A 55046-nucleotide genomic window follows, 5' to 3' on the forward strand; every position below is an offset into this window, starting at 1 on the left:
GGACCGGGGGTCACCGTGACCGCCCAGCCGAACCCGGGCTACGTCGGCGGCCGGGTCGTGGTGACGTACACCGTGCGCAACGGCCGCAACGCGCTGGCCACCGGGCTGCGGCTGCGTGTCTCGCTGCCCGCCGGCATCCCGAACGGCGGTCCGCCGCCGGGCTGCGACAGCTCCTGGCTGTGCGCGCTGCCGGATCTGGCGCCCGGTGACAGCGCCGTCGTACGGGTGGTGCTCGCCCCCGACCACGCGCTGACCGGCCGGGCCACCGGCGTGCTGACCACCACGGGATCGGACGCCGACCCCCGGGACAACAAGGCCGCCACGAAGCTGCGGATCCTCCAGCCGGAGATCATCGCGGTACCGCCGATCGGCAAGCCCGGCTTCGTCACCTCGGTGCGCGGCAAGGACTTCCCGCCGGGTGCGCCGGTTCGGTTCACCTGGAAGCCGGGCATCACGGCGGCCGCCGTGCCGACCGTGCCGGGACCCGACGGTCGATTCATCGGCCAGTTGCTCATCCTCACCAAGGACCAGACCGGACCGCGCACCATCACCGCACGGGGTCCCGGCTTCTCCCCGGTGAAGACCGACTTCCTGGTGGTGACGGGCACCGTGCAGCCGCCCGACGAGGTGAACCGCCGGTGATCCACGAGGTCGACGAGGCGCTGCGCGCGCTGCTCACCGGGTCCGGTCCGGAGGCGTCCGGGGTCGAGGTGGTCTTCGACGCCCCGACCCGCGAATGGGCGGCCCGCCGCAACGCGCCCACGGTGTGCGTGTTCCTGTACCACATCCAGGAGGACGCCACCCGGCGCGGCAGCGGCGCCGGTGAGGTGCACGACGCCGAGGGGCACGTGGTGGCGCGGCGCACCCCGCCCCGCTGGTTCGAGCTGACGTATCTGGTCACGGCGTGGGCGAGCCGCCCGCAGGACGAACACCGGTTGCTCTCGCAGGTGTTGGGCACACTGGTGAGCACGGACACGCTGCCGGAGGACCTGCTCACCGGCTCGCTCGCCGAGCTCGGGCTGGCGGTCTCCCTGGACACCGCCGGGGGCGGGCACGACGGACCGTCCGCGTCCGATGTGTGGTCGGCGCTGGACGGCGAGCTGAAGCCGTCGCTCGGCGTCCGGGTGCGCGCGCCGCTGGCCGCCGCGGCACGCCCGGCCGCGCCGCCGGTGACCGAGGGTCTCGTGGTGCGTGCGGGCCGGCTCGGGTCCGACGAGGAAGCCGCGCCGGGACGGCGGCTGCGGTACGAGGAGGTGGGCGACCCCGGTACGGAGGGCTTCGCCGGCCCGCGTGAGCGGCCCCCGGTTCCGGCCCGGCGCCGCCGAGGAAGGCGGCAGCCCTGATGTACGCCACCGAGACCGAGGTGGACGTCCTGTGGGCGCGGCTGCGGCTGGTCGAGGAACGGGTGCGTTGCGCGGTGGCCGCGCGGCGTGCCGTCGACCCGGATCCCGACGACCCGTACCGGGGCCAGTATCTGACTCCGGAGGCGGTGGAGCGGATCCTGGAGGGGCGGGGCGGCCTCGGGCTGCCCGACCACGAGCCGCCGCCGGTGCCCGCGACGTCCGGACTCGGTCTGCTGGCCGAGCGGTTCGGGCTCTCGCCACTGGACACGGACCTGCTCCTGGTCGCCCTGGCGCCGGATCTGGACCCCAGGTTCGAGCGGCTGTACGGCTATCTCAACGACGACCTGACGCGCCGCAGGCCGACGGTCGCCCTCGCCCTGGAGCTGTGCGGGCTGCCCGCCGCGTCCGCGGCCCGCTTCCGGCTGTCCCCCGGTGCGCCGCTGATCGCGGGCGGGCTGATCGAGATCACCGAGCCCGAACGGCCGCCTCTGTCCCGGGTGCTGGCGGTCCCGGACCGGGTGGGCGCGCACCTGCTGGGCGGCACCGAGCCGGACGCGCGGCTCGCCGGGCTGCTCGGCGAGGCCGACGCCGACCCGGCGGCCGAGCCCGCCGAGGTGGCTCGAGCCGGTGCCGCGGCGCGTTCCGGACCCGGCCTGGTGCAGTTGCTGGACCGCGGCGGCGACGCGCCCGGCCTCGCGGTGGCGGCCCTGCGCGCGGCCGGGCTGCGACCGCTGGTGCTCGACGCGGCGGCGCTCGCCCGGCGCTCCACCGAGGCGCCCGCGCTCGCCCGGGTGGCCGCCCTGGAGGCCAGGCTGTCCGGTGCCGGCCTCGTCCTCGGCCCGCTGGAGGCGCTGCCCCCGGAACCCGCCCGCCGCGACCGGATCACCTGGGACCTGTGCGCCGCGCTGCGCGGCCTCCCGCTGTTCCTGTACGGCACGGACGGCTGGGACCCGGCCTGGGCCGCCGACACCCCGGTGGTCCTCCCGGTGGCCCCGCCCTCCCCGGAGCGCCGGGCCACCCGCTGGCGGCACGCGCTCGCACGGGCCGGCTCCGACGGCATCGCCGCGGCCGACGCGGAGACGCTGGCCTCGGCGGTCGCGGCGCACCGGCTGGACGGCGGGCAGCTGCGCCGGGCCGCGGGCGCCGCGGTGCGCACGGCCGCGCTCGCCGGCCGGGCGGTGCGGCCCGACGACCTGCGGGCCGCCGTACGGGCGCAGAACGGGGCGGGGCTCGCCCGGCTGGCCCGCCGGGTGGAACCGGCCGTCGGCTGGGACGACCTGGTGCTGCCCGCGCCGACCCACCGCAGGCTGCGGGAGCTCGCGGTACGCGCCCGGCATCGCGAACAGGTGCTCGGACAGTGGCGGATGCGGCCGGGCGGCGGCCGGGGGCGGGGCGTGATCGCGCTGTTCGCCGGGGAGTCGGGCACCGGCAAGACGATGTCCGCCGAGGTGATCGCCGCCGACCTGGGCATGGACCTGTACGTGGTGGACCTGTCCACGGTGGTCGACAAGTACATCGGCGAGACCGAGAAGAACCTGGAGCGGATCTTCACCGAGGCGTCCGCGGTGAACGCGGTGCTGCTGTTCGACGAGGCCGACGCGATCTTCGGCAAGCGCTCCCAGGTCAAGGACGCGCACGACCGGCACGCCAACATCGAGTCGGCCTATCTGCTCCAGCGGATGGAGTCCTTCGACGGCATCGCCGTACTCACCACCAATCTGCGGTCCAACCTGGACGAGGCGTTCACCAGGCGGCTCGACGTCATCGCGGACTTCCCGGTGCCGGACTCCGGTCAGCGGCTCGCCCTGTGGGAGCGGTGCCTGGGCGGACGGCTGCCGCGCGCCGCCGATCTCGATCTCGGCTTCTGCGCCGAACGTTTCGAACTGGCCGGCGGCTCCATCCGGGCGTGCGCGGTGACGGCCGCGTATCTGGCGGCCGAGGCCGGGCTCCCGCTCAGCATGCGGCAGTTGGTGACGGCGGTCGCCCAGGAGTACCGCAAGCTCGGCCGACTGGTCCTGGAGAGCGAGTTCGGCACGTGGACGCGGGAAGTGCTGGCGGACTCCTGAACTGCCCTCTGTCCAGCGGCTTTTACCGTACCCAGGGCTCGCTCACGGGGCGCGTTGCCCGAAAGGGAAGGCGGCGCCGGGCACGGGCGCCCGGAAAGGCAGCGGGGTTGCCCTCGCCCAGGTCCGCGCGCCCCTGTCGCCGTGCCGCACCGGCCTCGGAGACTCGACATCGACGCAGGTGACACCATTGGCACACGAAGGAGCGAGTATGCCGACGTACCTCACCCCGGGCGTGTACGTGGAGGAGGTGCAGTCCGGTGCACGACCGATCGAGGGGGTCGGCACCGCCGTCGCCGCGTTCGTCGGCTTCGCCCAGACCGGACCCTTCCACGAACCCACCCTCGTGACCAACTGGGACCAGTACACCCAGCTGTTCGGCGGATTCACCGAGGGCACCTGTCTCGCGCACGCCGTGTACGGGTACTTCGCCAACGGCGGCGGCGCGGCATACGTGGTGCGCGTCGGCGGCTCGGGCCGTGACTCCGCGGCGCCGGCGGCGGACCGGTCGGTACCCCGGCAGGCTCCGGCGCCCGAGCCGGTGGCGGTCGGCGGGTTCCTCGTCGCGGCCAGGCCCGGCGTCTCCGGGGTGTCGGTGGAGATCGCCGACCCGGAGGGCGAGAGCCCCGAGGACCGCTTCCGGCTGCTGGTGCGCCGCGGCGAGCAGGTGGTGGAGAACTACGACGTCTCCACCCGCAAGAACGTCAAGGGCTATGTGGTCAACCAGGTCCGGTCCTCCAAGCTGATCGAGGTCACCGAGCGGCGCGACGCCGCCCAGGCGCGTCCCGCCGCCCAGACGGTGGCCCTGCCCGACGCGCCGGCCGCCCCCGCGGCCCCCGCCTCCGGCGAGGTGTCCCGGCTCGACCCCGCCGAGTACGTCGGCGACTCCGCCGCCCGCACCGGCTTCGGCGGTCTCGAGGCCATCGACGAGATCACCATGGTGGCGGTCCCGGACCTGATGGGCGCCTACCAGCGCGGTGACATCGATGCCGAGGCCGTGCGCACGGTCCAGCTCGCCGTGATCTCGCACTGCGAGCAGATGGGCGACCGGGTGGCCGTCCTGGACACCCCGCCGGGCCTCAACGCCCAGCAGGTGCGCGCCTGGCGCAACGACGAGGCCGGCTACGACTCCCGGTACGCCACCGTCTACTACCCCTGGGTGCGGGTCTTCGACCCGGCGGCCGGCCGCAACACCACGGTCCCGCCGAGCGGTCACATCGCGGGCGTGTGGGCGCGCAGCGACGCCGAGCGCGGCGTGCACAAGGCACCCGCCAACGAGGTGATCCGCGGCGCGGTCGACCTCGAACTGCGCCTGAGCAAGGGCGAGCAGGACCTGCTGAACCCGATCGGTGTGAACTGCGTACGGGCCTTCCCCGGCCGCGGCATCCGGATCTGGGGTGCCCGCACCCTGTCCTCCGACCCGGCCTGGCGCTACCTGAACGTCCGCCGGCTGTTCAACTACCTGGAGGAGTCCATCCTGCTGGGCACCCAGTGGGTGGTCTTCGAGCCGAACGACGACCGGCTGTGGTCCAGCATCCGGCGCAACGTCACCGCGTTCCTCACCGAGGAATGGCGGCGGGGCGCGCTGTTCGGACGCACCGCCGAGGAGGCGTTCTACGTCAAGTGCGACCGGGACAACAACCCGCAGGAGTCCATCGACCAGGGCCGGGTCGTGTGCGAGATCGGGGTGGCACCGGTCAAACCCGCCGAGTTCGTGGTCTTCCGGCTGGCCCAGTTCTCGGACAGCACCAGCCTCATCGACGAGTGAGACCAGTGACCCGCGGGTCGGTCAAGGGAAGGTGACGAAACAGTCATGGCAGAGGGCGATGCTCTTTCCACCCATGTCTTCGGCGTGCAGCTCGGCGGCTACATGGTGGAGTCCATCCAGGAGATCAGCGGCCTGACCGTCGAGGAAGAGGTCGTCGAGGTACGGCAGGTGACCTCCGAGGGCAAGCAGATCATCCGCAAGCAGCCGGGCGCCCGGCAGGCGGGTGAGATCACGATCACGCGGGGACTCGACAAGTCCAGCGAGTTCACCAAGTGGATCAAGGAGACCCTGAACAACGGTGCCGTCGACACCGCCCGGCAGAACCTGACCATCGAGATCAAGGACTCCAAGGGCGACACGGTGCGCCGGATCCAGCTGATGCAGGGCTGGGCCTCCCGCTGGGAGGGTCCCTCGCTCAAGGCGGGTGAGTCCGCCGCGGCGACCGAGACGGTCACCATCGTGTTCGAGGAGATCGTCGTCGAATGAGGCGCCGTACGGTCACGGCGGGCAGCCTGGAGGAGATCCTCGACGCGACGGCGCCCGTACCGGCCCCCGAGCAACCGCAGGCACCGGCGCCACCGTCCGGCCCCGCGGCCCCGCGTGACCACGGGCTGCGCACCGAGTTCGAGTTCGAGCTGCCGCGCGGGTACGTGGACGAGTCGGGCACCCTGCACCGCAGCGGGTCCATGCGGCTCGCCACGGCCCGCGACGAGCTGCGGCCGCAGATCGACCTGCGGGTCAAGGAGAACCCCGCGTACCTCAGTGTGGTGCTGCTCAGCCAGGTGATCACCCGGCTCGGCACCATCACCGATGTGCACGCGGGCGTCGTCGAGCGGATGTACGCCACCGACGTCGCCTTCCTCCAGGACTTCTACCGCCGGGTCAACAGCGAGGGCCACACCCGCGCGGCGGTGACCTGCCCGCACTGCGAGGGCGGCTTCGAGGTCGACCTCTCGGGTGGGCGCCTGGGGGAATCGTGACGTACGCGCTTCCCCGGCTCCGGGAGGAAGTCGCGTACATCGCCTATCACTTCCACTGGCAGCGCGCGGAGATCCTCGACCTCACCCATGCGGAGCGCCGCCAGTGGGTGGGCGAGATCGCTCGTATCAACGCCCGCATGAACGAAGGGGGTTGAGGCCATGGCCTGGTGGGACGCACGCCGCCGACGGGAGCGGACCGCCGACACCGCGTCGGCCGCCCCGCCCGGACCGGCCGGCCCCGGTCCGTCCGGCTCCGGGCCGGCGCGGGCCGCTTCGTCCGTGCCCGATGACTGGGACGGCGGCTGGCGCCGGGTCGCGCCGCCCTCGCTGACCGTGGCCCGCGCGCCGCTCGGCGTCAGTGACGGCCTCACCTTCCGCGACGGCCTCGCCTCCTGGCAGAACCCCGCCTTCGACTCGGGGCTCGGCCATGGGCTGCTGCCCTCGGCGCCGATGGGGCTGGTGCACGGCGTGACACGTCCTGCCGTCCAGCGCTCGGAGTACGGGGCCGGCGGGCCGCTGCTGCTGCGCTCGCTGCCGGAGCCCGGCGGCGGGGAAGCGGAGGACGGCGAGGCGGCCGGCTCCGCGCCTGCCCAGGTCCAGGTCCAGGTCCGGCGGGTGGTGCGGGCGGACGGGAGGGGCACCGGAGAGGTGCGGCGACCGGCCGAGTCGGCGCGTACGCAGTCTCCTCCGTCTTCGCTTCCGCCTTCGTCTTCGCCGGACGCGGAGCGTGCCGCGGCCGACGGTCCGGGGCGGGTGACCGGACCGGAGCTCGCGGTGGTACGGCGGGTCGCCGTGGTGCCGAATACCGCGGGTGCCGCACCCTCGCCCCGCGGTGGGGGGAGAGAGCCGGGCGGGACGGGAGCTGTGCGACCGCGGCCGCCGGGCCCCTCGCTGGCCGTGGCGCGCCGGGTGGCGACCCGGCCGGTACGCCGGGTCGCCGCGGTACGACCGGTGCCGGCCGCCGGTGACGACGCCCTCGCCGGTGTCGCCGGCGTCGGTGCCGGCACCGGTACCGGTGCGGTTCAGCGCTCCTCCGCACCCGAACGCGCGGCTGGACGGGCTCCGTTGGGCGAGCCGATCGCCGAACTCCCCACCACCGCGGTCCCGTTGTCCACCGGCCGGCCCTCCGGTTCCGTCACGGCCGATGCCCGTCCGCCGGGCGGTCCGGTGCTGCCGGTCGTACGGCGCGGGGCGGATGCCCTGGAGACCTCGGGCGGAGAAGCCGTCGCGGCGCCGCGTGCCGTCACGGCCGACGGGCGGACGGGCGCCGGTGCGCGAACGCCTGCCGTACAGCGCCGGGCGGACGGCTCCGGCTCCGGTCCTGCGGGCGCTCGGGCGCCGTCCGGGCCGCTGCTCCCCGAGACCCGGGGTCACGCGGATGCCGCTGCCGCCAAGGGGCCCGAGACCCCCCACGCCACCGAGGCGCAGGCGTCGGCCGCTCCGGTGCCGCCGGTCGTGCGGCGCCAGGCGGCGGGTCCTGTCTCCGCCGGGAACGAAACCCCGGCCACCGAGGCGTCCAGGTCCCGGCGGGCCGGCGCGGCCGATGCCCCGGCGCCCTCCCGACCGCTGCTCCCCGACGTCCAGCGCCTGGTGGACGCTCCCGCCTCCGCCGCGGACGCGCGAACGGCCGAGCCCGGCCCGCGGACCACCGGTACCGCCGCCGGGGCGCCCGGCGCGGCCGACGCCCAGCCCGCGGCGGGACCCGTGCTGCCCGTCGTACAGCGCCGGACGGACGCTTCGGATGCCGCTGCGGCCGCCGCCCGGCTGGCTCCCGGGCCGGAGCCGTACGCCGTACAACGCACGGCGGACGCTTCCGACGCGGGCCGGCTGGCAGCCGAGCCGGGGCTCCCCGGAGCGCAGCGCAGGCTGGACGCTCCCGGCGCTCCCGGCACCGAGGCGCCCGCCAAGCCGCTTCTGTCGGCGGCACGGCCTCAGGTGGACGCCCCCGGCTCCGCCGGAGAAGAATCTCGCGCCGCGGCTACCCGGCCGGCTGCGGCCGATCCGGCGTCCGGGCCGGAACTGCCCGTCGTACAGCGCCGGACGGACGCTTCCGCGCCGGACGGCCCCACGACCGCCCCGGCGACACGGCCCGGCACCGGACCGGCCCACGAAGGGCCCGTGCCCGCTCGCCGTGCCGAGCGGCCCGGCCCGTCCGGAGCCCGTGCCCGTGGCAGTCTGGGCGCGCCCCTCACCTCGCTGCCGCCGACCGCCGCCCCGCGTGGGCCGGTCGATGCCGTCGGCCGTCCCGCCCAGCCCTACGTCCAGCGCGCGGCGGGGCAGGAGACACCACGGGCCGCGACGGCGCCCCTCCTGGGGACGTTGGACACCGACGGGCCCGGAGCCATGGCCAACTCCCCTTCACCGGAGTCCGCTTCGGCGTCCACCGAGGCGTCCGCACCGGCCGCGCCCCTGGTGACCCGTGCCGTGGTCCAGCCGGGCACCGCGGCCACGGGCGCCCCCGGTGCCGTACCGCGCTCGGTGTCCACCGCGCCCGCGGAACCCGGACGGCGTACGAATCCCGTGAGCCCGGTCGTCGTGGCCCGCGCCCTCGCCGAGCCCCGGCGGACCGTGGGCGCCGCCGCCCGCTCGCTCCTCTCCGCCCGCCCCCTCACCCTCGACACCCGGGCGCCGGAGGGCATGCCTCGCCCGCCGCACACCGGCACCCACGGCGCTCCCGCCGGACCCCCGGTCGTGGCGGCCTCCTGGCGCCGTGAGCCCTCTCCGGAAGCGGCGCGACCGGCCGCCCCCGGAGCGTCCCCGGACTCGGACCCGGGCCCGATCCCCGTCCCGGTCCCGGTCCCGGTCCCGGTCCCCGAGGCTGCCCCGGCTCGCTCCGGACTCCCGGTCGTCCGCCCGGACGCCCCCGTCCAGCGGGCGGGAGCCGGGGCCGGTCTGCCCCTGACCGACGCGCAGGCTCCCCCGCTCCGGACGTCCCCGGCCCCGGCGCCGCCCACGTCCGCCGGGCTCCCCGTACCCGTGGTGCGCAGGGCGCGGCCGGTGGAGCCGGCTCCCGTGATTCCGGGCGGCGTTCAGATCGACGTCGTCCAGCGGGACGCGAAGAAGACGGCCACCGGCGGGTCCGCGCGCGCTCGCCCCCGGTCGGCCTCCGCACCGGCCGCCGTCCCCCCGGCGAGCACGACGGCCGGCGAGAGGGAGACCGCGCCGCGGGACCCGGGAGTCGATGTGGAGGACCTGGCGCGGCGGCTGCTGGACCCGTTGGCCCGGCTGCTGCGGGCCGACATGCGGCGAGGGCGGGAACGCGCCGGACGCCCCTACGACGGACGGCGCTAGCGGACATGGAACGGATGACCCACGGATGACGGACAACATCTTCGCGACGAGCGTGTTCTTCCGCCTCTCGATCGGCGGAAACGATCTGGGCGCCTTCCACACCTGCTCCGGCATGGGCGCGCAGGTGGAGATGGAGAGCTACGCGGAGGGTGGCAACAACGGCTTCACCTGGCAGCTGCCGGGCCGGGTCACCTGGTCCAACATCACGCTGACCAGGCCGGTCACCGCCGACACGATGAAGATCAGCCGCTGGCTCGACCAGACGCTGCGTCGCGTGGAGCCCAAGGACGGGGAGATCGTGGCGCTGAAACCGGACCTGTCACGGATCATCAGCTGGCAGGTGCTCGGCATCGTGCCGGTGCGCTGGGAGGGGCCCTCGTTCGACCCGGCCGACTCGCAGGCGGCGCTGGAGACGCTGGAGATCGCCCACGAGGGCCTGCGTCCCGCCTGATCCCCCGGCCGACCGGTAATCGCCCCGCCGCCTCGATCCGTACGAAAGGAGTCCCCGGTATGTCCTCCGCCGCCCGCACCAGCCGTGCTCGGGCACAACTGACCCTGAAGGAACCCCCGTCGGTGGTCGGCGCGAAGCCCGGCGGCACCATCGCGCGGCTCGACCTGCAGTTCAACCCGTCCACCCTGCAACTGCGCAAGTCCACCACCTGGCGGCGCACCCCCTCGCGGATGGCCGGGCAGTCGGCGCTGCCGGAGTTCGTGGGCAGCGGCCCGCGGGAGCTGAGCCTGGAGGTCTTCCTCGACGCGACGTCGACGCACGACGACTCCGTCGAGCAGGCGGTGGAGAAGCTGATGAAGGCCTGCGTGCCGACACCGGCGAGCCTCGCCCGCAAGAAGCCCGCGAGTCCCTGGGTGCGGTTCGAGTGGGGTACGGCCCGCACGACCTCGTTCGACGGGGTGATGTCGGCGCTCTCGGTGACGTACACGCTGTTCGACGTGGACGGCAAGCCGCTGCGGGCGACCTGTTCACTGTCCGTGGAGGAGGCGAGCGTCGACCCGGCGGGGCAGAACCCCACCTCGGGCGCGCGCACCGCCCGCAGCACGCACACGGTCGTGGCCGGGGACAGCCTGGCGCTGCTGGCCTGGCGGGAGTACGGCGACGCGACGGCCTGGCGGGTGATCGCCGAGGCGAACGGGATCGACGACCCGATGGCCCTGCCGCCCGGCACCGAACTGGTGGTGCCGGCGCTCGGGGACGCGGGCGGTGAGGAGGAGCGGTGACGACACCCGAGGCGCGGGGCGGCCGGTCGTTCGCGGCGGACCCCGTCGTGGAGGCGCCCGGTGAGCTGCCGCGGATCTGGGCGGCGCAGCTGGTGAGTTGTGTGGTGGACGAGAACGTGGGGCTGCCGGACACGGCGCAGCTCACCTATCGCGACCCCGACAACGAGTTCCTGGGGTCGACCGGCATCACGCTCGGCACACCGTTGAAGGTGTCGGTGGTGACGGTCACCGGGCAGGCGCGCGAGCAGTTGTTCAGCGGCGAGGTCACGGCGGTGGAGATCGACCGGGACGGCACCGGGTCGTTCACGGTGGTGCGCGCCTACTCCAAGGCGCACCGGCTCCAGCGCGGCCGGAAGGTGGTGGCGTACCGGAACATGACGGCCGCCGCCATCGTGCGCAAGGTGGCCGCGGGCGCGGGTCTGCCCGTCGGGAAGGTGCAGGCCGCGCCGGTCACCTACAAGCAGTTGTCGCAGGCCAACGTGTCCGACTGGGACTTCCTCCAGTACCTGGCGGGCGAGAGCGGTGCGCAGGTGCGGGTCGACGACAAGGGGGTGCTCCAGTTCACCCGGCCCGAGCCGGCGTCGGGGGCGCCCGCGCCGTCGACCCCTGCCACGCAGAACCCGATGGTGCTGGAGTACGGGCGCAATCTGCTGGCGCTGCGGGCCGCGCTGTCGGGCGCGGACGGCGCGTCCCAGGTGGAGGTGCGCGGCTGGGACGTCACCACCAAGACGCCGCTGGTGGCCCGGCAGCCCTCGGTGACCAGCAGGACGGTGCGACCGGGGCTCTCCCCGTCTCTGGCGTCCGCGTTCGGCGCGGACGCCAAGCTGACGGTGACCGACACCCCGTACCGCACGCAGGCCGAGACGACGGCGGCCGCGACCGCGATCTCCGCGCAGGTCGCCTCCGCTTTCGGCGAGTTGGAAGTGGTGGTGGAGGGCAGTCCGCGGCTGCGGGCCGGGGTGCCGGTGGCGCTCGGCAACGTGGGGCCCGCGTTCTCCGGCCGGTACACGACGACCGCCGTGCACCACAGCCTCGATCCGCACGGCGGCTACCGGACCACGGTGTGGGTCAGCGCCAGCCCGGACCGGTCCCTCGCGGGCCTGGCGACCGGCGCCAACGCGCCCGGCCGGGGCCCGCGCATCCCCGGCCTGGCGATCGGTGTGGTGACGGACGTACGGGAGCCGGGCGGCGCGCAGAGCGGCGCGGTACGGCTCAAGTTCCCCTGGCTGGACGACACGTACGTGTCCGACTGGGTGCGCACGGTGCAGTGGGGCGGCAAGGGGGGCGGAGGTGTGGTCAGCCCCGAGGTCAACGACGAGGTGCTGGTCGGCTTCGAGCAGGGCCTGCTGGACAGCCCGTACGTCATCGGCGGACTGTACAACGGCGTGGACACCCCCTCCGAGCACGACGTGCCGCTGATCGACGGGACCAGCGGCAAGGTCAACCGCCGTTCCATCGTGTCCCGTTCGGGACACCGGGTGGAACTGCTCGACGCGCGGGCGCCGGGCCCCTCGGGGGTACGGCTGCGCACCGCCGACGAGCGCATGGAGGTGCTGCTCGACGACCGCGACGACCGGATCGAGCTGACCGTGTACGCGGCCGGCGGCCGGCGGGCGCTGTCCTCGGTGCGTCTGGACGAGCACGGCATCACCCTCGACGCGGGCACCGGCAAGGTCAGCGTGAAGGGCGCCTCCGTGGACATCGACGGCACCGAGTCGGTGAACGTGTCCGGCCTCTCGACGACCGTCTCCGGGCAGAGCGGCCTCACGCTCGACGGCGGCCTGCTGGGGGTGCTGAAGGCGGACCTCGTACGCATCAACTGACCTGTCGTCCCACGACACTTCCCAGGAGGAGCCCCACATGCCCGGCGCAGCCCGTACCGGCGATTCCACCAGCCACGGCGGGGTGGTCGCCACCCCGCCGCCCGGCGCGGCCGCGACGGTGGCGCGGGTGCTGATCGGCGGCAGACCCGCCGCCGTGGTGGGCAGTCTGCACACCTGCCCGATCCCCCCGCACGCGGCCCTCGGCCCCGGCAACGTGATCGTGCCCAACCCGGCCGCGCTGACCTCGGGCATGGTCCTGATCGGGGGGCTGCCGGCCGCGCGGGCGGGCGACAAGTCGGCGTGCGGCGCGAACATCCTGCTCGGCGCCCTCAACGTGCGGATCGGAGGGCTGTGATGAGCGAGCGCTTCATCGGCCGGGGCTGGGCGTTCCCGCTGCGGGTCGGCCCGACCGGGGGTATCGCGCTGGTGGCGCGGGAGCGGGAGATCGAGGAGGCCATCCGGCTGGTCCTCGGCACCGCGCCCGGTGAGCGGCCGATGCGGCCCGAGTTCGGCTGCGGCATCCACGACTACGTCTTCGCGCCCGGCGACGGCGCCACCGCGGGCCGGATCGCCCAGCAGGTGCGTGAGGCGCTGGAGCGCTGGGAGCCGCGGATCGGCGTGGACGAGGTGGTCGTGGCGTTCGACGCCGTCGACGCCGGCACCCTGTACATCGACGTGCGCTACACGATCCGTTCCACCAACGACCGGCGCAACCTGGTGTTTCCCTTCTACACGATCCCCTCCGAGGAGGGGGCCGAGGAAGCGGTCGCGGACTGATGGCCCTGCCCTCCCCCAATCTGGACGACCGGCGCTTCCAGCAGCTCGTCGACGAGGCGAAGCGCTATGTGCAGCAGCGCGCCCCGGAGTGGACCGACCACAACGTCTCCGACCCGGGCGTCACCCTGATCGAGACGTTCGCCTACCTCGTGGACCAGCTGCTGTACCGGCTGAACCGGGTGCCGGACAAGAACTACACGGCGTTTCTCGACCTGCTGGGCATCCGGCTGTTCCCGCCGGCGGCGGCCGGGGCCGAGGTCGACTTCTGGCTGTCGGCTCCGCAGCAGGACGCGGTGACGCTGCCCGCGGGCACCGAGGTGACCACCGCGGACGGCGAGGCCGAGGAGCCCGTGGTGTTCGCCACCAAGGACGAACTGCGCATCCTTCCCAGCGAGTTGACCCGGCTGGTGGCCGCGCCCCGGGGCGGTGAGCAGACCGACCGGACCCGGGAGCTCGCCGAGGGCCGCGATGTGCGGTGCTTCCAGGCGGCCCCGCAGCCGGATGACGCGCTGCTGTTCGGGCTGCCCACGGCGGTGCCCCGGTGCATCGTGGCGGTGCGGCTGGACAGCCGGGTGGAGGGCGTCGGCGTGGACCCGCGCCAGCCGCCGCTGGTGTGGGAGGCGTGGGACGGGGGCCGCTGGCGCTCGTGCGAGACCGGCTCGGACACCACCGGTGGTCTGAACCGGCCCGGTGAGGTGATCGTGTACGTGCCGGGCGAGCACACGGCGTCGGTGATCGGCGGCACCCGGGCGGGCTGGCTGCGCTGCCGGGTCACGGAGGCGGAGCCGGGCCAGCCGTTCTACTCGGAGTCCCCGACGGTGCGCGAGGCGACGGTGTTCACGGTCGGCGGCACCACCCCGGTCGAGCACGCCGAGACCGTCACGGACGTACCGCTCGGGACCTCCGAGGGGGTCGCGGGCCAGACGTTCCGGCTCGGCCGCCCGCCCGTGCTGCTGGACGGCGGCCCGCCGCTGGTGGAGGTCTCATCGGCCGACGGCTGGCAGCGCTGGGAGGTGGTCGAGCACTTCGGCCGCTCGGGCCCCGGCGACCGGCACGTCCGGGTGGACGCCACCACCGGCGAGTTCGGCTTCCCGCCGGCCCTGCGCGAACCGGACGGCACTCTGCGGCTGTGCGGCGCGGTGCCGGAGAAGGGCGCCCACATCCGGGTGTCCCGCTACCGCACGGGCGGCGGCCCGGCCGGCAATGTGGCCCGGGGCGCCATCTCGGTGCTGCGCAGCTCGGTGCCGTACATCGCGCGAGTCGTCAACCGGGAGGCGGCGCGCGGCGGGGTGGACGGGGAGACCCTCGCCAACGCCAGGCTGCGCGCCCCGGACGCGCTGCGCATGCAGGAGCGGGCGGTCACCGCCGAGGACCACGAGATCATCGCCCGGCAGGCGGCGCCCTCGGTGCGCCGGGTGCGCTGCCTGCCGGCCGGGGCCGCCGGGGCCGCGGCGGGTGCGGTCCGGGTGCTGGTGGTGCCGGATGCGGTCGCCGACGAGGGCGACGACCGGCTCCGCTTCGAGCAGCTCATCCCCTCGGACCAGGTGCTGACCGCGATCACCGAGAGCCTGGACGAACGGCGCCTGATCGGCACCCGGTTGGTGGTGGAGCCGCCGGTGTACCAGGGCGTCACCGTGGTGGCCCGGCTCGCGACCGCGCCCGCCGACACCGACCGGGTGCGGGACGCGGCGCTCGTCGCCCTGTTCCGGTACCTCAACCCGCTGCGCGGCGGCCCGGAGGGCACCGGGTGGCCGTTCGGGCGTCCGGTGCAGTACGGCGAGGTGTTCGGGGTGCTCCAACGGGCCACCGGCAACGCGCTGGTGGAGGAGATCCGGCTGTTCGCCGCCGACCCGATCACCGGACGGCGCGGCGCGCCGGTGGACCGCATCGACGTCGGTCCGGGCGCGCTGGTCTTCTCCTACCGGCACCAGGTCGTCGTGCAGCCCGTCGAACCGGAGGCCCGTCCATGAGCCGCGCCGCCGTTCCCGGTCTGCCGAGCCGGCATCCGATCGGCGGGCTGCTGCCCGCGCTGTACGCCGACGACGATTTCGCGCAGCGGTTCACCGCGGGCCTGGACACCGTCCTCGCCCCGGTGTTCTCCACCCTCGACAATCTGTCGGCCTATCTCGACCCCCGGGTCGCGCCGGCCGACTTCGTGGCCTGGCTGGCGTCGTGGGTGGGCACCGCGGACGACCCGCGGTGGCCGGCCGAGCTGCGCCGGGAGGCGGTGGTACGGGCGGTCGAGCTGCACCGCAGGCGCGGCACCCGGCGCGGTCTCGTGGAGCGGCTGCGGCTCACGCTCGGCGTGGAGGCCGACGTCCTGGGCGACGGCGGCGCGGCGTGGTCGCGGACCCCGGGCACCCCGCTGCCGGCCGCGCCGGCCGGTGAGGTGCTGGTCCGGGTGTGGCCGGGCCGGGAGCCGGTGGTGGACGCGGACCGTGTCCGCGAGACCGTCCGTGCCCACTGCCCCGTCCATGTCCCCTGCCGGGTCGAGGTCCTGTCCGGCCCGCCCGCCGACGAAGGGAGGTGACGCCATGCGCGCCTGTCCCGCGTGCGGGGCGTCCAACGGCCCCGACGACGACTTCTGCGGCAACTGCGGTGCGTACCTCGGGTGGTCCTCGGAGAGGCCCGCCGCGGCGCGCCCGCGCACGCCGGCGCAGGACGACGCCGGGGCGGATGAGGGGGGTTCGGCGCCCTCGGCGGAGGGGACCGGTTCGGCCGCGAACGAAGCCGCGGATGAGGGGGGTCCGGATCCGGCGGCGGCCGGCGCCCGGCCCCGCGCGGAGGAGTCGCGTACGGCACGGCGCGAGACGGGACGTCGTACGACGCGGGCCGCCGAGGGCGCCCGGCCCGTCCAGGCTCCGCCGGTGCCCCGTACGGCACCCGCCCCGCCCGGCGGGTCCGGCGCGTCCACCGTGCGCGGCACGCCCACCGCGCCTGCGGCGCCCCGCACGCCTCCCGGGCCTGCGACGACCGGAACTCCGCGCACGCCGCCCGCGCCACCGGCACCCCCCACGCCCTCCGCCGGCACCGCGCCCCCGGCTCCTCCAGAACCGCGTACCACCCCCACGCCCCCGGCCCCTCCGGAACGGCGTACCGCCCCCACGCCACCCGCCTCTGCCCCACCAGAGCCCACTCCCCCGCGCCCGGCCTCACCACCGCTCCGCACTCCCCCCGCGTCCCCGCCCCCGCGGGTGCCCCGCGCTCCCGAGCCCGCCGATGCGCAGGCCGGGCAGCCGGCTCCCGTACTGCCCGGGAAGCCGGTCGCGCGGCGGCCCGTCGTGCGGCCGATGGAGCAGCGGGAGGAGGTGGCCGGACCGCCGTGCCCCGCGTGCGGGACGCCGAATCCGCCGGGGCGCAGGTTCTGCCGCCGCTGTGCCACCCCGCTGAACCCGCAGGCGGCCCCCGCTCCGTTGCCGTGGTGGCGGACGATGTGGCCCCTGCGGCGCCGGGTGCGGGCCGGGTCCGGGCGGTGGGTGCGGCTGCTGGTGATCCTGCTGGTGGTGCTGGCGCTGTGCGTGGGCGGGTACCTGCTGCTGCCCGCCGGGCGCGCCCTGTTCGAGGACACCCGGGACAAGCTCAGCGGCACCAAGCCCGTCACCGCGACCGGGGTCACGGCGAGCGCGGCCGTGCCCGGACATCCGGCGTCGAACACCAAGGACGGTCTCGACAACCGCTATTGGGCCGCGCCGGGCCCGGGTGCCTCGCTGACGTACACCTTCGGCAAGCCGTTCCGCCTGGTGGACGTCCTCATCACCAACGGCGCCTCGAAGTCGCCCGAGCAGTACGCGACCGAGGCCCGTGCGCTCCAGATGGACATGGAGGTCACGTCCTCGGACGGCACGGTGCGGCACAGATCCGTCTCGCTGGACGACAAGGCCGGTGCGCAGACGGTGCAGACCGGTATCGACGACGTGGTGCGGGTGCGTCTGGTGCTGCACTCGGTGACGGGGCTGACGGCGGGCCGTCATGTCGCGGTCGCGGAGGTGGAGTTCTTCCAGCGGAGCTGAACTCCGTCCGGTTTCAGCGGAGTCGGGGGTCTGAGCCCGGTTGCGGTCCCGACCGCGGCCGCAGCCGGGCGGCCAGCGCGGCGACGTCGTCCTCGGTGTTGCGGGCGTCGAGCCGGGTGACAACGGTGTCGAGGATCTCCTCCAGGCCCGGCGAGGCCCCGAAGCCGATGGCGCCGAGCCGGTCCAGGGAGCGGTCGATGTCCTCGCCGCGCCGCTCGACCAGCCCGTCGGTGAACAGGATCAGGGTCTGTCCGGGCGCCATCCGGAAGGTGGTCGGCTCGTAGCCGCCGAGCCCGGTGCCGAGCGGCGGTCCGACCGGCACCGGCAGCGGGGTGGCCCGGCCGTCCGCGTCGATCACGAACGGCGGCAGATGACCGGCACTGGCCAGCGTGACCAGGCCCCGGTTGGGGTCGACCTGTGCGAGCAGACAGGTGGCGGGCCTGCGTTCGGCTTCGCCGGAGGCCATGTCGTCCAGCTGGCGCAGCACCCGGTGCGGGGGCAGGTCGGCGGAGGCGATGTAGCGCAGCGAGGAACGGTAGGCGGTCATGTCCACGGCGGCCTCGAGTCCGTGCCCCATGACGTCGCCGACGACCAGCAGGGTGCGGCCGAAGTGCAGTCGTACGGTCTCGCACCAGTCCCCGCCGACCAGTGCGCTGTGCCCGACGGGCAGATAGCGGATGGCGACGTCCAGGTTCGGGTGCGGGCGGCCGGGCTCGGCCAGCAGGGCCCGCTGGAGCTTGCCGATGATGCTGCTGACCGCGTCGTGCTCGCGGGCGTGCCGGATGTGGGAGGCGGCGCGCTCGGTGAGGAAGCGCAGGAACTCCGTCTCGGGCGCCGTGTAGGACGCGCCGCCACGGGCGCACACCAGCACGCCGTAGTGGCGGCCGCCGGTGGCCAGCGGCACGCAGAGCGCGGTGCGCTCGTCGCCGGGTGCGGCGGCGACGGTCAGGTCCTCGTCCGGATCGGCGGCGACCCGGGCGGCCGCGGCGACCCGCCGGACCTCGGGCAGCAGGGCCGGGCTCCCGCCGACCGCCTCGTAACCGACGCCCGCCTCGCGGCCCCAGCGCAGTACGGCCGCGGCGCCGCCCATCTGGGCGACGGCGGCGCGGGTCAGCTCCGCGCAGGTGGTGCCCTCGTCGAGGGTGGTGCCGATCGTGGCCGCCACCGCGCGCAGCTCGGCCGGGCCCAGGGGCAGGGGGGCCTCTTCCCGGGCAGGCGTGCCAAGGCCGCGTTCGACGGCGTCGACCGCCGACTGGCGAAACGGCTGGAACCAATCCACCACAGGACTCACCTTAGAGGGGGACGCCCCCACAGTCCCACCATGAGCACATCAGCATCCGCCGGATCCCGCACGTGCATGGCCGGCGGCGACGCGCTCCAGGACCGGCCGCCGACTCTCCAGGGGCGGTACCCGCAGGCCGACGACCTTTCCGGCGTCGTCGGCACGGCGCAGTGCGACCGCCGCCGCGAAGTCCGGGCCGGTCTCGAAGGCGGCCGCCTCCGCCGGGCTCATGGGGCCGCCCTGGCAGCCGAGGGTGCGGGCGCTCTCCGGGGACAGCACGAGCCCCGGGTCGGTGGCGGCGAGGTAGCGCTTGGCCGGAATGTGCAGGGCGACCAGCCGGGCGACGCGGGGTCCGAGCAGGCCCTCGACCGCGGTCGCGGCGTGGGCGCCGTGCCCGGCCTCGTCGCCGGGCTCCAGATGGTGGCCGATGTCATGGACGAGTCCGGCCGCCTGCGCCTCCTCGTCGTCGGGGCGGCTCACGGCGAGCAGGGCGGCGACCTGGAGGCCGTGGTCGAGGATGTCCACCGGATCGCCGGAGCGGTCCGGGGTGTCCCAGACGCCGGCGCAGCCGGCCAGCAGGCCCATGAGCGCGTCGACGGAGGGGATCGGGCGGTGCGTCATGGGGACACGCTGCCCCGGCGGGGTGTACGGCAGGGTGCACGGCGGGTGGCCGGGGGATGTCGGTCCGCCCCGGCCTGTGCGTTCGCACGGATCCCGCACGCGCGCGAATCTTTCCCGCGCAGGATGCTGGTGAGCGAGAGCCCTGCGAGGAGGCCAGGAGGCACGGCCGGTGATCGCCGTCAACCCGTTGGACAGCGCCTCGGTGCTGGCCGCCTTCGGCGCGCTCGGAGTGCTGGCGGTGATCTTCGCGGAGTCGGGGCTGCTGGTCTTCGGCTTCTTCCTGCCCGGGGACACACTGCTGTTCCCGGCCGGTGTGCTGTGCGCGGGCACCGCCGAGCAGCCGTCGCGGCTCGCCCTGTGGCAGGTGCTGCTGTGCGCGGCGATCGGCGCGGTGGCCGGGGGCCAGGTCGGCTATCTGATCGGGCGGCACGGCGGCCGGGCGCTGCTCGCGCGCACCTCCAGCCGCCGGGTGCGGGGCGCGGCGGCCCGCGCCGAGGAACTGCTGGCCCGGTACGGCTACGGCAAGGCGCTGGTGATCGGCCGCTTCGTGCCGCTGCTGCGCACGGTGCTGCATCCGGTGGCGGGGGCGCTGGGGGTGCCCGCCCGGCCGTTCACCGTCTGGCAGACGGTGGGCGGGGTGCTCTGGTCGCAGGCCCTGGTGCTGGCGGGGTTCACCCTCGGCGCCTCGGTCCCCGGGGTGGACGACTTCCTGCTGCCGCTGGTCGCGGTGGTGGTCGCGCTGTCCATGCTGCCGCTGCTGGTGGAGGCCCGCAGGACACGCCGCGAGCGACGGGAGCGACCCGACGAACCGGACCGGTCCGACCGATCGGAGCGGCGCGAGCGGCCGGAGCGGCAGCCCCGGCCGGACCGCGACCAGTGAGGGAACGCGCGCCACGGGCCGCCACGGCCGGGCCGCCCCAGCCCCCTCTCCCCGCAGCCGGCCGCCCGGCGGCAGTGCCCGCGCCGCCCCGGCGAGCGCGTCCCGTACGGCGGCCGGGTCGCGGCAGCCGGAGAGGTCGACGCCCGTGGTGCGCTCGGCGCCGGAGACCGGGTGCAGGTGCCCGTCGGTCAGGCCGGGCACGACCGCCGCGCCGCGCGGGTCCAGCACGGTGCCGCGGGGCCCGGCGAGCGCGCCGGCCTCCCGGCCGTCGCCGAGCGGCACTGTGCGCCCGTCCCGCGGCGAGCGCGGTGTGCGGCAGCAGGCCGTCGGTGGCCGGGTCGAGCAGCCGGGCGGAGAGCAGGACGAGGTCGGCGGGCACGGGGGCTCCTTCGGGCATCGGGCCGAGGGCTTCGGGCTCAGGGCCCAGGACTTAGGGCTGGGGGCTCGGGGGACGGGACAGGGGCGTCAGCCGGTGCTCGCGGCACGCTGCAGCGCGCCCCCGGACAGGCCGAGTTCACGTTCCCCGGTGCGGTGTGCCATCCTGCGCGCCGCGGCCGGGAGTTCCGGGCCGGCGGCGTCGAGGATCTGGGGCGTGGCCGCCTCCGCGCTGTGCGTCGACACGGTCTGCACCGGCCCGCCGGCCACCGCCCTCGGCGGGGTGGACCCCGTCCTCCCGGCGGGCCTCGTGGTCTCCGCCGTCGCCTACACGCTGCCGACGCGTTCCGCCACGCGCTCTGGACTGCGCCCGGAGCATCCGTGAGACTGGCCGGGACGGACGCCCCGGTTCCCAGGACGGTGCCATGGAAGAGGAAGTCCCGCGCGTGCAACTCACCGAGCGCGCCCAGGAACTGGTGCGCCGGCTGCGCGCCGAGCACGGACCGCTGATGTTCCATCAGTCCGGCGGCTGCTGCGACGGCAGCGCGCCGATGTGCTACCCGGACGGCGAGTTCCGCACCGGCGGCTCGGACGTGCTGCTCGCCGAGCTGGACGTGTCGGGGGTGGCGGAGCCGGTCAGCTTCTGGATGTCGCGCAGCCAGTACGAGGCCTGGAGCCACACCCGGCTCATCGTGGACGTCGTCCCGGGCCGGGGCAGCGGATTCTCCCTGGAGGCACCCGAGGGGGTGCGTTTTCTCACCCGTTCTCGCGTAGTCGACGCGTAGTCCGCCCACCGGCCGCTGCCGTCTGGTGCACTGCCCCCGGAGACAGGGACAGTTGACGAGGCATCAGGAGGCACGGTGACCAGACGTCGCGGGCGTTCGGCAGCGGGCAGAGCGGTTCTCACGGTTGTCACGGCGTTCGGCGTACTGGCCGGCGCGGCCCTCGCGGGCGCCGCGCCGGCCGGTGCCGTTCCGGCGGGCACCACCATCGCGCAGGGCGTCACCTACCGGCAGTTCGACGTCCACGCGGCCGCGGGCACCGCGCACGCCCATCTGCTCACGGTCGACCTCGGAGATCCGCGGGTGCGTGTCGGCCTGCTGCACCCGGGCGCGGTGGCCGCCCGCGCCACGGTCTCCCGGATGGCGAACGCGGCCAGGGCGGTCGCGGGCGTCAACGGGGACTTCTTCGACATCAGCGAGAGCCGGCACCCGGGCGTGGAGCCCACCGGTGCGAGCGTCGGCCCGGCCGTGGCGAACGGCCGGGCGCTCAAGGCCGCGGTGCCCGACGGCCAGCGGTTCGGGCCCGCGCTGCCGCCGGGCACGGGAACCGAGGACGTCATCGGCGTGGGCACCGACCACCGGGCCCGCCTGGACCGGCTCACCCTGACCGGCTCGGTGACCAGCCGCGCGGGCAGGCTGCCGCTGCGGGGCCTCAACCAGTACGCGCTGCCGGAGAACTCGGTCGGCGCCTACACGTCCGCATGGGGCGGCGCCTCGCGCGAACGCGCGGTCTGCGGCACCGACACGGATCGCGGGGCGGGTTGCGGCTCCGAGACGTACGAGGTGACGGTGCGCGGCGGCCGGGTGATCTCCGTCGCCGACGCCCCGGGCAGCGGCGTCGTCCCGGCGGGCACCACGATCCTGCTGGGCCGCGAGGAGGGCGCCCGGCGCCTGCGTGAGCTCGCCGTCGGGGACGCGGTGTCCGTGACCCACCGGCTGGTCGCTGCCACCTCCAAAATCGCCTTCGCCTTCGCGCTCGGCGGCTTCCCGGTGCTGCGGCACGGCGCGCCGCTGTCCGGGCTGAACAACACCGCCTCGGCGGTGCGCACCGTCGTGGGCTTCGACGACGGCGGACGCAGGCTGCTGATCCTGGCCCTGGACGGCGCCGCCGCCTACCGGTCCGGCCTGACCGTCGCCGAAGAGGCCACCACCATGCGGTCGTTGGGCGCCACCGACGCGTTCAACCTGGACGGCGGCGGTTCCACCGAGATGGTCACCCGGGACACCGGCGCGGCCGCCGTGACGGTCCGCAACCATCCGAGCGGCGGCGCCGAGCGGCCCGTGGCGAACGGGGTCGGCGTCTTCGCCACGGGCTGACCGGCTCAGGGCCGCAGGCTGCTCACCAGGGCGGCCGTCGCGTCGAGCCCGTTGTGAATGGTCGGCGCCATGCTCGAACACGCCAGGTAGAAGCCGAGCATCACACAGACCAGGCCGTGGGAGACCTTCAGCGAACCGTTGCGCATGAAGATCACGGCCAGGATCAGGAGCAGCAGCACCACAGAGATGGAAATCGCCATCGGGAACCTCCTCCGCCACACCCATGAGCGGCGTTCGGCCGCAAGTGTGGCGTAGCGGAGGGTTCCGCCGGGCAGCTGACATGTCCTCCGATCGTGTGATGTTTCGGGTGGGCCAGATCCTAGGGGGCCCGCAGGTCGACCAGTTCGGCCAGGGCCTCGCGGTGGGCGCCCGCGGTGCCGTAGGCGAGGGAGCCGGCCTTGGCCCGCTTCAGATACAGGTGGACGGGGTGCTCCCAGGTCATGCCGATCCCGCCGTGCAGCTGGAGCGCCTCCTCGGCGGCGCGGACGGCGACGGGGGCGGCGTACGCCTGGGCGACGGCCACCGTGATGTCGGTGTCCTCGCCGGTGGCCAGCGCGTCGGCGGCGGCGCGGGCGGCGGCCCGCAGGTTCACCACCTCCAGCCACAGCTGGGCGAGCCGGTGCTTGAGCGCCTGGAACCCGCCGACCGGCCGGTTGAACTGCTTGCGCTCCTTGAGGTACCGCACCGTCTCGGTCAACGACCAGTCGGCAAGGCCCAGTTGCTCGGAGGCAAGCAGCCCGGCGGCGGCACGCAGGGCCCGTCGTACGGCGGGTCCAAACTCGCCGAGGCGGCGGCCGGGTGCCCCGTCGAGGGTGACGGTCGCGAGCGGCCGGGTGAGGTCCAGGGAGATCCGGGGGGTGCGGGTGACGGCGTCGGCGGCCACGGCGTACAGGCCGCCGTCGTCGGCCGGGACGAGCAGCACATCCGCGGCTGCCGCGTCCGCGACACCGGTCAGCTCGCCGTGCAGGGTTCCGTCTTCGAGCCGGACGACCGGGACCGCGGCGCCCGGACCGAGGTGCAGCCCGACGGCGAGCACGCCGATGGTGCGCCCGGTCGCGAGCTTCTCCAGCAGTTCCTCGTCGCCGCAGTCGAGCAGGGCCTCGGTGGCCACGACCGCGCTGGTGAGATACGGCACCGGAGCGACCGCCCGGCCCAACTCCTCGAGGACGACGGCGGCCTCGCGGTGGGTGGCGCCCTGGCCGCCGAGCGTCTCGGGGATCAGCAGCCCCGCGAGGCCCATGCTCTGGGCGAGGGACTTCCACAGGCCGAGGTCGTGCGGGGCCGCCGACTCGGCGCGGGCGACGACACCGGCCGCGGCGCAGTGGTCGGTGAGCAGGTCCCGCACGGCCGCCCGCAGCGCCTCTTCCTCCTCCGAGTACAGCAGGTCGGTCATCGGGCCAGGTCCTTCCAGGCGACGTCCTTGTCGGTGCGCGGCTCGGCGGGCAGCCCGAGGACGCGCTCGGCGACGATGTTCAGCAGGACCTCGCTGGTCCCGCCCTCGATGCTGTTGCCCTTGGCCCGCAGATAGCGGTATCCGGCGTCCCGGCCGGTGAAGTCGACCAGTTCCGGGCGGCGCATGGTCCACTCGTCGTACAACAGGCCCTCCTCGCCCCGGAGCTCCACCTCCAGGCCGCTGATCTCCTGGTTGAGGCGGGCGAAGGAGAGCTTCATGCCGGCGCCCTCGGGACCGGGCTGGCCCGCGGCGAGCTGCTGGCGCAGCCGCTCACCGGTGAACCGGGCCACCTCGGCCTCCACCCAGAGCTTCAGCAGGCGCTGGTGCAGATCGTGGGTGCGCAGCTCGGGCCGTTCGCGCCAGGTGCTCGCGACCGGACCGATCATGCCGCCCTCACGGGGCAGCCGCATGCCGCCGATGGCGACGCGTTCGTTGTTGAGCGTGGTCTGGGCGACCCGCCAGCCCTCGCCGACCGCGCCGAGGCGGCGGCTGTCGGGGATACGGACGCCGGTGAGGAAGACCTCGTTGAACTCGGCCTCGCCGGTGATCTGCCGCAGCGGGCGCACCTCGACCCCGGGGTCGGTCATGTCGCACACGAAGTAGGTGATGCCCTGGTGCTTGGGCACGCCCGGGTCGGTGCGGGCGATCAGGATGGCCCAGCGGGCGAGATGGGCGCTGGAGGTCCACACCTTCTGGCCGTCGACCACCCAGTCGTCGCCCTCCCGGACGGCCCGGGTGCCGAGCGCGGCCAGGTCGGAGCCGGCACCGGGCTCGCTGAACAGCTGGCACCAGACCTCCTCACCCGTCCACAGGGGCCGCAGCAGACGGCGCCGCTGCTCCTCGGTGCCGTACTGGAGGATCGTCGGGGCGGCCATGCCGAGGCCGATGCCGATCCGCCGGGGGTCGTTGTCGGGGGCGCCCGCCGCCTCCAGTTCGGCGTCCACGACGGCCTGGAGGGAGCGCGGCGCGCCGAGGCCGCCCAGGCCCTCGGGGTAGTGCACCCAGGCGAGGCCCGCGTCGAAGCGGGCACGCAGGAAGTCCAGCCGCTCGGTCCGGCCGGGCGGGTTCGCGGCGAGGAACTCCCGCGTGCGGTCGCGCAGTTCACCGGCGTCGCTCACGCCGCCACCTCCGTCGTCACGACGATCCGGCCGGTGCTGCGGCCGTCCGCGACCTTCTGCACGCCCGCCGCGGCCCCGCCCAGCGGCACCCGCTCGCTCACCAGCGGCTTGATCGCGCCGCGCGCGGCCAGCTCGGTCAGCTGTTCGTGGCAGTACCGGACCAGCTTGGGGTTCTTGGTGTTGTACAGGCCCCAGTGGAGGCCCAGGACCGAGTAGTTCTTCACCAGCGCGTGGTTGAGCGCCGGGGTCGGGATGGTGCCGCTGGCGAAGCCGACGACCACGATCCGGCCCTCGAAGGCGACCAGCTTGGCGGACTGGGCGTAGGCCTCGCCGCCCACGGGGTCGTAGATCACATCCGCGCCGCGCCCGCCGGTGGCCGCCTTCACGGTGGCGATGACGTCCTCGGCGCGCCGGTCCACGACCAGGTCGCAGCCCAGCTCCCGTGCGACGGCGGCCTTCTCGGCACCGCCGACCACGCCGATCACGGTGGCGCCGGCCGCCTTGCCGAGCTGTACGGCGGCGCTGCCGACACCCCCGGCCGCGGCGTGCACCAGCAGGGTCTCGCCGGCTTCGAGGCGGGCCCGGCGGTGCAGCCCGAACCAGCCCGTCTGGTAGCCGATGTGCAGCGCGGCGGCCTCCGCGTCGTCCAGCGCCTCGGGCGCGGGCAGCAGGGCCGCGGCGTCCGCGAGGGCGTACTCGGCGAAGCCGCCGTACGGCAGCGCGGGGGTGGCGAGCACCCGACGGCCGTCCTCGGTCTCGCCGCAGATCTCCACACCCGGTGTGAACGGCAGCGGCGGCCGCACCTGGTACTGCCCCCGGCACAGCAGCGCGTCCGGGAAGTTCACATTGGCCGCCCGTACCCGCAGCAGCACCTGGCCGTCGCCCGGGACGGGCCGCCCGGTCTCGGTGAGGCGCATCACCTCGCTCGGCTCGCCGTTCTCGTGCACCTGCCATGCCTGCATACGGGGCCTCCACGCGACCGCATCGTCCGACCGGATCCGCCCGCATACTAAGCGGTCGCTTGCCCATCAGGGAACACCCCCCGGACGGCTCACCCCGCGCGGCGCCGGACGCGCCCGCACATGCATCCGCTCCCCCTGCGGCCCGAACAGGCTCAGGAACTCCGCCGGCCCCTCCCCCGCCGACCCGAACCAGTGCGGCACGCGGGTGTCGAACTCGGCCGCCTCCCCCGCCGACAGCACCACGTCGTGCTCGCCGAGCACCAGCCGCAGCCGCCCGGACAGCACGTACAGCCACTCGTACCCCTCGTGACTGCGCGGTTCCGGCTCGTCCGTCCGCCCGGGTTCGAGCACCTTGTACGCCTGGAGGCCGCCGGGCTGGCGGGTCAGCGACCAGAACGTACGGCCGTTGCGCCGCACCGGCTCGGCCCGCACCCGGGGATCGCCGACCGGCGGCGCGCCCACCAGCTCGTCCAGCGGGACCTGATGGGCCTGGGCGATCGGCAGCAACAGCTCCAGGCTCGGTCTGCGCAGTCCGGACTCCAGCCGCGACAGCGTGCTCACGGAGATGCCGGTGGACCGGGACAGCGTCGCCAGCGTCACCTCCCGCTCCCTGCGGATCCGCCGCAGCCGGGGACCCACCTCCGCCAGGACGTCTTCGGTACCCATGAATCCATTGCAGTTTCGGCAATACCTTTTGTCAATGTCGCACGGGCCGGAAGGCGACCGGGGAAGGCGGTCGCGGCCCTCGTCCGCGGCGGGAGGGTCCAGCCACCCGCCGTCGGGAGCGCTCGTGCGGGTGTCGGCTCCCGGGCTTCGGTGCACCCTGAGGGCATGTTGCTCAGTCGGCTCGCGCAGGTGTCGGGGGAGGTGGCGGCGACGGCGGCCAGGTCGCGCAAGGTCGCGCTGCTCGCCGGATTGTTCCGGGAGGCGGAGGCGGCGGAGGTGCCGGTCGTCATCCCGTACCTCGCCGGCCGGCTGCCGCAGGGGCGGCTCGGAGTCGGCTGGAAGGTGCTGGGGCGGCGGGTGCCGCCCGCGGCCGAGGCGACCCTCACCGTCCGCGAGGTCGACGCGGCCCTCACCGAGCTGGGCCGGGTGTCCGGGGCCGGTTCCCAGGCCGAGCGTGCCCGGCTCGTCGGCGCTCTGCTGGGCGCGGCCACCGACGCCGAGCAGCGCTTCCTGCTCGGCCTGCTCACCGGCGAGATCCGCCAGGGCGCGCTGGACGCCGTCGCGGTGGAGGGCCTCGCGCGGGCCACCGGCGCGGCGGCGCGGGACGTACGCCGGGCGGTGATGCTGTCCGGCTCGCTGCGGAGCGTCGCCCAGGCCCTGCTCGGCGAGGGACCCGCCGCGCTCGACCGGTTCCGGCTCACCGTCGGGCGGCCCGTGCTGCCGATGCTGGCGCACAGCGCGAGCTCCGTCGCCGAGGCCGTGGAGAAGCTCGGCGCCTGTGCGGTGGAGGAGAAGCTGGACGGCATCCGGGTGCAGGTGCACCGGGACGGCGGCACGGTCCGCGTGCACACCCGCACCCTGGACGACATCACCGCCCGGCTGCCCGAAGTGACGGCCGCCGCGATGGAGTTGTGCGGCGACCGGTTCATCCTGGACGGCGAGGTGATCTCCTTCGACGCGGCCGGACGGCCCCGGTCCCTCCAGGAGACGGCGGGCCGCGTCGGCTCCCGCACGGACGTGGCGCGGGCGGCCGAGCAGGTCCCGGTCTCCCCGGTCTTCTTCGACGTCCTCTCGGTGGACGGCCGCGACCTGCTCGACCTGCCCTTCGCCGAACGGCACACGCACCTGGCCCGGCTGGTGCCCGAGCCGATGCGGGTGCGGCGCACGCTGGCCGAGGGCCCCGGGGACATCCCGGCGGCGCAGCGCTTCCTCGCCGACAGCCTGGCCCGCGGCCACGAGGGCGTGGTGGTGAAGTCGCTGGCCGCCCCCTACAGCGCGGGCCGCCGCGGCGCCGCCTGGCTCAAGGTCAAGCCGGTGCACACCCTCGACCTCGTGGTGCTGGCCGCCGAATGGGGCCACGGCAGGCGCACCGGCAAGCTGTCCAACCTGCACCTCGGGGCCCGCACCGCGGACGGCGGCTTCGCGATGCTCGGCAAGACCTTCAAGGGCCTGACGGACGCGCTGCTCGCCTGGCAGACCGAGCGGCTCGGACGGCTGGCGGTCGAGGACGACGGCCGGACGGTCCGGGTGCGGCCCGAACTCGTCGTGGAGATCGCCTACGACGGCCTCCAGCGCTCCTCCCGCTACCCGGCCGGCGTCACCCTGCGCTTCGCCCGTGTGGTCCGCTACCGCGAGGACAAGGGCCCCGCCGAGGCCGATACCGTGGAGTCCCTGCTCTCCGCCCACCCGGAGGTCACACCGTGACGGTGCGTACGACGAGACGCAGCGCGGGGCTGCTGGTGTACCGGCGCACCGACGACGGGATCGAGGTGCTGCTCGGCCATATGGGCGGCCCGCTGTGGGCGAAGAAGGAGGCCGGCGCCTGGACCGTCCCCAAGGGCGAGTACGAGGCCGACGAGCCCCCCTGGGACGCGGCCCGGCGGGAGTTCCGGGAGGAGCTGGGCATCGCGCCGCCCGACGGGGAGCCCGTACCGCTCGGCGAGGTCGTGCAGCGCAACGGCAAGGTCGTCACCGCCTGGGCGCTGGCCGGAGACCCGGACCTGACCGGCTTCAGCCCCGGCACCTTCACCATGGAGTGGCCGCCGCGCTCGGGGCGGCAGGCCCGGTTCCCGGAGCTGGACCGGGTGGCCTGGCTCGGCCTGGCAAAGGCCCGCGAGGTGCTCGTCACAGCGCAGACCGCGTTTCTCGACCGGCTGGCGGAGCACTCGGGCTGAACAGGCGACCTGGCGTTGCGCCCCGGCGGGCCGCGCGCGAAGGTCGAAGCACAGCCCGCTTCCAGGGGAGGTCAGCCATGCCCATCGCGACGGTGAATCCGGCGAACGGCGAGACGCTCAAGACGTACGAGGCCATGGGCGAGGAGGAGCTGGAACGCCGGCTCCAGCTCGCCGAGGCCACGTTCCGCACGTACCGGACGACCCCGTTCGCCGAGCGCGCCCGGCTGCTGAACAGGGCCGCGGACCTGCTGGACGAGGACCTGCAGGAGATCGGCAGGGTCATGACCACCGAGATGGGAAAGCCGGTCAAGCAGGCCCGCGCGGAGGCGGCCAAGTGCGCCAAGGCCATGCGCTGGTACGCGGAGCACGCCGAGGCCCTGCTCGCCGACGAGGAGCCCGCCGAGTCGGACGTCCGTGACTCCGGGGCGATGCGGGTACGGGTCCGCTACCGTCCGCTGGGCCCGGTGCTCGCGGTGATGCCCTGGAACTTCCCGCTCTGGCAGGTGATCCGGTTCGCCGCGCCCGCGCTGATGGCGGGCAACGTGGGCCTGCTCAAGCATGCCTCCAACGTCCCGCAGACGGCCCTGTATCTGGAGGACCTGTTCCACCGGGCGGGCTTCACGGAGGGCTGTTTCCAGACGCTGCTGGTCGGCTCCGCCGCGGTGGACGACATCCTGCGCGACGAGCGCGTCAAGGCGGCCACCCTCACGGGCAGCGAGCCCGCCGGGCGGGCGGTGGCCTCCACGGCCGGCGAGATGATCAAGAAAACGGTCCTGGAGCTGGGCGGCAGCGACCCGTTCGTGGTCATGCCCTCCGCCGACATCGACCGGGCCGCCGAGGTGGCGGTGACCGCGCGCGTGCAGAACAACGGGCAGTCCTGCATCGCGGCCAAGCGGTTCATCGTGCACGGCGACGTCTACGACGCCTTCGCCGAGCGGTTCGTGGCGGGCATGAAGGCCCTCAGGGTCGGCGATCCGCTGGAGGAGGACACCGAGGTCGGGCCGCTCTCCAGCGAGCAGGGACGCGCGGACCTGGAGGAGCTGGTGGACGACGCGAAGCGCAGCGGGGCCGAGGTGCTGTGCGGCGGAAGCCGCCCCGACGGTCCCGGCTGGTACTACCCGCCGACCGTGCTCGCCGGGATCACCCGCGAGATGCGCGTCCACCGCGAGGAGGCGTTCGGCCCGGTCGCCACGCTGTACCGGGCCGGCGACCTGGACGAGGCGCTGCTCATCGCCAACGACTCGCCGTTCGGGCTGAGTTCGAACGTATGGACGCGTGAGGAGAGCGAAGTCGAGCGGTTCACGCGCGACCTGGAGGCCGGGGCGGTGTACGTCAACGGGATGACCGCCTCCCACCCGGCGTTCCCCTTCGGTGGCGTGAAGCGCTCGGGGTACGGACGTGAGCTGTCCGGGCACGGAATGCGGGAGTTCTGCAACATCACCACGGTTTGGCAGAGTGCGTGAGGTATGCGCGGCTACCATCTTCTTTTGTGAACCGCGAAGTGACTCTGCCTCTGATCGTCGACGACCGCGGGACCCTTCAGGTGGCCGCCGCCGATGTGAGCAAGTTGTTGCGGACCGTGGGCGGACGCTGGCTGCGGCTGGTCGAGACCGGGGAACCGAGGCTGGACGAGCACACGGTGGCCGAGCTGACGATCGAACTCGCCAAGCTCGCCGACCGTATCGACGTGGCGTGCATCGCGCACAGCAGCGGGGCGCCGTAGCCGTCCAGGGGCTCGCGGCCGGCCCGCTCCAGGACATCGCCTCGCCCGTCCGGAGCGGGCCTCCGCAGGTGTGCGCCAGACCGGTGTCCAGCACGTCGGCGTCGAGCACCGCCGAGGCCGCCCCCGTCGCCCGCGGGCCCGTGGCGACACGGACACGGTGGCCGCCCCGCGTCCGCCGGGGACGCGGTAAGGGCGAGCCGGGCGGCCCACGCAGAACAGACCCGGCAGCAGGCCCAGGGGGCGTACCCGCGCGCGTCCCACCGTGACCCCGCGCGTCTCGGCGAAGGCCCCGAGACGCCCGGCGGCCGGGTGTTCGAAGGCGGCCCGGTCGGCGGGGGGGCGCCCACCACCGTCCGAGCGCCGCTGGGCCAGGGTCCCGACGGGTGCCTCGCCGCTTTCGGCGAGCGGCACGGACCGGTTGGCCGCGGGCTCCGGGGCGAAGGCCGCGACGGCCGTCCCCAGCAGGGCTTTCGCGTTAACGGCCGACGTGGATTTTTCCCTCTTCCGGCGTCGGAAGTCCTCCTTCGAGCCCGACACGGCGTCCCCGGTTCGGAGTAACCCAGCGCGAGATCGTGGTCCTGACGGGTGACGGTGGGTGGAGCACCTCCTGAGGTGAACCACCTTCTGACCGGTGGGTGAAGGCCCGCCGGACACGCGGAAAGCAGGGACGGTTCATGGCGACTTTGTGCAGACCCTCGGTGTCGGTCCCGGAGCACGTGATCACGATGGAGGAGACGCTGGAGCTGGCGCGCTCCCGCCACGCGGACCACCCTCAACTGGCGCTGGCACTGAGGCTCATCGAGAACACCGGCGTGAAGACCCGGCACATCGTGCAGCCCATCGAGGAGACCCTCAAGCACCCCGGCTTCGAGGACCGCAACAAGCTCTACGAGCACGAGGCCAAGGCCCGGGTGCCCGCGGTGATCCAGCGGGCACTGGACGACGCCGAACTCCTCACCACCGACATCGACGTGATCATCTACGTGTCGTGCACGGGCTTCATGATGCCCTCGCTCACGGCGTGGCTGATCAACGAGATGGACTTCGACAGCACCACCCGGCAGCTCCCCATAGCCCAGCTGGGCTGCGCGGCCGGCGGCGCGGCGATCAACCGGGCCCACGACTTCTGCACGGCGTACCCGAACGCCAACGCGCTCATCGTGGCCTGCGAGTTCTGCTCGCTGTGCTACCAGCCCACCGACCTCGGCGTCGGCTCGCTGCTGTCCAACGGCCTGTTCGGTGACGGCATCGCCGCCGCCGTGGTGCGCGGACGCGGCGGCCGGGGCGTCAAGCTGGAGCGCAACGGCTCCTACCTGATCCCGAAGACCGAGGACTGGATCGCCTACGACGTCCGGGCCACCGGCTTCCATTTCCTGCTGGACAAGCGGGTGCCGACCACCATGGAGCCGCTCGCCCCGGCGCTCAAGGACCTGGCGGGCAACCACGGCTGGGACGCCGCCGACCTGGACTTCTACATCATCCACGCCGGCGGCCCCCGCATCCTCGACGACCTCAGCAAGTTTCTGGAGGTCGAGCCGAACGCGTTCCGGTTCAGCCGGTCCACGCTCACCGAGTACGGCAACATCGCGAGCGCCGTCGTCCTGGACGCGCTGCGCCGGCTGTTCGACGAGGGCGGCGCCGAGGACCGGGCGCGCGGGCTGCTCGCCGGCTTCGGTCCCGGCATCACCGCCGAGATGACGGTGGGCCGCTGGAGCGACGGCGACGGGGGCGGGCGATGACGGAGACCGAGGAGGCGACGCTCACCGAGGCCGTGCCGCCGGTCCGCCACTGGCCGGCGCTCGACCTCACCGGAACCGACTTCGACCCGGTGCTCGCCGAGCTGATGCGCGAGGGCCCGGTCACCCGCATCCAGCTGCCCAACGGCGAGGGCTGGGCGTGGCTGGTCACCCGGCACGACGACGTGCGCATGGTGACCAACGACCCCCGCTTCGGCCGCGAGGCGGTCATGGACAAGCCGGTCACCCGGCTCGCCCCGCACTTCATTCCGGATCGCGGCGCGGTCGGCTTCCTGGACCCGCCCGACCACACGCGGCTGCGCCGCTCGGTCACCGCGGCCTTCACCGCCAAGGGCGTGGAGCGGGTGCGCGAGAAGGCCCGCGACATGCTGGACGAGCAGATCGACCGGCTGCTGAAGGACGGCCCGCCGGCCGATCTGACGGCGGCGATCCTCAGCCCGTTCCCCATCGCGGTGATCTGCGAGCTGATGGGCGTCCCGGCCGCCGACCGGCACGACATGCACGAGTGGACCCAGCTGATCCTGTCCTCCGCGCACGGCAAGGACGTCAGTGAGCGGGCCAAGCGCGAGATGAGCGCGTACTTCTCCGGCCTCGTCGGGGCGCGCGGGAGCAGCACCGCCGAGGACGTCACCTCGCTGCTGGGTGCCGCCGTGGGCCGGGGCGAGGTCACCCTGGAGGAGGCCGTCGGACTCGCCGTCCTCCTCCAGATCGGAGGCGAGGCGGTCACCAACAACAGCGGGCAGATGTTCTATCTGCTGCTGACCCGCCCCGAACTGGCCGAACGGCTGCGCGCGGAACCGGAGATCCGGCCGAGGGCGATCGACGAGCTGCTGCGGTACATCCCGCACCGCAACGCGGTCGGGCTGTCCCGGATCGCCCTGGAGGACGTGGAGATCCGGGGTGTCCGCATCCGCGCGGGCGACGCGGTCTACGTGTCGTACCTGGCCGCGAACCGCGACCCGGAGGTCTTCCCCGACCCGGAGGAGATCGACTTCTCCCGCTGTCCCAACCCGCATGTGTCCTTCGGCTTCGGCCCGCACTACTGTCCGGGTGGACAGCTCGCCCGGCTGGAGTCCGAGCTGCTGGTGGACGCGCTGCTGGACCGGATCCCGGGGCTGCGGCTGGCCGTACCGCCCGAGGATGTGCCCTTCAAGAAGGGCGCGCTCATCCGCGGCCCCGAGGCCCTGCCGGTGATGTGGTGAGCCGGCGATGACGACGGTCGAAGGGCTGACGTCGGCATCGGTCGACGGGCTGCTCGTGCCTCCCGGCAAGGGCCGGGTGGTGGAGACGCCCGCACAGCGGGTCACGTTCAAGGTCACCGGCACGCACTCGCGGATGGCCTCCACCTTCGAGGTGGAGGTCCCGCCGGGCTTCGACGTCGGCGCCCATGTGCACACCCGCAGCGAGGAGTTGTTCTACGTCCTGGAGGGCGAGCTGGACGTGCTCGCCTTCGAGCCCCGCATCCGTACCCCCGACAACTGGAAGGGGTGGGAGTCGAGTTCGGGCAACCGGGTGGTCCGGGCGACCCCGGGCACGGTGATCGTCGTACCCCCCGGCTGCCCGCACGCCTTCGCCAACCCGACGGACACTCCCGCCAAGATGTTCTTCCAGGCGAGCCCGCCCCCCGACCACGAGCGCTATTTCGAGGAACTCCTCGAGATCCTCCGCGCCGGCGGCCCGCCCGACCAGGAGGCGATAGAGGCGTTGCGGCTGAAGTACGACATCGAGCAACTCACGCCTCTGAGACACGGGTGAGACGGGCGCCCCGGAGGGGCGCGGGGAACTGCGCGACCGGCCACTGCCCGCAGTCGGCCGGGGTCGCGCGGTTCCCTCTGCCGCGCTACCGAATCGGCATTCCCGAGAGGGTCCGCGCGATGACGAGCCGCTGGATCTCGCTGGTCCCCTCGAAAATGGTGTAGATGGCCGCGTCCCGGTGCATGCGCTCGACCGGGTATTCCCGGGTGTACCCGTTCCCGCCCAGGATCTGGATCGCCTGCGCGGTCACCTTCTTCGCGGTCTCGCTGGCGAACAGCTTCGACATCGAGCCCTCGGCGGCCGTGAACCGCTTGCCGCTGACGGCCATCCAGGACGCCCGCCACACCAGCAGCCGCGCCGCGTCGATCTGCGTCCGCATGTCGGCGAGCTGGAAGGCGACGCCCTGGTTGTCGATGACGGGACGCCCGAACTGCTCGCGGGTCATGGCGTATTCCAGCGCGACCTCGTAAGCGGCGCGGGCGGTGCCGACGGCCATCGCGCCCACCGCGGGCCGGGACGCCTCGAACGTGGCCATCGCCGCGTTCTTCACCCTCCCCGGGCCTTCGGCCGGGGACGCCCCCGCACCGCCGGCCGCCCTCGCCCTCTCCCGGGCGCGCGCCAGACGCTCGTCCAGCTTCTCCTTGCCGCCGAGCAGGCAGGAACCGGGAACCCGCACGCCGTCGAGGACGACCTCGGCGGTGTGCGAGGCGCGGATTCCGTGCTTCTTGAACTTCTGCCCCTGCGCGAGGCCCCGGGTGCCCGGCGGGATGATGAAGGAGGCGTGACCCTTGGAGCCCAGCTCCGGGTCGACGCTGGCGACCACGACGTGGACGTTGGCGATGCCGCCGTTGGTCGCCCAGGTCTTCGTGCCGTTGATCACCCATTCGTCCTTGGCCTCGTCGTACACCGCACGCGTGCGCATGGACGCCACGTCGGAGCCCGCGTCGGGCTCGGAGGAGCAGAACGCGGCGACCTTGACGTCGGTGGCGTCGCCGTACATCTGCGGGATCCAGGTGCCGATCTGCTCCTCGGTGCCGTTGGCGAGGACGCCCACCGCGGCCAGGCCGGTGCCCACGATGGACAGGGCTATCCCCGCGTCGCCCCAGAACAGCTCCTCCATGGCCATCGGAATGCCGAGGCCGGTGGGGTCGAAGTACTGCTGCGCGTAGAAGTCGAGGGAGTAGATGCCGACCTTCGCGGCCTCCTGGATGACCGGCCAGGGGGTCTCCTCGCGCTCGTCCCACTCGGCGGCCGCGGGCCGGATCACATCGGCGGCGAAGCCATGGAGCCAGTCCCGGACTTCCCTCTGCTCGTCGTTCAGCTCCATGGTGAACTCGGCCATGTCCCCTCCAGCGGCGGTACGATGTGTTACTTGCGGTAACCCGAGTCTGTTACCGGCGGGTAGAAAAAGTCAACCTGCACTGACTCCTCGGCATCCCGTTCGATGTCAGCGGCCCGGTCAGTGTTAGTTTGCGCAGGCGTCACCGAATCAACACGGGCGGGGAGAGCACTCATGGACACCAGACAGCGGACCGATCAGCAGCGGTCCGCCTACCGCCGACGGCGCGAGTTGCTGGAGGCCGCCGACCGGGTGGTGCTCCGGGACGGCCCGCAGGCGTCGATGAACGCGATCGCCGCCGAGGCGGGGATCACCAAGCCCATCCTCTACCGGCACTTCGGCGACAAGGGCGGGCTCTACGCCGCGCTCGCCAAGCGGCACACCGACGCCCTGCTGTCCTCCCTGCGGGCCGCGCTCGACGCCCCCGCGGACCGGCGCGAGCGGGTGGAGTCCACGCTGGACACCTACCTCGCCGCCATCGAGGCCCGGCCCCAGGTCTACCGGTTCCTGATGCATCCCTCCGAGGGCAGCGCCGGCTCCGACCAGGGCTTCGACGTCGGCAAGCACAGCGCCCCGCTGCTGCGCCGGATGGGCGAGGAGCTGGCCCAGGTCATCGAGGAGCGGGTGGACCTCGGTCCCGACAGCCAGCGGCTCGCCCGGGTCTGGGGACACGGGATCGTCGGGATGATGCACGCGGCCGGCGACTGGTGGCTCGGCGAACGCCCCTGCTCCCGCGCCGAGTTGGTGCGCTCCCTCGCGGACCTGCTGTGGGGGCGGCTGGCGGCCGCCGGGGACCGGGTGGGCGGCCCGGGGTTCTGAGCGACCGGATCCGGGCCACCGGGTCACGGGTTCCCGGAAGGGCCACCGGTTCCGGGTCCCGCGAGGTTCACCGGCCCCAGGAGGCCCGCCCGATCCGCCGCTCCAGCCTCCTCTTGCGCCACCCCGTCACACGGTCCGCGTACACCTGGCCCTCCAGGTGGTCGCACTCGTGCTGGAGGCAGCGCGCGAAGAAGCCCGTGCCATGGACGGTGACGGGCTCGCCGGTGACCGTGAGCCCCTCGACCACCGCGTGGTCGTACCGCTCCGTGCCCGCCTCCAGGCCCGGCAGGGACAGGCAGCCCTCGGGGCCCCGCAGCACGATCCCGTCCGCCGCCACCAGGCGGGGATTCACCACATGCCCGAGATGCCGGACATCGTCGTCGTCCGGGCAGTCGTAGACGAACACCCGCAGCGGCACCCCGATCTGATTCGCGGCCAGGCCCACCCCCTGGGCCGCGTACATCGTGGCGAACAGGTCCTCCACGAGTGCCGCCAGGTCGGGGCCGAAGTCGGTGACGTCCCCGCAGTGTTCGCGCAGCCGGGGGTCGCCGAGCAGGGTGAGAGGCCGGACGCGCCCGTGGACGCCCGGAATGGAACCGTGTCGCATGGCGGCAAGGGTACGGTTCGTTCAGCTCATGCCCGCCGCAGCGGATGCGGACCGGGATTCGGGTGTGCGAATGGATCTCGATAGGCTGAGGGTTCACACCACGTTGCCGGATGGCCCCAGGCGCGGCGCGTACGCAAGGAGGATCGAGAACTGATGGCAGGCAACTCGGACCCGCTCACGCCGCGGGCCAAGCTGGCCGTGACCGCGGGCAAGGCGGTCGCGGCGGCATCACGGGCCGCCGGACGGGGCAGCGGGTCGGTGATCGGCGGCAAGATCGCGCTGAGACTCGACCCCGACCTCCTGGCCCGGCTGGCCCAGAACCTGGACGTCATCCTGGTGTCCGCCACCAACGGCAAGACCACCACGACCCGGCTCATCGCGGAGGCGCTGCGCGCCGCGGGCCCGGTCGTGTCGAACGCGCTCGGCGCCAACATGCCGGCCGGGATCACCTCCGCCCTCGCGGGCGGCTCGGAAGCCAAGTTCGGCGTCATAGAGGTCGACGAGAAGTACCTGGCCGGAGTGGCCCGGGACACCGACCCGAAGTGCATCGCGCTGCTGAACCTCTCCCGCGACCAGCTCGACCGCGCTGCCGAGACCCGGATGCTCGCCGAGAACTGGCGCGAGGGCCTGGCCGGCTCCAAGGCGGTCGTCATCGCCAACTGCGACGACCCGCTGGTCGTGTGGGCCGCCTCCTCGTCCCCGAACGTGGTCTGGGTCGCGGCCGGGCAGATGTGGAAGGACGACGCCTGGTCCTGCCCGTCCTGCGGTGGCGTGATGCAGCGCCCCGGCGAGGACTGGTTCTGCGGCGAGTGCGGCTTCCGCCGGCCCACGCCCACCTGGGCGCTGTCCGGGGACCACGTCCTCGACCCGCACGGCTCCGCCTGGCCGATCCATCTCCAGCTGCCGGGCCGCGCCAACAAGGCCAACGCGGCCAGCTCCGCGGCCGTCGCCGCCGTCTTCGGGGTGCCGCCGCAGGTCGCCCTGGAGCGGATGTACCAGGTGCAGGCGGTGGCCGGCCGGTACGACGTCGTGCAGTTCCAGAACCGCGACCTGCGCCTGCTGCTGGCCAAGAACCCGGCCGGCTGGCTGGAGACCTTCTCGCTGATCGACCCGCCGCCCGCCCCGGTGATCCTGTCCGTGAACGCCCGCGGGGCCGACGGCACCGACACCTCCTGGCTGTGGGACGTCGACTACACCCGGCTCACCGGTCACCCGATCTTCGTGCTCGGCGACCGCAAGCTGGACCTCGCGGTACGCCTGGAGGTCGCGGGCCAGCACTTCCAGGTCTGCGAGAACCTCGACCAGGCCGTGCAGCTGTGCCCGCCCGGCCGGATCGAGGTCATCGCGAACTACACCGCGTTCCAGGACCTGCGCCGCCGCGTCGGCAACTGATCTTCGAAGGGGATCACCTCATGAGCGACAACCAACTGCGGCTGGTGTGGATCTACCCGGACCTGCTGAGCACCTACGGCGATCAGGGCAACGCCCTCGTCGTCGAGCGCCGGGCCCGGCAGCGCGGCCTGGACGTGGCCCGGCTCGACGTGCGCAGCGACCAGCCGATCCCGACCTCCGGCGACATCTACCTGATCGGCGGCGGCGAGGACCGTCCGCAGCGGCTCGCGGCCGAGCGGCTGCGCCGTGACGGGCACCTCCAGCGGGCGGTGCAGAACGGCGCCATCGTGTTCTCCGTGTGCGCCGGCTACCAGATCCTCGGCCACGAGTTCATCAACGACCTCGGCCAGCGCGAGCCGGGCCTCGGCCTGCTCGACGTGGTCTCGGTGCGCGGCGACGGCGAGCGGTGCGTCGGCGACGTGCTCGGCGACATCGACCCGCAGCTCGGCCTGCCCCCGCTGACCGGCTTCGAGAACCACCAGGGCGTCACCCACCTGGGCCCGACCGCCCGCCCCTTCGCCCGCACCAAGATCGGCCGGGGCAACGGCACCGGGGACGGCACGGAGGGCGCGTACAACGGCACCGTCTTCGGCACGTACATGCACGGACCGGTCCTCGCCCGCAACCCGCTGATCGCCGACCTGCTGCTGAAGCTGGCGCTCGACGTCAACGCGCTGCCGCCGATCGACGACCGCTGGTACGACGCCCTGCGCGAGGAGCGCATCGCGGCGGCGCAGCAGCCGGCCTAGGCACACGTCGCGCAGGAGCCCGGTGCTCGCACAGCCGTACGCGCGCGGCTGTGCGAGCACCGGGCTTCGGTGCGGTGAGCACCGGGCTTCGGTGCGGTGAGCACCGGCGCGAGCCCCGTGTCAGGGCCTTCTCAGCGGGTTCCGGCACTCTCGTGGCGGGCCCGCCTGACGGCTTGTCCGCTCATCTGGGCGGGCGCGTCCAGCAGGCGGACGCCCGCTACGGAGCCACCCCCTCACGCCGGTAGGGTGGCCGGGAATCCGCCGGACGACGTGGTCCGGTCTCCCGGCCCACGTTCGAGAAGGTAATTCGGGCTATGCGCATTGGTGTCCTCACGTCCGGCGGCGACTGCCCCGGCCTGAACGCCGTCATCCGGTCCGTCGTGCACCGTGCGGTCGCCGACCACGGCGACGAGGTCATCGGTTTCCGGGACGGCTGGAAGGGCCTCCTGGAGTGCGACTCCGTGAAGCTCGACCTCGACGCCGTCGGCGGCATCCTGGCCCGCGGCGGCACCATCCTCGGCTCCTCCCGGGTCCGCCCCGAGCACCTGCGCGACGGCGTCGAGCGGGCCAGGGGGCACGTCGCGGAGCTGGGTCTGGACGCGATCATCCCGATCGGCGGCGAGGGCACCCTCAAGGCGGCCCGGCTGCTGTCGGACAACGGGCTGCCCATCGTGGGCGTGCCCAAGACGATCGACAATGACATCGCTGTCACCGATGTCACCTTCGGCTTCGACACCGCCGTGACCGTGGCGACCGAGGCCCTGGACCGGCTGAAGACCACCGCCGAGTCCCACCAGCGGGTGCTGATCGTGGAGGTCATGGGCCGGCACACCGGCTGGATCGCCCTGCACTCCGGCATGGCGGCCGGCGCCCACGCCGTCGTCGTACCGGAACGGCCCTTCGACATCGAGGAGTTGACCCGGAAGGTCGGCGCGCGGTTCGCGGCGGGCAAGCGGTTCGCCATCGTGGTCGCCGCCGAGGGCGCCAAGCCGCGCGCCGGTTCCATGGAGTTCGACGAGGGCGGCAAGGACGTCTACGGCCACGAGCGCTTCGCCGGCATCGCCCGCCAGCTCTCCGTCGAGCTGGAGCAGCGCCTCGGCAAGGAGGCCCGGCCGGTCATCCTCGGGCATGTGCAGCGCGGCGGCACGCCGACCGCCTACGACAGGGTGCTGGCCACCCGCTTCGGCTGGCACGCCGTGGAGGCGGTGCACCGGGGCGAGTTCGGGATGATGACGGCGCTGCGCGGCACCGACATCGTGATGGTGTCGCTGGCCGAGGCAGTGGAGACGCTGAAGACGGTCCCGGTCGAGCGGTACGACGAGGCGGAGTGCGTGCTTTAGTTCGCCCCTGGACTACGCGCCCCCGGTCGTCGGCATGATCGGGGGCGGTCCTACTCTTATGGGCGGACAGAAACGTACAACCCCCATGAATCAGGAGCCGCCGCATGGGTCACATGGGACACATGGATCACAGCGGGCACGGCATGGTGATGAATCTGCCGCCGTTCACGCTGGGGCGGGGGCTCGAGTTCTCGGCCGAGCCCTTCTTCCTGATCACCTGCCTGCTCGGGCTGGGCCTGTACGCGTGGGGGGTCGTACGGCTGCGCCGGCGCGGTGACGCGTGGCCGGCGGCCCGCACCTTCTCGTACGTCGTCGGTGTGCTGACCATCATGCTGGTGATGTGCACCAAGCTGAACGACTACGGGATGGTCATGTTCAGCGTGCACATGGTGCAGCACATGATCATCAGCATGCTGTCGCCGATCCTGGTCGTGCTCGGCGCCCCGGTCACCCTGGCGCTGCGCGCGCTGCCCACCGCGGGCCGGGGCCGCAAGGGGCCGCGCGAACTGCTGCTGATGCTGCTGCACAGCCGCTACATGCGGGTCATCACCCACCCGCTCTTCACCATCCCGATGTTCATCGCGAGCCTGTACGGGCTCTACTTCACCCCGCTGTTCGACTTCCTGATGGGCTCCAGGACCGGGCACATCGCGATGATGGTGCACTTCCTCGCGGTCGGTGTCGTCTTCTTCTGGCCGATCATCGGCGTGGACCCGGGCCCGCACCGGCCGGGTCATCTGATGCGGATGCTGGAGCTGTTCGCGGGCATGCCGTTCCACGCGTTCTTCGGCATCGCGCTGATGATGGCGTCGACGCCGTTGGTGGGCACCTACCTGCACCCGCCCGCCTCGCTCGGCATCGACGCCCTCTCCGACCAGAACTCGGCAGGCGGCATCGCCTGGGCGTTCAGCGAGGTCCCGTCCGTGCTGGTGCTGATCGCGCTGCTGTTCCAGTGGTACGGCTCCGAGCAGCGCCAGGCCAAGCGCAAGGACCGGCAGGCGGACCGGGACGGTGACAAGGAGCTGGCGGACTACAACGCGTACCTGGCGTCCCTGAACGCTCGCCAGGGCTGAGCCCCGGCCGCCCGCGGGCGCCGGGTCCGGGTCGCCCCCGGGGTATCCCCTGCGGGCCGCCGCCGGGGCACCATGGTCGGACGGACCAGGAGGAGGGTCTCGCGATGACCGGTTCCAGCCACGGCTCCACCCACGGCTCCACGCAGGGTTCCCCGCACGGCTCCGTCCACGGCCCCACGAAGGCGATGGGCGCGCTCACGGTCGGCACCCTGGTCGCCGTGACCGCCTACACCGTCGCGCTCGGCGGCGACGGCCGGCTGTGGTTCGGCTGGGTGGTGCTGGGGCTGCTGACCCTCGCCATGGCCGTCACCCAGTCGTAGCCGCCCCCGGCGCCCCGGACGCTCCTGGCCGATTACATTGCCCGCATGAGCAGCAGGACCGCGTCCTTCGACGAACTCGACCGCAAGATCATCACCGCGCTGATGGCGAACGCCAGGACCAGCTTCGCCGAGATCGGCGCCGTGATCGGGCTGTCCGCCACGGCGGTCAAGCGGCGCGTGGACCGGCTGCGCGAGACCGGGGTGATCACCGGGTTCACGGCGACGGTGGAGCCCTCCGCCCTCGGCTGGCGCACGGAGGCGTACGTCGAGGTCTACTGCGAGGGCGCGGCCCCGCCCCGGCGGCTCGCGGAGGTCGTCCGCAACCATCCGGAGATCACCGCGGCCATGACGGTGACCGGCGGCGCGGACGCGCTGCTGCACGTGCGGGCGCGGGACGTGGAGCACTTCGAGGAGGTGCTGGAGCGGATCCGCACCGTGCCCTTCATCCGGAAGACGATCAGCGTGATGGTGCTCTCCCACCTCATCCCCGACAGTCCGGAGGCGGGTGCCACCCAGGCGGCCCCCGAATGACGCGGAGACGAACCCCGGAGGGAGATCGCAAGTATGCGCACCAGGCCTGCGTGACCGAGCCGGACAACGCAGCGATGTTGCAGGTCCACGCAGCTTTTTGCACTTGTCGCGCGTCCTCGTTCCTTCCTACGGTGGAACCACCCAACAGTGACAGACGGAAACCGGAGGGAACCCTCTGTGTCCGAAAGCCGTGAATCGCGCCCCCGGCGCTTCCTCGTCTGTGAACCCAGACACTTCGCGGTGCAGTACGCGATCAACCCCTGGATGAACCCCGACCGGCCGGTCGACGTGGATCTGGCGCGCGAGCAGTGGCAGGAGCTGATCCGCACCTACCGCGCCCACGGCCATACCGTCGACGCCGTCGAGCCGGTGCCGGGCCTGCCGGACATGGTGTTCGCGGCCAACGCGGCCTGTGTGGTCGGCGGCCGGGTCTTCGGCTCGCTGTTCCACGCGCCGGAGCGGCGCCCCGAGTCGCTGCACTACGACACCTGGTTCAAGGCGGCGGGCTACACCGTGTACCGCCCAGAGGCGGTGTCCGAGGGCGAGGGCGACCTGGTGTGGACGGGCCGGTACGTACTGGCCGGCACCGGGTTCCGCACCACCCGGGAGGCGCATCGCGAGGCGCAGGAGTTCCTGGGGCACCCGGTGATCGGCCTGACACTGGTGGATCCGTACTTCTACCATCTGGACACGGCGCTGTTCGTGCTGGACGACGCCAATGTCTGTTACTACCCGGAGGCGTTCTCGCCGGGCAGCCGCGAGGTGCTGCGGCGTCTGTTCCCGGACGCGGTGGAGGCCACCCGCGAGGACGCGATGTCCTGGGGCCTGAACTCGGTGTCCGACGGCCGGCACGTGTTCATCGCACCCCAGGCGGAGGCGTTGTCCGAGCGCCTCGCCGACCACGGTTACGTCCCCGTCCCCGTCGACCTGTCGGAGTTCCACAAGGCCGGCGGTGGCATCAAGTGCTGCACCCAGGAGATCCGCTGATGACCGCACCCGCGCGCACCCGTACGTCCGCAGACCTGATCCGTGCGGAGGAACCGGTCCTGGCGCACAACTACCACCCGCTGCCGGTGGTCGTGGCGCGGGCCGAGGGCACCTGGGTGGAGGACGTCGAGGGCCGTCGCTATCTGGACATGCTCTCGGGGTACTCGGCGCTCAATTTCGGCCATCGTCACCCGGCGCTGATCGAGGCCGCCCATCGCCAGCTGGACCAGCTGACCCTCACCTCCCGGGCGTTCCACAACGACCGGCTCGCCGAGTTCGCCGAGCGGCTCGCCGCGTTGACCGGCCTGGACATGGTGCTGCCGATGAACACGGGCGCCGAGGCGGTGGAGAGCGGCATCAAGGTGGCCCGCAAGTGGGCCTACGACGTCAAGGGCGTCCCCGCCGACCGGGCCACGATCGTGGTCGCGGCGGACAACTTCCACGGCCGTACGACGACGATCGTCAGCTTCTCCACCGACGAGACGGCGCGGGCGGGCTTCGGCCCGTTCACCCCGGGCTTCAAGATCGTGCCCTACAACGACCTGGCCGCGCTGGAGGAGGCCGTCGACGAGAACACGGCGGCGGTGCTGATCGAGCCCATCCAGGGCGAGGCCGGTGTGGTCATCCCGGACGAGGGCTATCTGACGGGCGTGCGCGAGCTGACCCGGCGCGAGGGATGTCTGTTCATCGCGGACGAGATCCAGTCGGGCCTCGGGCGTACGGGCCGTACGCTCGCCGTCGACCACGAGGACGTGGTGCCGGACGTGCTGCTGCTCGGCAAGGCGCTCGGCGGCGGCATCGTGCCGGTGTCGGCGGTGGTGGCCCGGCGCGAGGTGCTGGGCGTGCTGCACCCGGGCGAGCACGGCTCGACGTTCGGCGGCAACCCGCTCGCGGCGGCGGTCGGCATCGCGGTGCTCGAACTGCTGGAGACCGGCGAGTTCCAGCGGCGGGCCGCCGAGCTGGGCGTGATCCTGCGGGACGGGCTGACCGAGCTGGTGGGCAGGGGGGTGCTGGGCTTCCGCTCCCGCGGGCTGTGGGCGGGCGTCGACATCGACCCGGCGATCGGCACCGGGCGCGAGATCAGCGAGCGTCTGATGCGGGAGGGTGTCCTGGCGAAGGACACCCACGGCTCCACGATCCGCCTGGCACCGCCGCTGACGATCACGGCGGAGGAGCTGCGGTCCGCACTCGGGACGCTGGAGCGGGTGCTGGGCTGAGGGCCGGTCCGGGGGGCTCTCCATCCTCGGGTGGAGGGCTCTCCATCGACCCGTGGGTGCTGGTGAGGGCCGGGGTACGGGGCGCAGCCTTGGTCCATGAACTCGCTGCGTCCGGTACTCGTCACCCTCACCGGTGTCTGCTTCCTGGTCTTCGCCGCCGCCTGGCTGCTCGGTGCCGCCTACTTCGGCATCAGAGGCCACGGCGGCGTCCGCGGCTGGCTGCGCGCGTCACGCGCTTCGGCGGGACGCCGGGTCCTGCTGATCGCGGGTGTGGCCCTGTTCCTCCTCCTGGTCCGGCATACCCAGAGCTTCTGGCAGCACCTCCGGTTCTGGCAGCCCGTGCCGGCCCTGCTCGGCGCCCTGCTCGCCCTCGGCTCCACGGCCCTGCTGCTGTGGGCCCGCTGGGTGCTGGGCACGATGTGGGACAGCGTCCCGAACGTCCGGCAGCACCACGAACTGCGCACGGACGGCCCGTACCGGCTGGTCCGCCACCCCATCTACACCGGCATCCTCGGCCTGGTCACCGGCTCGATGCTGGCATGCGGCCTCGGTGTCTGGACCGCCTACCTGGCCGCCGCGGTCCCGTGGCTGCTGCGCCGGGTGCGTACCGAGGACGCCCTGATGGCGGGCGAGTTCGGTGCCGCGTACGACGCCTACCGGTCCCGGGTCCCGGCCCTCATACCCCGGCTGCGCCCCGCCCGGCCGCAGGCGCGCGGCGTCGGTGACGGCGGGCGTTCCCGGCCGGAGTGAATCGCGCCACGCCGTCCGGTCCGGTTGCCCCCGGGGGAAAGTGGCAGCACGCTGTCCTCGCGGCCGAGCCGAGCCGCCGGAGTGAGGAGCGACCCCCTTGTTCTACTACCTGCTCAAGTACGTACTGCTGGGTCCCCTGCTCAGGCTGCTCTTCCGGCCCCGGATCGAGGGCCTGGAGAACGTGCCGGAGACGGGCCCCGCGATCATCGCGGGGAACCACCTCTCCTTCTCCGACCACTTCCTGATGCCGGCGATCCTCAAGCGGCGCATCACCTTCCTCGCCAAGGCCGAGTACTTCACCGGGCCCGGCGTCAAAGGCCGGCTCACCGCGTTCTTCTTCCGCAGCGCCGGACAGATCCCGGTGGACCGCTCGGGCAAGGAGGCGGGGCAGGCCGCGATCCGCGAGGGCCTCGGGGTGCTGGACAAGGGCGAACTGCTCGGCATCTATCCGGAGGGGACGCGCTCGCACGACGGCCGGCTGTACAAGGGCAAGGTCGGGGTCGCCGTGATGGCCCTGAGGGCAGGTGTCCCGGTGATCCCCTGCGCCATGATCGGCACCTTCGAGGCCCAGCCGCCCGGCAAGACCCTCCCCCGCATCCGCCCCGTCACCATCCGCTTCGGCGAGCCCCTCGACTTCGCCCGCTTCGCGGGGATGGAGCAGCAGAAGGCTGTCCTGCGGGCAGTCACCGACGAGATCATGTACGCCATCCTGACCCTGTCCGAGCAGGAGTACGTCGATCAGTACGCCGCCGTCGCCAAGGCCGAGCGGCCCACGGAGAGGAGTGCGAGGGAACACGGTGTCCCGAGGGCACCGCTCGGCTGACCTCGACCCGGCGTCCGTCACCCCAGCAGGGCCCGCCCCTCCTCCAGCACCCGGCGCAGCCGCAGCGCGTCCGGGGCGAGGGCGGTGACCAGGGCGGCGGGACCGGGCAGCGGCATCAGGGCAGCGTGGTCCCCCAGCATCCGGGGCGCGGGCGGGTGCTCGGCGAACTCCGGCCGGACGACGAGGAGCTGGCCGACGGTCCGGTGACCCGCGAGGGCGGCGGGGCCGTCCCAGCCGCCGGGGGCACCGGGACCGCAGGACAGCTGCTGGTCCAGGACGGTACGGCCGGCGACACGCAGGGTGAGGCGGGTGGTGAGCAGGCCGGGGCGCTCCCCCGCCCGGCCGAGCACCTGCTCTTCGCGGAGCACCAGCCGGGCGCCCGCGGCGAGTTCGGCCATGGTGGTGACGCGCAGATCGCTCCCGGTGGCCGAGATCAGCTGTTCGGGCAGCCAGTGCAGTTCGGCGCCGTCGGCCACGTCGAGCCGGACGTCGTAGCGGGCCTCGCCGGGGGCCTGGCCCGGCAGGGCGAGAGTGGCGGCGGCGGAGCCGAGGTGCAGCCGGGCGCCCTCCTCCACCCGGGCGTTCAGGGTGAACCGGTCGCCGCCGAGAGGGCCGCTCATCGCGCCGACGACCACCACCCGGGCCTCGACCCCGTTCCCCCGGGTGCGGCGCGGCGCCAGGGGGCCCGAGCCGTCCAGCACGGGCAGCGCGGTACCACCGCGGCCGTCGGCACGGGCCACGATCCGGGCATCGGCCCGGACACCGGTGCGGGTCATGCCGTCCACGCGGCGAGCCGTGCGCGGACCCAGGCGGCCACCTCGGCGACACCGCTCTCGCCGCGCAGGGACTGGAGCACGACGGGGAGTTCGGCGCGCTGGGCCTTGGCGTCGGCGGCCATCCGGGCGAGGTCGGAGCCGACATGGGGGGCGAGGTCGGTCTTGTTGACGATCAGCAGGTCGGCGGTGGTGACGCCCGGTCCGCCCTTGCGCGGGATGTCGTCGCCGCCGGCCACGTCGATGACGAAGATCTGCGCGTCCACAAGACCCCTGGAGAAGGTGGCGGTGAGGTTGTCGCCGCCCGACTCCACCAGGATCAGGTCCAGCGGGCCGACGGCGTCCTCCAGGTCCTCGACGGCCTCCAGGTTGGCGGAGATGTCGTCCCGGATCGCGGTGTGCGGGCAGGCGCCGGTCTCCACGGCGGTGATCCGCTCGGGCGGCAGCACGGCCTGGCGCAGCAGGAACTCGGCGTCCTCCCGGGTGTAGATGTCATTGGTGACGACGGCGAGGGACAGCTCGTCCCGCAGCTCCCGGCAGAGCGCGGCCACGGTGGCGGTCTTCCCCGATCCCACGGGTCCGCCGAGCCCGACCCGCAGGGCACGGCGCGTTCCGTCCGGGCGGTGGGCGTCGGCGCTCACGGCGGCGGGACCGTGGTGGGTGTGGTCGAGGTGCATGTACGGCTCCTGGAGGCCGGGGGCTGGTGCGGAGGCGGTGGTGCGGGGGCGGCCGTTCTCCGGCCTGGTGATCCGGGGCGGGTGGTTCGGGGCGGGTGGTTCGGGGCGGGTGGTTCGGGGCGGGTGGTTCGGGGCGGGTGGTTCGGGCGGGAGGTTCCGGCTGGTGGCTGGGTCGGATGGAACGGGGAGGTGGCACCGGGAGGTTCAGGAGGCGAACAGCCGGGCCGGCCACGCGGCGTGGGCCTCGGCCATGATCTCCAGCAGCGGGCCGGACGCCGCGGGCAGCGCCTGCGGCCCTTCCCCGGCCGCCGCTCCCGCCGCCTCGACCGCCGCCCGCGCGACCTCGTCCAGCTCCGGTGCGAGCCGGGCCAGTACGCCGGTGGCGTCGAAGGGGTCGAGGCTGAGCAGTCGTACGGTCGCGGTCGCCGGTCCGCTCACGCTCTCGTACAGGGCGCAGTACGCCGCGTCGGGGGCCCCCAGGCCGGCCGCCCGAGCGGTGAGACCGAGGACCACGGGCTGGTGGGCGCCCTTGGGGAACCACCGGGCCAGCTCGTCGAGTTCGGCGCACGGCCAGCTCGCCCGCGCGGCCCGCAGCAGCTGCCGGCCGAGCCGGCGGGCGGCGAGCCGCAGCGCGGGCGAGGGCGTGCGGGCGTCCGCCGCCGCGTCCAGCTCCCGGGGGTCCAGGCCGAGTGCGGCCGCCGCCGCGAGCGCGCCCGCGACCAGTCCGGCCGTGTGCAGCCGGCCCCGGCAGAAGTCCTCCAGGTCGGCGGCGCAGGTGATGCGCCCCGCCTTGACGGCGGCCTCGGCCCCGCCGGAGTGGGCGTGTCCTCCGGCGGGGAAGCGGCCGTCGGCCAGCACGAGCAGTGCCGCGTGTGTCATCACGGTGCCGTCGCCGCCGTCAGAAGAGGAAGTAGCGCTGGGCCATGGGCAGTTCGACGGCCGGGCTCGCCTCGACCAGCTCGCCGTCGATGTGCACGGCGAAGCTGTCGGGATCGATCCGGACGTCGGGCCGGGCGTCGTTCTCCCGCATGTCGGCCTTGGTGACCGCGCGCGTGGAGTCGATCGCCACGAACCGTTTGCCGAGCCCGAGCCGTTTCGGCAGCCCGTCCTCCAGGGCGAGGGAGGAGACGAAGTTGACGGAGTTGGCGGCCGGGGCGCGGCCGATCGCGCCGTACATCGGGCGGGGCAGGATCGGCTGCGGGGTGGGGATGGAGGCGTTGGCGTCGCCCATCTGCGCGTAGGCGATCTGTCCGCCTTTGAGCACGAGGAGCGGCTTCACACCGAAGAAGGCCGGTTCCCACAGCACGAGGTCGGCGAGCTTGCCCTGCTCCACGGAGCCGGTCTCGGTGGCGAGGCCCTGGGCGAGGGCCGGGTTGATGGTGTACTTGGCGACATAGCGCCGTACCCGGTGGTTGTCCGCCCGGCCGTCACCGGGCAGGGCGCCCCGGCGCCGCTTCATGACGTGGGCGGTCTGCCAGGTCCGCAGGATCACCTCGCCGACCCGGCCCATGGCCTGGGAGTCGGAGGAGATGATCGAGATCGCGCCGAGGTCGTGGAGGATGTCCTCCGCGCCGATGGTGGAGGGCCGGATCCTGGACTCGGCGAAGGCGAGGTCCTCGGGGACGGCCGTGTTGAGGTGGTGGCAGACCATCAGCATGTCGAGGTGTTCCTCGGCGGTGTTGACGGTGAACGGCCGGGTCGGGTTGGTGGAGCTGGGCAGCACATGGGGCTGGGAGACCACGGTCATGATGTCGGGCGCGTGCCCGCCGCCGGCGCCCTCGGTGTGGTAGGAGTGGATGCCCCGGCCGCGGATCGCGGCGAGGGTGTCGCCGACGAACCCGGCCTCGTTCAACGTGTCGGTGTGGATGGCGACCTGGACGCCCGTGCGGTCGGCGACGGTGAGCGCGGCGTCGATGACGGCGGGGGTGGAGCCCCAGTCCTCGTGCAGTTTCAGGCCGACGGCGCCGCCGCGGATCTGGGACAGCATCGCGTCGTGGCTGACCGTGTTGCCCTTGCCGAGGAAGCCGATGTTCAGGGGGTAGGACTCCATCGCCTCCAGCATCCTGGCGAGGTGCCAGGGGCCGGGCGTGACGGTGGTCGCCTTGGAACCCTCGGCGGGTCCGGTGCCGCCGCCGACCAGGGTGGTGATCCCGGACGCCAGCGCCTCGTCGGCGACCTGGGGGCAGATGAAGTGGACATGCGCGTCGATGGCGCCGGCCGTGAGGATCCGCCCGTTGCCCGCGATGATCTCGGTCTCGGGGCCGATCACCAGGTCGGGGTGGACGCCGTCCATGGTGTCGGGGTTGCCGGCCTTGCCGAGAGCGGTGATACGGCCGTCGCGGATGCCGATGTCGGCCTTCACGATGCCCCAGTGGTCCACGACGACGGCCCCGGTGATCACGGTGTCGGGGGTGCCTTCGGCGCGGGTGGCGCGGGACTGGCCCATGGACTCGCGGATGACCTTGCCGCCGCCGAAGACCGCCTCGTCCCCGGCGCGGCCGGGTCCGCCCGAACGGTCCTCCTCGATCTCGATCAGCAGATCGGTGTCGGCGAGCCTGATGCGGTCGCCGGTGGTCGGTCCGAACAGGTCGGCGTAGGCGGCGCGGGAGATCTCAGGCATCGAGCGCACCCCCGGTCCCGCCGCGCAGCCCCGGCACGATCCGGGCGCCGGCGAGGGGGACGAGTTCGACGTCGACGGGGATGCCGGGCTCGAAGCGCACGGAGGTGCCGGCGGCCACGTTCAGCCGCCTGCCGTGCGCGGCGGCGCGGTCGAACTCCAGGCCGGGGTTGGCCTCGGCGAAGTGGTAGTGGGAGCCGACCTGGACGGGCCGGTCGGCGGCGTTGAGGACGGTGAGCCGGGTTGTGGGGCGGCCCTCGTTGGCGTGTACGGGGTCGTCGGCGAGCAGGATCTCTCCGGGAATCATCGCGGCCCCCCTCAGACGATCGGCTCGTGCACGGTGACGAGCTTGGTGCCGTCCGGGAAGGTCGCCTCGACCTGCACGTCGTGGATCATCTCCGCGATGCCGTCCATGACGTCGTCCCTGGTGAGGATCTTGCGTCCGGTGGACATGAGTTCGGCGACGGTGCGGCCGTCGCGCGCGCCCTCCAGGATGTGCGAGGTGATGAGGGCGACCGCCTCGGGGTGGTTGAGCCGGAGGCCGCGGGCCCTGCGCTTCTCGGCGACGTCGGCCGCCACATGGATGAGCAGCCGCTCTTGCTCGTGCGGGGTCAGTTGCACGTCCCACCTCACAGTCCTCGCTCCGGACCGGGCGGGGTCCGGGTGCCGCAGCCACCGCGACGGGAGTCAGGTGTAACACACGGACGAACAGGGACCGACCGTGATCAATGGGGGCACAGAAACCCACCGGTGGCATGGATCCGCAGGCTAGTTCGCCGGAGTTTCAACGACGTTAACCAGCCTTTGGGCGGCTCATGACCGCCCTGTGGCACCGCCCATATCCGAGGTGTCCGGGGCGGTTCAGGACACGCCCGGCCCCCGGTACTCCGCCGCGATGCCGAAGCGCTGGCGTTCACGCGGAGCGGACGGCACCTCGCGCACGGCGGACTCGCGGATGCGGGACACGGAACTGGCCACCTGTTCCCCGCCCGGCTCCTCGGCGGCGTCGAGGGCGTCGAGCCGTGCCAGGTCGGCGGCCGAGACCAGTGCGGCCAGCGGCTTGCCGTGCCGGGTCACGACGACGCGCTCGCCGCCGTACACCACCCGGTTGATCAGGTCGGCGAGCTCAGCCCTGGCTTGCGTCACCGGAATCTCGTAGGCCATACCCCCATCATAACGTCAGGTACGTCCTGTACATTCTGTACAGAAATCGGAGATCGCCGGTCTCCGCCGTGAGGAGGGGTGTGCCCAGATGTACCGACCGTCCGCCCGTTACGTCCTGCCCGAGTTCACCGAGCGCACCGACTTCGGGGAGCGGCGGCTCGATCCCTACTCGAAGCTGTTCGAGAACCGGGTCGTCTTCCTCGGGACACCGCTGGACGAGGCGGCGGCCGGTGATGTGATCACCCAGTTCATGCACCTCGAACACCTGGCCCCGGACCGGGACATCACGCTGTACCTGAACTGCCCCGGCGGCTCGTTCCACGCGATGACGGCGATCTACGACACGATGCAGTACGTCACCTGCGAGGTGCAGACGTACTGCCTGGGCCAGGCCGCCTCGGTCGGCGCCGTGCTGCTGGCCGCCGGCACCCCCGGCAAGCGGTTCACCCTGCCCGGCGCCCGCGTGGTGCTCTCCCAGCCCGAACTGCCCGAGCCGGCGCAGGGCCAGCCGAGCGACCTGCTCATCCAGGCCGACGAACTGGTCAGGCTGCGGACCCTGATGGAGGAGATGCTGGTCCGGCACACCGGGCGCACCGAGGAGCAGGTGCACCAGGACCTGGAGCGCGATCTCATGCTGGACGCGCCGGGCGCACGGTCGTACGGCCTCGTGGACGGCGTGGTGCCGAGCCGCCGGGACCTCCCCGGCGAGCGGTGAACCGGCCGTGCTGCCGGAAGAGCTGCCGCCGCTGCCGGCGCTGACGCACGCGGAGGGCGAGGTGGTCGACCACTATCTGGCGGTGGTCGATCTGCTCGGCAGGATCAACCCGGCCCGGGACGGGGACACCTACCGCGGGCTGCGCGCCGCGCAGGCGCTGGTGCGCAAGGCGGAGGAGCTGCGCGACGCGCTGGAGCTGATGCACGAACGGGGCGAGCGGGAGGTGCACGGGGGCACGTTGGCACGGGCGCTGCGGGTGCTCGACGGTGAGCGCCGGGCCGCTCGCGTCGCGCTCCCGCCGGACGCCGTGGGCTGATCCGGACGGCCGTCGGATCCGGCGGGCGCGGGGTGTCCGCGCGGCCGCCGGGTCCGGGCGCGAAACGGGCCGAACGACGTACCGCCGACCGGTGTATATCCGGATCCGTTTCCGGCTCTCCCGAGTTGCGCGCAGGCCGGCTCCGTGCTCTGTGCGCGGCCGCCTTTTCCCAGGTCCCGGACTACGCACCGGACCTGACGGAGCATCGAAGAGAGCAGCCTCCACCCGAAAGGGCGAGTGGTGAGTAACGCCACAAATCCCCGATTCCGTTGGGATTTTCGGACAGCTGTGGGTCAAGATCCCTGTCTGACGACAAGCCCCCGCCACCGCGGCGGGGCGGTCCGGGCGGACGCCGAGTCCTGCCGCCGCCCGGATGACCGGTCGACAGGAGTGGATCGGCAGGAGTGGAGGACCCAGGCAAGGCGGGTCCCCGGGACGGCCGGCCGTCCGCGTGAGCGGGTGGACGGGTGCCTCGGGCGGCCCTTGGGGTGAAGCCGCGGCAACGCGGCCGGGCAACTTCGCCAGCCCGAATCCGACAGGTCATCCTTCACAGGCGGCTGACGAAGGGTTGCGCATGACTGCGCTCAATCGTGTCCCGTCGCTGATGGCCCGTGCCGGTACGGCCTCGGCCCTCACCCTGGCCGCCGTGGGCGGCTCGATCGCGGTTCCGGGTCTCTCCGCAGACGCCTCGGCCGCGACGCTGGCGACGAAGGCCCTGAACATCGCGGCGTCCAAGAAGGGCGCCCCGTACCAGTGGGGGGCCACCGGGCCGCGGCGGTTCGACTGCTCGGGGCTGACGCTCTATTCGTTCAAGAAGGCCGGGAAGAAGCTGCCGCGCACCGCCGCGCAGCAGTACAACAGGACGCACCACATCTCCTCCGGCAGCCGCAGAGCCGGCGACCTGGTGTTCTTCCACTACGGCTCGAACGTCTACCACGTCGGCATCTACGCCGGTCACAACAAGATCTGGCACGCGCCGAAGAGCGGCTCCGTGGTACGGCTGGAGAAGATCTGGACCAGGAGCGTCTGGTACGGCCGGGTCAGCTGACCCGCCCGAGCACCGGGAGCGACTCCGGCGACCGGGCCGCTCCCTCGTGCCCGTTCCCTCACCCGGCGCCGTCCCGGCCCGCGGGCGGCCCGGGACGGGTCCCGCCCGCCGGATGAACGTTTCGCGGCGCGTCCCGCGGGCTGCCCCGCTACGGCTCCCGCCGGGCCGCCGCCACCGGTTCGGCCGGGACGCTCCAGGGCAGTTCGATGGAGACCGTCTTGCCGCCCTCACCGGTGGGGCGGACCCGGAGCCTGCCGCCGCACTCGGCGGTGAGCCAGCGGATGATGACCATGCCGCGGCCGTTGTCCTGCTGCACGGCCGCGGGCAGTCTCTTCGGGAAGCGCGGATGACTGTCCGTGACGCCGATGCGCAGCTGTTCGTCGCGTTCCAGCGCGATGTCGACCGTGAAGTTCGGGGACTGCCCGAAGGTGTGCTGCACGGCGTTGGTGGCCAGTTCGGAGACGATGAGCCGGACCGTGTCGGCCGCCTCGGTGTCCGACGGCAGGCCCCACTCCGCCAGGGTGCTCACCACGTACGACCTCGCGGCGGCGACCGAGGCGGGATCGCTCGGCAGAGTGACGGATGCTTCCAGGTGGTCTGCCATGGCGACGTCGTCCCTTTCCCACGGGACCGGAGTCCTACATGGAGCGGATGGTTCGAGTACGGTCCCGGACTGGTGCTTCCTCGCCAGACTGCCACCACCGGACCGGTCACGGGGAGCGATCCACCAAGATGTGCATATATCTGTCGCTCGATGCGGTGAACTCTGCGACGGGAGACCGTATCCGGGCGGCCTTCGAGGAGTAAGGAGGAGCCCATGCAGAACGGGCCGGCAGTGCGCCGCCGCAAATTGGGTGCCGAACTGCGCACGCTGCGCACCGGTGCGGGGCTCACCAGTGGGGAGGCGGCCCGCCTGGTCGGCTGGCACCAGTCGAAGGTGAGCCGTATCGAGACGGGCGCCAGTGGTGTGAAACCGGCCGATCTCCGCCTACTCCTGGACGCCTACACCGTGCGCGACACCCAGTTGCGCGAGCTGCTGCTGATGCTGGCGGGCTCCGAGGACGGCGACGGCGACCGCAATCGCTGGTGGCACGCCTACCGCGGAGTGCTCCCCCCGACGTACCGGGACTTCATCAGCCTGGAATCGCAGGCCAGGGCGATGCGCACACTGGAGACGAGCGTCGTGCCCGGTCTGCTCCAGACGGCCGAGTACGCCCGCGCGGTGACCCGGGCGGCCGTCAAGGACCTGGACGAGGAGCGCCTGGACGCGCTGGTGGAGGTGCGCCTGGCCCGGCAGGACGTGCTGCGCTCGAACCCGCCGCTGGAGCTGTGCGCGGTGCTGGACGAGGCGGTGCTGCGCCGGGAGGTCGGCGGTCCCGGAGTGATGGCACGCCAGCTGGAACGGCTGACGGAAGCGGCCCGGCTGCCCCAAGTACGGCTCCAGGTACTGCCGTTCGGGGCGGGGGCGCATGTCGGCCTCACCGGGCCTTTCGTTATTTTCTCATTTCCGAGCACTTCTGATCTCGATGTGGTTGTTCTAGACCAGTTGACGAGTAGCCTCTACCTCGAACGGAAAGAAGACCTCCGGGCGTACTCGGAGGCCTTCCAGACCCTTCAGGACCACGCTCTTTCCCCC

General features: G+C 73.4%; 58 protein-coding genes and 1 pseudogene (1 of these 59 running past the window's edge). 42 read left to right on the forward strand and 17 right to left on the reverse strand.

The window, feature by feature from the left end:
* The 16 genes and pseudogenes from VT52_RS22620 to VT52_RS38925 form a co-directional block, all read left to right on the forward strand.
* Positions 1-642: pseudogene (locus tag VT52_RS22620) on the forward strand (hypothetical protein); the annotation flags it as partial.
* The gene (locus VT52_RS22625) at positions 639-1343 is read left to right on the forward strand and encodes a Pvc16 family protein (protein WP_046428585.1); all 705 of its coding nucleotides are present in this window, start codon (positions 639-641) and stop codon (positions 1341-1343) included. The pseudogene VT52_RS22620 and the gene VT52_RS22625, both read left to right, overlap by 4 nt.
* On the forward strand, positions 1343-3409 hold the full coding sequence (locus tag VT52_RS22630; protein ID WP_046428587.1) for an ATP-binding protein: 2067 nt from the start codon (positions 1343-1345) through the stop codon (positions 3407-3409). Before VT52_RS22625 ends, VT52_RS22630 begins: the two co-directional genes overlap by 1 nt.
* A 208-nt stretch (positions 3410-3617) precedes the next feature.
* The gene (locus VT52_RS22635) at positions 3618-5174 is read left to right on the forward strand and encodes a phage tail sheath family protein (RefSeq protein WP_046428590.1); all 1557 of its coding nucleotides are present in this window, start codon (positions 3618-3620) and stop codon (positions 5172-5174) included.
* A gap of 45 nt (positions 5175-5219) precedes the next feature.
* Positions 5220-5660 (forward strand): phage tail protein, encoded by a 441-nt coding sequence (locus tag VT52_RS22640; protein WP_046428592.1) that lies wholly within the window; start codon positions 5220-5222, stop codon positions 5658-5660.
* Positions 5657-6154 (forward strand): zinc-ribbon domain-containing protein, encoded by a 498-nt coding sequence (locus tag VT52_RS22645; protein WP_046428594.1) that lies wholly within the window; start codon positions 5657-5659, stop codon positions 6152-6154. Before VT52_RS22640 ends, VT52_RS22645 begins: the two co-directional genes overlap by 4 nt.
* Positions 6151-6309 carry a DUF6760 family protein gene (locus VT52_RS38075; protein ID WP_167377728.1) on the forward strand — a complete coding sequence of 53 codons (159 nt, stop codon included), beginning with the start codon at positions 6151-6153 and terminating at the stop codon, positions 6307-6309. Before VT52_RS22645 ends, VT52_RS38075 begins: the two co-directional genes overlap by 4 nt.
* 124 nt (positions 6310-6433) lie before the next feature.
* Positions 6434-9445 (forward strand): hypothetical protein, encoded by a 3012-nt coding sequence (locus VT52_RS38080; RefSeq protein ID WP_167377729.1) that lies wholly within the window; start codon positions 6434-6436, stop codon positions 9443-9445.
* A 25-nt stretch (positions 9446-9470) separates the two neighbouring features.
* Positions 9471-9896: a phage tail protein gene (locus VT52_RS22655; protein WP_046428598.1), complete on the forward strand. Its 426-nt coding sequence runs from the start codon at positions 9471-9473 to the stop codon at positions 9894-9896.
* Between the two features lie 59 nt (positions 9897-9955).
* Positions 9956-10678 (forward strand): CIS tube protein, encoded by a 723-nt coding sequence (locus tag VT52_RS22660; RefSeq protein ID WP_046428601.1) that lies wholly within the window; start codon positions 9956-9958, stop codon positions 10676-10678.
* Positions 10675-12501 carry a VgrG-related protein gene (locus VT52_RS22665; RefSeq protein ID WP_046428604.1) on the forward strand — a complete coding sequence of 609 codons (1827 nt, stop codon included), beginning with the start codon at positions 10675-10677 and terminating at the stop codon, positions 12499-12501. The genes VT52_RS22660 and VT52_RS22665 overlap by 4 nt, the downstream gene beginning before the upstream one ends.
* Positions 12502-12538: 37 nt before the next feature.
* A complete protein-coding gene (locus VT52_RS22670; protein WP_046428607.1) occupies positions 12539-12856 on the forward strand; it encodes a PAAR domain-containing protein in 318 nt (105 codons plus the stop codon).
* Positions 12856-13278, forward strand: coding sequence for a GPW/gp25 family protein (locus VT52_RS22675; RefSeq protein WP_046428609.1), 423 nt, complete (start codon positions 12856-12858; stop codon positions 13276-13278). Before VT52_RS22670 ends, VT52_RS22675 begins: the two co-directional genes overlap by 1 nt.
* Positions 13278-15248: a putative baseplate assembly protein gene (locus tag VT52_RS22680; protein WP_046428612.1), complete on the forward strand. Its 1971-nt coding sequence runs from the start codon at positions 13278-13280 to the stop codon at positions 15246-15248. Before VT52_RS22675 ends, VT52_RS22680 begins: the two co-directional genes overlap by 1 nt.
* Positions 15245-15808, forward strand: coding sequence for a phage tail protein (locus VT52_RS22685; protein WP_046428615.1), 564 nt, complete (start codon positions 15245-15247; stop codon positions 15806-15808). The genes VT52_RS22680 and VT52_RS22685 overlap by 4 nt, the downstream gene beginning before the upstream one ends.
* A gap of 901 nt (positions 15809-16709) precedes the next feature.
* Positions 16710-17288: an NADase-type glycan-binding domain-containing protein gene (locus VT52_RS38925; protein WP_107481414.1), complete on the forward strand. Its 579-nt coding sequence runs from the start codon at positions 16710-16712 to the stop codon at positions 17286-17288.
* Between the two features lie 13 nt (positions 17289-17301).
* Here the strand turns inward: VT52_RS38925 and VT52_RS22695 are convergent, their stop codons facing one another.
* Positions 17302-18570, reverse strand: a complete 1269-nt coding sequence (locus tag VT52_RS22695) for a PP2C family protein-serine/threonine phosphatase (RefSeq protein ID WP_206306588.1) — start codon at positions 18568-18570, stop codon at positions 17302-17304.
* Between the two features lie 48 nt (positions 18571-18618).
* Positions 18619-19191, reverse strand: coding sequence for an HD domain-containing protein (locus VT52_RS22700; protein WP_046417341.1), 573 nt, complete (start codon positions 19189-19191; stop codon positions 18619-18621).
* Between the two features lie 169 nt (positions 19192-19360).
* Here VT52_RS22700 and VT52_RS22705 point away from each other — a divergent pair, with 169 nt between their 5' ends.
* The 4 genes from VT52_RS22705 to VT52_RS22715 all read left to right on the forward strand — a co-directional run bounded on the left by VT52_RS22705 (position 19361) and on the right by VT52_RS22715 (position 22545).
* Positions 19361-20071 carry a DedA family protein gene (locus VT52_RS22705; protein WP_079175205.1) on the forward strand — a complete coding sequence of 237 codons (711 nt, stop codon included), beginning with the start codon at positions 19361-19363 and terminating at the stop codon, positions 20069-20071.
* A 592-nt stretch (positions 20072-20663) separates the two neighbouring features.
* Complete coding sequence (locus VT52_RS38090; protein WP_167377730.1) at positions 20664-20831, forward strand: hypothetical protein; 168 nt, start codon at positions 20664-20666, stop codon at positions 20829-20831.
* A gap of 40 nt (positions 20832-20871) precedes the next feature.
* A complete protein-coding gene (locus VT52_RS22710; protein WP_046417342.1) occupies positions 20872-21231 on the forward strand; it encodes a DUF779 domain-containing protein in 360 nt (119 codons plus the stop codon).
* A 75-nt stretch (positions 21232-21306) separates the two neighbouring features.
* Positions 21307-22545 carry a phosphodiester glycosidase family protein gene (locus VT52_RS22715; protein WP_079175206.1) on the forward strand — a complete coding sequence of 413 codons (1239 nt, stop codon included), beginning with the start codon at positions 21307-21309 and terminating at the stop codon, positions 22543-22545.
* Between the two features lie 5 nt (positions 22546-22550).
* On the opposite strand, the gene VT52_RS22720 is transcribed toward VT52_RS22715, so the two are convergent.
* The 5 genes from VT52_RS22720 to VT52_RS22740 form a co-directional block, all read right to left on the reverse strand.
* Positions 22551-22745 carry a hypothetical protein gene (locus VT52_RS22720; protein ID WP_037658873.1) on the reverse strand — a complete coding sequence of 65 codons (195 nt, stop codon included), beginning with the start codon at positions 22743-22745 and terminating at the stop codon, positions 22551-22553.
* A gap of 119 nt (positions 22746-22864) precedes the next feature.
* Positions 22865-23938: an acyl-CoA dehydrogenase family protein gene (locus VT52_RS22725; protein ID WP_046417343.1), complete on the reverse strand. Its 1074-nt coding sequence runs from the start codon at positions 23936-23938 to the stop codon at positions 22865-22867.
* The gene (locus tag VT52_RS22730; RefSeq protein ID WP_046417344.1) at positions 23935-25116 is read right to left on the reverse strand and encodes an acyl-CoA dehydrogenase family protein; all 1182 of its coding nucleotides are present in this window, start codon (positions 25114-25116) and stop codon (positions 23935-23937) included. The genes VT52_RS22725 and VT52_RS22730 overlap by 4 nt, the downstream gene beginning before the upstream one ends.
* Positions 25113-26078, reverse strand: coding sequence for an NADPH:quinone oxidoreductase family protein (locus tag VT52_RS22735; RefSeq protein ID WP_046417346.1), 966 nt, complete (start codon positions 26076-26078; stop codon positions 25113-25115). Before VT52_RS22735 ends, VT52_RS22730 begins: the two co-directional genes overlap by 4 nt.
* Positions 26079-26144: 66 nt before the next feature.
* Complete coding sequence (locus tag VT52_RS22740) at positions 26145-26744, reverse strand: helix-turn-helix domain-containing protein (protein WP_046417347.1); 600 nt, start codon at positions 26742-26744, stop codon at positions 26145-26147.
* A 165-nt stretch (positions 26745-26909) separates the two neighbouring features.
* Here VT52_RS22740 and VT52_RS22745 point away from each other — a divergent pair, with 165 nt between their 5' ends.
* The 7 genes from VT52_RS22745 (at position 26910) to VT52_RS22775 (ending at position 34153) form a co-directional block, all read left to right on the forward strand.
* Complete coding sequence (locus tag VT52_RS22745) at positions 26910-28448, forward strand: ATP-dependent DNA ligase (protein WP_046417349.1); 1539 nt, start codon at positions 26910-26912, stop codon at positions 28446-28448.
* Complete coding sequence (locus VT52_RS22750; protein WP_046417350.1) at positions 28445-28918, forward strand: NUDIX hydrolase; 474 nt, start codon at positions 28445-28447, stop codon at positions 28916-28918. The genes VT52_RS22745 and VT52_RS22750 overlap by 4 nt, the downstream gene beginning before the upstream one ends.
* A gap of 77 nt (positions 28919-28995) precedes the next feature.
* Positions 28996-30381, forward strand: a complete 1386-nt coding sequence (locus tag VT52_RS22755; protein ID WP_046417351.1) for an NADP-dependent succinic semialdehyde dehydrogenase — start codon at positions 28996-28998, stop codon at positions 30379-30381.
* Between the two features lie 26 nt (positions 30382-30407).
* Entirely contained in the window at positions 30408-30641 is a 234-nt protein-coding gene (locus tag VT52_RS22760) for a DUF6213 family protein (protein WP_079175207.1), read from the forward strand.
* A gap of 674 nt (positions 30642-31315) precedes the next feature.
* Entirely contained in the window at positions 31316-32380 is a 1065-nt protein-coding gene (locus tag VT52_RS22765) for a type III polyketide synthase (RefSeq protein WP_046417354.1), read from the forward strand.
* Entirely contained in the window at positions 32377-33600 is a 1224-nt protein-coding gene (locus tag VT52_RS22770) for a cytochrome P450 (RefSeq protein ID WP_046417356.1), read from the forward strand. The genes VT52_RS22765 and VT52_RS22770 overlap by 4 nt, the downstream gene beginning before the upstream one ends.
* A gap of 7 nt (positions 33601-33607) precedes the next feature.
* The gene (locus VT52_RS22775; protein WP_046417357.1) at positions 33608-34153 is read left to right on the forward strand and encodes a cupin domain-containing protein; all 546 of its coding nucleotides are present in this window, start codon (positions 33608-33610) and stop codon (positions 34151-34153) included.
* An 85-nt stretch (positions 34154-34238) separates the two neighbouring features.
* Here the strand turns inward: VT52_RS22775 and VT52_RS22780 are convergent, their stop codons facing one another.
* On the reverse strand, positions 34239-35495 hold the full coding sequence (locus VT52_RS22780; protein WP_046417359.1) for an acyl-CoA dehydrogenase family protein: 1257 nt from the start codon (positions 35493-35495) through the stop codon (positions 34239-34241).
* 171 nt (positions 35496-35666) lie between these two features.
* Between VT52_RS22780 and VT52_RS22785 the strand changes: the two genes are divergently transcribed.
* Positions 35667-36311, forward strand: coding sequence for a TetR/AcrR family transcriptional regulator (locus VT52_RS22785; RefSeq protein ID WP_046417360.1), 645 nt, complete (start codon positions 35667-35669; stop codon positions 36309-36311).
* A 67-nt stretch (positions 36312-36378) separates the two neighbouring features.
* On the opposite strand, the gene def is transcribed toward VT52_RS22785, so the two are convergent.
* Positions 36379-36918, reverse strand: a complete 540-nt coding sequence (gene def / locus VT52_RS22790; RefSeq protein ID WP_046417362.1) for a peptide deformylase — start codon at positions 36916-36918, stop codon at positions 36379-36381.
* Between the two features lie 153 nt (positions 36919-37071).
* Here def and VT52_RS22795 point away from each other — a divergent pair, with 153 nt between their 5' ends.
* The 10 genes from VT52_RS22795 to VT52_RS22840 all read left to right on the forward strand — a co-directional run bounded on the left by VT52_RS22795 (position 37072) and on the right by VT52_RS22840 (position 46100).
* Positions 37072-38310, forward strand: a complete 1239-nt coding sequence (locus VT52_RS22795) for a MurT ligase domain-containing protein (RefSeq protein WP_046417363.1) — start codon at positions 37072-37074, stop codon at positions 38308-38310.
* A gap of 20 nt (positions 38311-38330) precedes the next feature.
* On the forward strand, positions 38331-39059 hold the full coding sequence (locus VT52_RS22800; RefSeq protein ID WP_046417364.1) for a type 1 glutamine amidotransferase: 729 nt from the start codon (positions 38331-38333) through the stop codon (positions 39057-39059).
* Between the two features lie 314 nt (positions 39060-39373).
* The gene (locus tag VT52_RS22805; protein ID WP_046417366.1) at positions 39374-40399 is read left to right on the forward strand and encodes a 6-phosphofructokinase; all 1026 of its coding nucleotides are present in this window, start codon (positions 39374-39376) and stop codon (positions 40397-40399) included.
* A 122-nt stretch (positions 40400-40521) separates the two neighbouring features.
* Complete coding sequence (locus VT52_RS22810; RefSeq protein WP_046417367.1) at positions 40522-41472, forward strand: cytochrome c oxidase assembly protein; 951 nt, start codon at positions 40522-40524, stop codon at positions 41470-41472.
* Positions 41473-41576: 104 nt separating this feature from the next.
* The gene (locus VT52_RS22815) at positions 41577-41792 is read left to right on the forward strand and encodes a hypothetical protein (protein WP_053055423.1); all 216 of its coding nucleotides are present in this window, start codon (positions 41577-41579) and stop codon (positions 41790-41792) included.
* A 45-nt stretch (positions 41793-41837) separates the two neighbouring features.
* A complete protein-coding gene (locus VT52_RS22820; RefSeq protein ID WP_046417368.1) occupies positions 41838-42323 on the forward strand; it encodes an Lrp/AsnC family transcriptional regulator in 486 nt (161 codons plus the stop codon).
* A gap of 177 nt (positions 42324-42500) precedes the next feature.
* Positions 42501-43310 (forward strand): dimethylargininase, encoded by an 810-nt coding sequence (gene ddaH, locus VT52_RS22825; protein WP_046417370.1) that lies wholly within the window; start codon positions 42501-42503, stop codon positions 43308-43310.
* Positions 43310-44527 (forward strand): ornithine--oxo-acid transaminase, encoded by a 1218-nt coding sequence (gene rocD, locus VT52_RS22830; RefSeq protein ID WP_046417371.1) that lies wholly within the window; start codon positions 43310-43312, stop codon positions 44525-44527. Before ddaH ends, rocD begins: the two co-directional genes overlap by 1 nt.
* 96 nt (positions 44528-44623) lie before the next feature.
* Positions 44624-45277, forward strand: coding sequence for a methyltransferase family protein (locus VT52_RS22835; protein WP_046417372.1), 654 nt, complete (start codon positions 44624-44626; stop codon positions 45275-45277).
* 97 nt (positions 45278-45374) lie between these two features.
* Complete coding sequence (locus VT52_RS22840; RefSeq protein ID WP_046417374.1) at positions 45375-46100, forward strand: lysophospholipid acyltransferase family protein; 726 nt, start codon at positions 45375-45377, stop codon at positions 46098-46100.
* Positions 46101-46117: 17 nt separating this feature from the next.
* Here VT52_RS22840 and VT52_RS22845 read toward each other — a convergent pair whose 3' ends face one another.
* The 7 genes from VT52_RS22845 to VT52_RS22875 form a co-directional block, all read right to left on the reverse strand.
* Positions 46118-46876: an urease accessory protein UreD gene (locus VT52_RS22845; protein ID WP_046417382.1), complete on the reverse strand. Its 759-nt coding sequence runs from the start codon at positions 46874-46876 to the stop codon at positions 46118-46120.
* Positions 46873-47550, reverse strand: coding sequence for an urease accessory protein UreG (gene ureG / locus VT52_RS22850; RefSeq protein ID WP_046417375.1), 678 nt, complete (start codon positions 47548-47550; stop codon positions 46873-46875). The genes VT52_RS22845 and ureG overlap by 4 nt, the downstream gene beginning before the upstream one ends.
* Before the next feature lie 204 nt (positions 47551-47754).
* Positions 47755-48429, reverse strand: a complete 675-nt coding sequence (locus VT52_RS22855) for an urease accessory protein UreF (RefSeq protein ID WP_046419159.1) — start codon at positions 48427-48429, stop codon at positions 47755-47757.
* Positions 48430-48448: 19 nt separating this feature from the next.
* A complete protein-coding gene (locus VT52_RS22860) occupies positions 48449-50170 on the reverse strand; it encodes an urease subunit alpha (protein ID WP_046419190.1) in 1722 nt (573 codons plus the stop codon).
* Positions 50163-50474, reverse strand: coding sequence for an urease subunit beta (locus VT52_RS22865; RefSeq protein WP_046419161.1), 312 nt, complete (start codon positions 50472-50474; stop codon positions 50163-50165). Before VT52_RS22865 ends, VT52_RS22860 begins: the two co-directional genes overlap by 8 nt.
* 11 nt (positions 50475-50485) lie before the next feature.
* Positions 50486-50788, reverse strand: coding sequence for an urease subunit gamma (locus VT52_RS22870; RefSeq protein ID WP_046419192.1), 303 nt, complete (start codon positions 50786-50788; stop codon positions 50486-50488).
* A 240-nt stretch (positions 50789-51028) separates the two neighbouring features.
* Entirely contained in the window at positions 51029-51331 is a 303-nt protein-coding gene (locus tag VT52_RS22875; RefSeq protein ID WP_046419162.1) for a type II toxin-antitoxin system Phd/YefM family antitoxin, read from the reverse strand.
* 88 nt (positions 51332-51419) lie between these two features.
* Between VT52_RS22875 and VT52_RS22880 the strand changes: the two genes are divergently transcribed.
* The 3 genes from VT52_RS22880 to VT52_RS22890 all read left to right on the forward strand — a co-directional run bounded on the left by VT52_RS22880 (position 51420) and on the right by VT52_RS22890 (position 53410).
* Complete coding sequence (locus VT52_RS22880) at positions 51420-52046, forward strand: ATP-dependent Clp protease proteolytic subunit (RefSeq protein WP_046419165.1); 627 nt, start codon at positions 51420-51422, stop codon at positions 52044-52046.
* A gap of 7 nt (positions 52047-52053) precedes the next feature.
* A complete protein-coding gene (locus VT52_RS22885) occupies positions 52054-52362 on the forward strand; it encodes a hypothetical protein (protein WP_046419167.1) in 309 nt (102 codons plus the stop codon).
* Positions 52363-52936: 574 nt separating this feature from the next.
* The gene (locus tag VT52_RS22890) at positions 52937-53410 is read left to right on the forward strand and encodes a C40 family peptidase (protein ID WP_046419170.1); all 474 of its coding nucleotides are present in this window, start codon (positions 52937-52939) and stop codon (positions 53408-53410) included.
* Between the two features lie 148 nt (positions 53411-53558).
* On the opposite strand, the gene VT52_RS22895 is transcribed toward VT52_RS22890, so the two are convergent.
* The gene (locus VT52_RS22895) at positions 53559-54014 is read right to left on the reverse strand and encodes an ATP-binding protein (RefSeq protein ID WP_046419171.1); all 456 of its coding nucleotides are present in this window, start codon (positions 54012-54014) and stop codon (positions 53559-53561) included.
* Positions 54015-54227: 213 nt separating this feature from the next.
* On the opposite strand from VT52_RS22895, the gene VT52_RS22900 reads away from it, so the two are divergent.
* A protein-coding gene (locus VT52_RS22900; protein WP_046419173.1) for a helix-turn-helix domain-containing protein crosses the window boundary here: on the forward strand, positions 54228-55046 show its 5' portion. It continues 45 nt past the right edge of the window; the window shows 819 of its 864 coding nt (coding positions 1-819); the start codon lies at positions 54228-54230; its stop codon lies beyond the right edge, outside the window.

The organism is Streptomyces malaysiense (assembly GCF_000980885.2).
GTDB lineage: Bacteria > Actinomycetota > Actinomycetes > Streptomycetales > Streptomycetaceae > Streptomyces > Streptomyces malaysiense.

Excerpts from the sequence above, each read along its gene's own strand:
- VT52_RS22630 (WP_046428587.1), top strand. The coding sequence starts at position 1,343 with ATGTACGCCACCGAGACCGAGGTGGACGTCCTGTGGGCGCGGCTGCGG.
- VT52_RS22635 (WP_046428590.1), top strand. The coding sequence starts at position 3,618 with ATGCCGACGTACCTCACCCCGGGCGTGTACGTGGAGGAGGTGCAGTCC.
- VT52_RS22640 (WP_046428592.1), top strand. The coding sequence starts at position 5,220 with ATGGCAGAGGGCGATGCTCTTTCCACCCATGTCTTCGGCGTGCAGCTC.
- VT52_RS22645 (WP_046428594.1), top strand. The coding sequence starts at position 5,657 with ATGAGGCGCCGTACGGTCACGGCGGGCAGCCTGGAGGAGATCCTCGAC.
- VT52_RS22655 (WP_046428598.1), top strand. The coding sequence starts at position 9,471 with ATGACGGACAACATCTTCGCGACGAGCGTGTTCTTCCGCCTCTCGATC.
- VT52_RS22660 (WP_046428601.1), top strand. The coding sequence starts at position 9,956 with ATGTCCTCCGCCGCCCGCACCAGCCGTGCTCGGGCACAACTGACCCTG.
- VT52_RS22670 (WP_046428607.1), top strand. The coding sequence starts at position 12,539 with ATGCCCGGCGCAGCCCGTACCGGCGATTCCACCAGCCACGGCGGGGTG.
- VT52_RS22675 (WP_046428609.1), top strand. The coding sequence starts at position 12,856 with ATGAGCGAGCGCTTCATCGGCCGGGGCTGGGCGTTCCCGCTGCGGGTC.
- VT52_RS22680 (WP_046428612.1), top strand. The coding sequence starts at position 13,278 with ATGGCCCTGCCCTCCCCCAATCTGGACGACCGGCGCTTCCAGCAGCTC.
- VT52_RS22685 (WP_046428615.1), top strand. The coding sequence starts at position 15,245 with ATGAGCCGCGCCGCCGTTCCCGGTCTGCCGAGCCGGCATCCGATCGGC.
- VT52_RS38925 (WP_107481414.1), top strand. The coding sequence starts at position 16,710 with ATGTGGCCCCTGCGGCGCCGGGTGCGGGCCGGGTCCGGGCGGTGGGTG.
- VT52_RS22700 (WP_046417341.1), bottom strand. The coding sequence starts at position 19,191 with ATGACGCACCGCCCGATCCCCTCCGTCGACGCGCTCATGGGCCTGCTG.
- VT52_RS22710 (WP_046417342.1), top strand. The coding sequence starts at position 20,872 with ATGGAAGAGGAAGTCCCGCGCGTGCAACTCACCGAGCGCGCCCAGGAA.
- VT52_RS22720 (WP_037658873.1), bottom strand. The coding sequence starts at position 22,745 with ATGGCGATTTCCATCTCTGTGGTGCTGCTGCTCCTGATCCTGGCCGTG.
- VT52_RS22725 (WP_046417343.1), bottom strand. The coding sequence starts at position 23,938 with ATGACCGACCTGCTGTACTCGGAGGAGGAAGAGGCGCTGCGGGCGGCC.
- VT52_RS22735 (WP_046417346.1), bottom strand. The coding sequence starts at position 26,078 with ATGCAGGCATGGCAGGTGCACGAGAACGGCGAGCCGAGCGAGGTGATG.
- VT52_RS22740 (WP_046417347.1), bottom strand. The coding sequence starts at position 26,744 with ATGGGTACCGAAGACGTCCTGGCGGAGGTGGGTCCCCGGCTGCGGCGG.
- VT52_RS22745 (WP_046417349.1), top strand. The coding sequence starts at position 26,910 with ATGTTGCTCAGTCGGCTCGCGCAGGTGTCGGGGGAGGTGGCGGCGACG.
- VT52_RS22755 (WP_046417351.1), top strand. The coding sequence starts at position 28,996 with ATGCCCATCGCGACGGTGAATCCGGCGAACGGCGAGACGCTCAAGACG.
- VT52_RS22765 (WP_046417354.1), top strand. The coding sequence starts at position 31,316 with ATGGCGACTTTGTGCAGACCCTCGGTGTCGGTCCCGGAGCACGTGATC.
- VT52_RS22770 (WP_046417356.1), top strand. The coding sequence starts at position 32,377 with ATGACGGAGACCGAGGAGGCGACGCTCACCGAGGCCGTGCCGCCGGTC.
- VT52_RS22775 (WP_046417357.1), top strand. The coding sequence starts at position 33,608 with ATGACGACGGTCGAAGGGCTGACGTCGGCATCGGTCGACGGGCTGCTC.
- VT52_RS22780 (WP_046417359.1), bottom strand. The coding sequence starts at position 35,495 with ATGGCCGAGTTCACCATGGAGCTGAACGACGAGCAGAGGGAAGTCCGG.
- VT52_RS22785 (WP_046417360.1), top strand. The coding sequence starts at position 35,667 with ATGGACACCAGACAGCGGACCGATCAGCAGCGGTCCGCCTACCGCCGA.
- def (WP_046417362.1), bottom strand. The coding sequence starts at position 36,918 with ATGCGACACGGTTCCATTCCGGGCGTCCACGGGCGCGTCCGGCCTCTC.
- VT52_RS22795 (WP_046417363.1), top strand. The coding sequence starts at position 37,072 with ATGGCAGGCAACTCGGACCCGCTCACGCCGCGGGCCAAGCTGGCCGTG.
- VT52_RS22800 (WP_046417364.1), top strand. The coding sequence starts at position 38,331 with ATGAGCGACAACCAACTGCGGCTGGTGTGGATCTACCCGGACCTGCTG.
- VT52_RS22805 (WP_046417366.1), top strand. The coding sequence starts at position 39,374 with ATGCGCATTGGTGTCCTCACGTCCGGCGGCGACTGCCCCGGCCTGAAC.
- VT52_RS22810 (WP_046417367.1), top strand. The coding sequence starts at position 40,522 with ATGGATCACAGCGGGCACGGCATGGTGATGAATCTGCCGCCGTTCACG.
- VT52_RS22815 (WP_053055423.1), top strand. The coding sequence starts at position 41,577 with ATGACCGGTTCCAGCCACGGCTCCACCCACGGCTCCACGCAGGGTTCC.
- VT52_RS22820 (WP_046417368.1), top strand. The coding sequence starts at position 41,838 with ATGAGCAGCAGGACCGCGTCCTTCGACGAACTCGACCGCAAGATCATC.
- rocD (WP_046417371.1), top strand. The coding sequence starts at position 43,310 with ATGACCGCACCCGCGCGCACCCGTACGTCCGCAGACCTGATCCGTGCG.
- VT52_RS22835 (WP_046417372.1), top strand. The coding sequence starts at position 44,624 with ATGAACTCGCTGCGTCCGGTACTCGTCACCCTCACCGGTGTCTGCTTC.
- VT52_RS22845 (WP_046417382.1), bottom strand. The coding sequence starts at position 46,876 with ATGACCCGCACCGGTGTCCGGGCCGATGCCCGGATCGTGGCCCGTGCC.
- ureG (WP_046417375.1), bottom strand. The coding sequence starts at position 47,550 with ATGCACCTCGACCACACCCACCACGGTCCCGCCGCCGTGAGCGCCGAC.
- VT52_RS22855 (WP_046419159.1), bottom strand. The coding sequence starts at position 48,429 with ATGACACACGCGGCACTGCTCGTGCTGGCCGACGGCCGCTTCCCCGCC.
- VT52_RS22860 (WP_046419190.1), bottom strand. The coding sequence starts at position 50,170 with ATGCCTGAGATCTCCCGCGCCGCCTACGCCGACCTGTTCGGACCGACC.
- VT52_RS22865 (WP_046419161.1), bottom strand. The coding sequence starts at position 50,474 with ATGATTCCCGGAGAGATCCTGCTCGCCGACGACCCCGTACACGCCAAC.
- VT52_RS22875 (WP_046419162.1), bottom strand. The coding sequence starts at position 51,331 with ATGGCCTACGAGATTCCGGTGACGCAAGCCAGGGCTGAGCTCGCCGAC.
- VT52_RS22880 (WP_046419165.1), top strand. The coding sequence starts at position 51,420 with ATGTACCGACCGTCCGCCCGTTACGTCCTGCCCGAGTTCACCGAGCGC.
- VT52_RS22890 (WP_046419170.1), top strand. The coding sequence starts at position 52,937 with ATGACTGCGCTCAATCGTGTCCCGTCGCTGATGGCCCGTGCCGGTACG.
- VT52_RS22895 (WP_046419171.1), bottom strand. The coding sequence starts at position 54,014 with ATGGCAGACCACCTGGAAGCATCCGTCACTCTGCCGAGCGATCCCGCC.